Genomic DNA, 55,406 nt, shown 5'->3' on the forward strand with positions numbered 1-55,406 from the left:
TCGGCGAGTGCTCGTGCTGTCGGTTGCCCTGGCGATCTTGATCGCGCTGGTGGCGGCGATCTTCTGGGTGCATGCGCAGCAGGAAGAGGGGCTTGGCGGCCCGTTCGGCCAACTCGCCGGCAAGTATCGGTTTCAGGTAGGCAATCCTGGCCCGGGGCAAATTGCACCGCCGATTCGGTTGATGAGCGCTACCGGCAACGCCTTCGACCTGACCAGCCTGCGCGGCAAATCCGTGCTGCTGTATTTCCAGGAAGGCGTGACGTGCCAACCTTGCTGGGATCAGGCGAAAGACATCGCGGCCCACTTTGACCAGTTCCGCTCTCTTGGCGTCGATGCAGTCGCCACGATTGCATCGGATCCCGCAGATGTGCTGAAGCAAAAAGCAACCGACATGTCGTTGTCGTACCCGGTGCCTTCCGACACCGATCTTGCTGTGTCGTCGGCCTATCACGCGAACGGCTACGGGATGATGGGACGCAGTCGAGATGGCCACACGTTCGTGCTCGTCGGTCCCGATGGGCGGATCCGGTGGCGCGCGGATTGCGGTGTCGCCCCGGACTATACGATGTACCTGCCGATCGCCAACCTGATCGCCGACATGCGGCAAGGCATGCGGAACGCAGGGTGAGGCGGATATGAGATCGCTACGAGTTACTGTGCTGACGCAGGAAGATTGCGCGTCCTGCACCGACGCCATCGCGATACTCGGCCGCCTCTCAGCCGAGTATCCATTGGCGATTGAAACTGTATCTTTTCAGTCCGCGGAAGGCGAAACGCTTGCCGTCAAGGGGGGCATCCACTTTCCGCCAGGCGTTCTTACCGTTTCGCCGCGCCGAAGCGCTGGCGCGAGTGGGCGGGCGCGGGCCTCGTCCAAGCATTCATCGTCGCGCTGTATGCCGAGATGTACGGCTTTCCGCTCACGATCTATCTGCTGTCGGGATTCCTCGGTATCGATATCCAGCGCACTCCGTTCGCAGGGCATCTGTGGGCGATCCTGTTCTCTCACCCGAAGGATTTCACGCCGGTATGGACGACCGAGCTGGGCTACATGGCCGGGCTCAAGCCGGAATTCGACAAGCGCAACACGAAGATCATCGGACTCTCCGTCGACCCCGTCAGCGATCACCAGCGATGGGTGAAGGACATCGAGGAAACGCAGGGTCACGCGATCAACTATCCGCTGATTGGCGATGTCGACCTGGCAGTCGCGAAGCTGTACGACATGATCCATCCGAACGCGAGCGGCGGGCCGCGCACCGCGGTCGACAACGCGACCGTGCGCTCGGTGTTCATCGTCGGGCCGGACAAGAAGGTCAAGGCGATGTTCGTGTATCCGATGAGCGCGGGCCGCAATTTCGACGAGGTGCTGCGCCTGCTCGATTCGCTGCAGCTGAACGCGAAGCACACGGTCGCGACGCCGGTGAACTGGAAGCCGGGTGACGAGGTCATCATTCCGACCTCGGTGTCGGACGACGACGCGAAGAAGAAGTATCCGCAGGGCTTCAAGACCCTGAAGCCGTACCTGCGCTACGTGAAGCAGCCTGGCTAGAGCGGTATGGGTGGGCCGCAGAGACTGCTTCGCGGCCCCGCTCGAAACCGGTTCTATCGACGATGCGCCGAGGCGTAATTTAACGGCATGCGCCTCGCGTGCGCTGTGCCAGGACTTCGAGGGATAAAGCGGTCGTTCGCCCAGGAGCCGCCGTCGCAAGTCGGCAAGCCGATCAATAGATGGTGAAACGCTTTCGCTTCACGGTGATTTTAACCGGCAGGCTTGACGTTCCCATTGCTGGAGTGTCTATCCTGTATTGAGCGGAAGTCCCGCGCGTCGCGGGAGGACTCCGCGGCACCCCGATTCCGGTCGGTGGCGGTGCCGGTCGCGCGGTCCGACTGAATCAGGTCGCCCGATGCACATTGATGGAGGTAGCCTCAATGAACAGACCGCACGATAGCGCGATGGGCCATCACGGTGACCGCGGCACGCATACGTCGAAAAATCACGATGAGCACGGTCAGTGCGCATATTGCAGCACCAACGACGTACGCGACTCTGAGCAGGCCGGGGCCTCGGATCTCGATGAAAACCTGAAAAACACGACCTCTTCGCTGAAGGACCCGGTTTGCGGGATGACGGTGGCGGAGGACACACCGTTCCAGACCGGAGACGGCGGCGACCGGTACTATTTCTGTAGTGAGTCGTGCCTGCAAAAATTCGAAGCGAATCCGGAGCGCTATGCCGGCCCTCATCGAGAGGAACTGCCAAACGACACCCCCGACGGCGCGATCTATACCTGTCCGATGCATCCGGAAATCCGGCAGGATCATCCGGGGCATCGTCCAAAGTGCGGGATGGCGCTCGAGCCGCTGGTACCCGAAACAGGGCGATGAAGACAATCCCGAACTCGCTGATTTTCTCCTGCGGTTCTGGTGGACATTGCCATTGTCGGTCGCCACGTTCCTGCTCGCGATGTTCGGCCACAGGTTCGGCTGGTTCCATCAATCGATGCAGAACTGGGTGGAATTGGCACTGTCCGCGCCCGTGGTTCTGTGGGCCGGTGTGCCGATCTTCACGCGATTCGCGCAGTCGCTGATCCACCGCAGTCCGAACATGTGGACGCTGATCGGGCTCGGCACCGGTGCGGCGTTTGTCTACAGCGTCGTGGCGACTGCGGCGCCGGCCGCCTTTCCGCACAGCTTTGTCGTAGGCGGCAGGGTTGGCGTGTATTTCGAGGCCGCAGCGGTCATTCTGTCGCTGACGCTGCTCGGGCAGATCCTCGAACTGCGGGCGCGCGCACAAACGTCGGCCGCGATTCGGTCGCTGCTCGAACTGGCACCCAAGACCGCCCGGCGCATCCTGGTAGACGGAACGGAAGAGGACGTGCCGCTGGCCGACGTACGTCCGGATGACGTCTTGCGGGTGCGGCCGGGCGACAAAGTCCCCGTCGACGGCATCGTCGTGGTCGGCGCCAGCGCGCTTGACGAATCGATGATCACAGGCGAGGCAATACCGGTGACGAAGCATGTGGGCGACCACGTGATCGGCGCGACGCTGAATACGTCAGGCACCCTCATAATCCGCGCGGAAAAGGTTGGCTCGCAAACAGTCCTCGCGCAAATCGTCCAGTTGGTCGCACAGGCGCAGCGTTCCAAGGCGCCCATGCAGCGCATGGCCGACAAGGTGGCCGGCGTGTTCGTGCTGGCGGTGGTCGCGATCGCGCTGGTGACGTTCATCGCGTGGGGCGTCCTGGGGCCGCAGCCGAGCTGGGTATTCGGATTGATCAACGCCGTGGCGGTGCTGATCATCGCGTGTCCGTGCGCGATGGGGCTTGCCACGCCGATGTCGATCATGGTCGCGAACGGCAAGGGTGCGTTGAATGGCGTGCTGTTCCGCGACGCCTCCGCGATCGAGCAGTTGCGCAAGGTGAACACCCTTGTGGTTGACAAAACCGGGACGCTGACCCTGGGGCGCCCGACGTTCGCGGACACGATCGGCTCGAACGGCTACACCGCTGATGACGTATTGCGGCTTGCGGCGAGCCTGGATCAGGACAGCGAACATCCGCTTGCCGCCGCGCTCGTCTCGGCAGCATCGGAACGCAAGCTCGCACTGGGGCAGGCAGCGGACTTCGTGGCGCTGGCCGGGTCCGGCGTGCGCTGGTCAGTTGACGGGAAGAAGCTCGCACTCGGCAACGGCGCACTGATGCGTGAAACGGGAGCCGACGTCTCGCCGCTTTCAACGCGTGCTGATGCGCTGCGCGCGCAGGGTTCGAGCGTCATATACCTGGCGGTGGACGGCACGCTCGCCGGTTTGCTGGCGGTCTCAGATCCGATCAAGGAAACCACGGCAGAGGCACTTGCTGCTCTCCAGGAAGCCGGCATTCGGGTCGTTGTCGCGAGCGGCGACGCGATCGCGACCGTCAAGGCCGCGGCAGATCGGCTCAAGATCGGCGAGTATCACGGTGAGTGCAAGCCGGCCGACAAACTGGCGCTGGTGTCGAGGCTCCAGAACGAAGGGGCCGTCGTCGCGATGGCCGGGGACGGTATTAACGACGCACCGGCGCTCGCGAAAGCCGATGTCGGTGTCGCGATGGGAACGGGCACGGACGTCGCAATGCACAGTGCACAGGTGACCCTCGTAAAGGGCGATTTGCGCGGCATCGCACGGGCGCGCGCCCTGTCCGAAGCCACCGTACGCAATATGAAGCAGAATCTGGCATGGGCATTCGTCTATAACGCGTTGGGCGTGCCGCTTGCGGCCGGCGTGCTTTATCCGCTAACCGGCTGGCTGCTGTCGCCGATGATTGCGGCGCTGGCGATGAGCCTGAGTTCGGCGTCTGTGATCACGAACGCACTGCGACTGAGAAGCGTCAGCATCTGATGCGCGCGACCAGACGTTTTCGGACGACGATGCGATCGATGATGTAAACAAGAGGCGGGGAGATCGAAGATGGAACGAACAACCGGGATGCATGGTTTCACGCGCCGCCGCTTCCTTTGCGCGCTGGCGGCGTCGCTCGGGTATTATGGCGGCCCGGCTGCTGCGGGCGCGCCCGCGGCTCGACAGCAAAGGCGATACCAGATCGACATCGACGACGTCGTGCCGAGGCAGGGCGTCAACACGAGAATCGTTTTCGGCGACGCGATTCGTCGGCTGATGGCCGCAGGCGCGCTCGATCCCGACAAGTATCGCGCCGTCATCGGCACCCAAGGGCACCTTCCGGCCTGGGTCGAGCGCCTGTTCGCCGCGCCGTCGTCGTCGCCGATCGTGTTCTCCGCCGAGAACGCGCCGTATTTGCTTAATCTGCTCTGGCCGCTCGGCTTGTCGACGCGCGCAGACTTCAACCAGCACAGCCCGATCCGCACCATCCGGCTGCCGTCGTTTGCCAGCACGAGCGGCTGGACGCTCGGACACGCGAGCAACGGCTACGTCTATTTCGACCAGATCGACGCGGTGCGTCTGACGCCCGCGCAGGAAGTGAAAGCGCTCGAAGTGGCGACGAGCACCTATCGACCCTGTTGCGACAACCCGACTTTCTTTCAGGACTGCAATCATGGTTCGGCCCTGCTCGGCCTGATCGAGTTGGGTGCGTCGCAGGGCGCGTCGGTGGACCTGCTCTTTCGCATCGCGCGCGTGGCCAATTCGTACTGGTTCACGTCGCAGTATGCGATGACGGCGATGTATTTCACGTACGTTCGCCAGCAGCCGTGGCGTACGGTGCCGGCTCGGCTTGCACTCGGCCCGGACTATTCATCGGCGAGCGGGTGGCAGCGGAATGTAGCCGACGTGCTGGAGGATAAGAAGGTATCCGGACCGCCGCCGCGGCAAGCGCCGGCGTCGTGCGGTATGCCAGGCGGCAACGATGCCCGATCGGCCGCCCCGCATATCGTGCGGCGGGAGTAGAGCGAGCAGGTCGAAGCCTGCCGCCGAATCTGGCGGCATCGAAGGGGGAGCAATAGATGGGCATCTATGGACGCTACATTCTTCCGCGGCTCTGCGATTTAGCGATGCGCAACGCAATGCTGGCCCCGTACCGTGTGCGCGTCGTCGGGGGCGCGGCGGGCCGCGTGCTCGAGATTGGTTCAGGCTCGGGCCTGAATCTGCCGTTGTATGGCGATAGGGTGCGTGGCGTGTTGGCACTGGAGCCATCAGCGGAACTGGCGGAGATGGCACGCCGTCGCGCGGCGCACGCTGGCACGCCGGTTGATTTCCTGATGGCGTCCGCGGAACGCATTCCCCTTCCGGACGAGAGTGTCGACACGGTTGTGAGCACCTGGACGCTGTGTTCGATCCCGGATGCCGATCGTGCGCTGCAGGAAATTCGGCGCGTGCTGACGCCGTCGGGACGGTTGCTGTTCGTCGAGCACGGTCTTGCACCGGAGCCGGGCGTGCGCCGCTGGCAGGACTGGCTGACGCCCTCATGGTGCTGCATCAGCGGCGGCTGTCATTTGAACCGTCCGATCCGAGCGCTGATCGAGCGTGCTGGGTTGGGGATCGACCAAATCGGTACCGGGTATGCACCGGGGCCCAGATGCTTCACTTACTTCTACGAGGGCATTGCGCGGAAAGAATGAGCGACGGTCAACCTTGAACGCGTGCGGTATGTCGTCAAGCGGGATGCCATAGCCGACGATATCGCCCCGGTCGTCGTACTCGATATCGGGCATCGCCCCGAGCATCGGCGTGTCGCTCGCTTCAGGCCACCCGAGCGCGATGCGTAGCGTTTGCCTCGAGACAGCTTTTCCCTTCGCGAACTCGCGAAGCAGCACGACAAAGAACTGCGCAGAACCCTTCCGGCGATGGATCGCCGAGAGACCGTCGGCGATTTCTGTTGCGTAGCTTTCGGTGTTCATCATCTCGCGCCTCCCACTCCTGAGTGGATGCCACTGCTTCGATGCCGGGGCATTCGTCGTCGCAGGCCGTTCAGCCCGCGCAGCACGACAGTTGCTTCACATCCTTCGAGAAGGTCTGCGCGGCAAGCTTCAGGCCCTCGACCATCGTCAGGTAGGGGAATAGCTGGTCGGCCAGTTCCTGGGCCGTCATCCCCGCCCGAATCGCGATGGCGGCCGTCTGGATCAGTTCGCCCGCTCCCGGCGCCACGGCCTGCACGCCGATCAGACGATGGCCGCGTTCTACGACCACCAGCTTGATGAAGCCGCGCGTGTCGAAGTTGGCGAGCGCACGCGGCACGTTGTCGAGCGTGAGCACGCGAGTGTCGGTTTCGATCCCGTCGTGGTGCGCCTGCGCTTCACTTAAGCCGACGGTTGCGACCTGCGGGTCGGTGAACACCACGGAGGGCATCGCGCTCAGGTCGAGCGCGGCGTTGCCCCCGGTCATGTTGATGGCCGCCCGCGTACCGGCCGCCGCCGCGACATACACGAACTGCGGCTGTTCGGTGCAGTCCCCTGCCGCGTAGATGTGCGGCACGCTGGTGTGCATGCCCTGGTCGATCACGATCGCGCCGTGCGCGTTGACGGCGACGCCCGCGGTGTCGAGGCCCAGGTTACGCGTATTGGGCGTCCTGCCGGTCGCGACCAGCAACTGGTCGGCGCGCAGCTCGCCATGCTCGGTGGTCAGCACGAATTCGCCGTCCCCATGCGCGACGCGGCTCGCCTGGGTGTGCTCGCGCACGTCGATGCCTTCGGCGCGGAAGGCGGCCGTCAGCGCCTCGCCGATCGCCGGGTCCTCGCGAAAGAAAAGCGTGTTGCGCGCGAGGACCGTCACCTGGCTGCCGAGGCGGGCAAAAGCCTGCGCCAGTTCTGCCGCCACCACCGACGAGCCGATCACGGCCAGGCGCTTGGGCAGCGTGTCGCTTGCCAGTGCCTCGGTCGATGTCCAGTAGGGCGTGTCTTTCAGGCCAGGGATCGACGGGACGGCCGGGCTCGCGCCGGTGGCGATCAGGCAGCGGTCGAACGCCACTTCTTGCTCGCTGCCTTCGGTGAGCCGCACGATCAGATGCCGATCGTCCTTGAAGCGGGCTTCGCCACGCAGCACCGTGATCGACGGGTTGCCGGCCAGAACGTTCTCGTATTTCGCGTGCCGCAGCTCGTCGACGCGTGCCTGCTGCTGCGCCAGCAGCCGGTCGCGCAGGATCGCCGGCGGCGTCGCGGTGATGCCCTCATCGAACGGACTGGCCTGCCGCAGGTGGGCGATGTGCGCCGCACGAATCATGATCTTCGATGGTACGCACCCGACATTGACGCACGTGCCGCCGATCGTGCCGCGCTCGATGAGCGTTACACGCGCGCCTTGCTCGACCGCCTTCAGCGTGGCCGCCATCGCGGCGCCACCGCTGCCGATCACGGCCACGTGCAGAGGCTGTTCGTCACTTTCACGCTTGGCGCCTGCACCGAACCAGGTCAGTGCCTTGTCGAGTAGTCCCGTTGGCGTGGCCTCGGCGCCCGCGGCACGCGCGCGATAGCCAACCCGCGCCACAGCCGCCGTCAGCGCCTCGAGCGTCACGGACGGGTCGGTTTCGACTGCGGCCTGCGCCTTCGGGTAGGAAACGCTTGCCGCGCGGACCCCTGGCTCCTGCTCGAGGGCTTCCTTGACATGCGCTGCGCACGAGTCGCAGATCATGCCGGCAATCTTCAACTGAATCATGTCACTGTTCCTCTGTCGTTGTGCTAACGAAGGGGGCCGTCAGCCGCGCGTCGGTGGCAGTTCGCAGCCATTCGGGCCGCAGCGGCGATGCGCCGGGGATCGGAGATCCCAAATCGATACCGCCACCATCATCGCCAAGCCGGCGTACACCATGTAGGCGCTCCAACTGAAATCCCTTAACGGATACCGTGCCACCAGGACAATGCCAGGCCCGACCATGCCCAATGCAGTGCGGCGGCGCCATTGTCGATGAGCGAGCCAGCCAAGCGCGTTGGCCAACAGCACATCGAAACAACCGCAACAGCACATCGATAAACAGCCCTGCGTATCGGCCCAAGAAGCCCAGACCGAGGGCCGCGCCCAGATTGGCGAGTGCACGGAAGCAGCCCGCGCAGCTCATGGCGGAGACGATGCTGCCGAGGGATCCCGTTTTATCGGCCGCCCGCGCGAGCAAGGACATCGCACTGCCTCATTGCGTTCAAGGCTTGACCGACGACGGATAACCCGCGTCCGTCGTGGCCTTGGTCAGGGCCTGTACGTTGGTTTTGCTGTCGTCGAAGGTCACCACGGCCTCCTTCTGGTCGAAATGGACGACCGTCTTTTCGACACCGGGAACCTTGGACAGCGCCGCCTTGACCGTGATCGGGCAGGCTGCGCACGTCATGCCGGGCACCGAGAGCGTCACGGTCTTCGTGGCGGCCCAGGCGGGCGCGCTAAGGGTAGCGGCCAGTGCAGCCAGGGCAACGAGCTTTTTCATGAAAATCTCACTTCTTTCAGTAGAACAGCGGCAGAACGTAGGGGAAGGCGAGCGCGATCAGCACCAGTGCCACCACGATCCAGAAAATGAGCTTGTAGGTGGTGCGCACCTTCGGGACCGCACACACTTCGCCTGGCTGGCAGGCGTTTTCGGGGCGAAAGATGCGGCGCCCGGCGAAGAACAGGGCGACGAGCGCCACACCGAGAAAGATTGGGCGATACGGCTCCAGCGCGGTCAGGTTGCCGATCCAGGCACCGCTGACCCCCAGTGCGACGAGCACCAAAGGGCCTAGGCAGCAGGTTGAGGCAAGAATGGCCGCGACGCCACTGGCCGCGAGCGCTTTACGGTCGTCCTTCGGTCCCGCCATCGACGTCTCCTTTCCGATGATAGGGCGATGAAGTAACCTTACTTCCGTAGTCCAGTACGGAGTCAAGCGGCATGTCGAACGATTCGCGAAGATTGACGATTGGAGCCTTGGCCAATGAAGCCCGCGTCAACGTGGAAACGATCCGGTTCTACCAGCGCAAGGGGCTGCTGCCCGAGCCCCACAAACCGCACGGGGGCATTCGCCGCTACGGCGAGCTCGAGGTGGCGCGCGTGCGCTTCGTGAAGTCGGCCCAGCGCATCGGCTTCAGCTTGGACGAGATCGCAGATCTGTTGAGGCTAGAAGATGGCACGCACTGCGATGAAGCCAGTCGTCTCGCCGAACACAAGCTCGACGATATCCGCGCGAAGCTTGCCGACCTCGCGCGGATGGAGTCCGTGCTCTCCCAGCTGGTTTGCGCTTGCCACACGCGCAAGGGGAGCGTCTCATGCCCGCTGATTGCCTCGCTGCAGGGCAGCGGGCAGGAGCGGATTCCGGGCGACGCTGAGCCGGCTTAAGCATGCCGCGGCTGCAAGCCAGCGCGCGAATCGGCAGTCGAACGGCATTGGCAGCGAAGCGCCAGGACGCTGCCACGACTTGGTTTTCGTATTGCCGGCGCACGCAAATCGCCGGCGGCGGATTCGATAATGGGCAGTTTCAGCCGGGCAAGTGCCGACGTGCAGCTCGACGAGCGCGGCGCCATCGTGATCGACATGGGAATGCACACGAGCGCACCGCATCTCTATGCGGCCGGCGACTGCACCGAACAGCCACAGTTCGTCCACGTTGCGGCGGCGGCCGGCATGCGCGGGGCGATCAACATGACCGGGGCGACGCGCGGCTCGATCTCGATACGATGCCGGCGGTCATCTTCATCGAGCCACAGGTTGCAATTGTCGGCTACAGCGAGGCGCTGGCGCGCCAAGCGGGCCTCGAGACCGACAGTCGCACACTGACGCTCGATCACGTCCCCCGCGCACGATCCGCGCAACGATGACCATCCAGGAACTGGCCGACCAGCTGTTTCCGTACCTGACGATGGCCGAGGCGCTCAAGCTCGCCGCGCAGACCTTCTCTAAGGATGGAAGCAACTCTCGCGCTGCGCCGGATAACCCGCGGGGGACAACGATGAACCTTGCCCGCTACACCGCCGAACTTATCGAGCGCCTGACGATGGTCAGCCGGTCGGAAGGCTTTGAGGATCTCTTTATCGTACTGTTGCCTGAACTCAGCAAGGGGACGCCGGTTTCTCCCGCCGCGCTCGCGCTGGCCCGTCGAGCGTGTGGCCGTTGCACTCAAACAGTCCGTGAGCACCGAGTGGGACGACGACGGCAACGTCACCGGCTACGGCCTGACGCTGCGCGAGATCGCGCGCGCATTCGCAGTCGGCGGCCAACGCGTCTATACGTGGTGTGCCTTCGACGCATTGTTCTTCCCGGCCCTGATCGACCGGACGGCCAATGTGGTCTCGCGTTGTGCGGCCACCGGCGTGCCCGTGTCTCTCACCGTTACGCCGACCGCGATACAGGACGTTGCGCCGATGCGCGCGGCCATGTCGGGGTAATCGTACCGTTCGCGCCACTCGACGGGATGGCCGGCCTCGCGCCGGAGCCAATCAGGCTGCGGTCGAACGCGACTAAGCGGCAAGCAGCTCCCTGTGCGAGCCGCGGCGGTCAGTCAGCGTCGGCTCGTCAACGTCCATTAAGGCCGATGCCGTCATGGCATCGAATGCGCACCTATGTCTTCAAATCATGACGCTTCTGTTCATACTCTTCCCGATCAATTTCTCCACGGGCATAGCGTTCCTGCAGAATATCAAGGGGTGTTTTCCGCTGTGTTCTGTCACGATCGCCCCAAGGCACACCCAACCAGCGAAGCATCGCCACGACGGCGACGATGACTAGCACCCAGATCGAGACCATAAATAGCCAGCCGAGTCCCATCATCCACCCGCTACCGTTTGCCCAGTACATCATTGCAGTCTCTCCTGATGCGTCGAGGAACCAGCGCCTTGCCTGGAGCGGGGCCTACACGGTTTCGACGCCCCATTCGGCCACGCCGTCGCGCAGTTGCAGCGCCGGATAGCCCTGAGATTGCAATAGAGCAACCGCGTCGACCGACATCAGGCAGAACGGGCCCCGGCAATACGCCACGATGGGCCTGTCCTTGGGAAGTTCGGACAGTCTGGCACGCAATTCAGAGAGCGGCATCGAACGTGCAAACGGCAGATGTGCCTGTTCAAATTCGCAGGCCGGCCGAACGTCAATCACCACAACCTCGCCATCGCGCGCTTTGCGCAAGAGCTCATCGCGACTCGCACCGTGCCACTCGGTGCTCGAGGCAACCAGTTGCCGCAAGGCGTCTTGCAGCTCAAAGAGTCGATCCTCAGCCAGGCTGCGCAGCAGCACCCAAAAACGCGGGACTTCCAGGCTGGCAATGCTGTAGACGATGTGCTTGCCCCGGCGCTTGGGATCCACGAGTCGCGCCGTGCGCAGCTCCTTGAGATGGGCGCTGGCAAGCTTGACGCTGATCCCCGCCTCCCGGGCGAGCGTCTCGACCGTCTTGGGAGACTGGCACAACAGCTCGATCAGCTCGAGTCGCTTCGGGCTGGCAGCAGCTTTGGCAATTCGGGCGACCTGCTCGAACAGGGCGTCCTTGATTTCCCGGTTTGTACTCATGGTCGCAGTAAGCGTGCATCAATTGTCTTGGCAGGTATAGATGCTATTATACTCTAACAATCGTTGGATTGTTTTATCGACTGGAGCATCAGCCATGAAAGCGCTCTTCATCCTGAACGGCCCGCCCTACGGTAGCGAGCTGACCTACAACGCGTTGCGCCTGGCCAACGCGCTCGCGAAGCGGGAGCACAACGAAGTTCGCGCCTACCTGATGGGCGACGCCGTTTTTGCGGCGAAACGAGGGCAGAAAGTGCCCGATGGCTTCTACAACGTAGAGCTCATGCTGGACAAGCTGGCTCGCGGCGGGGATAGCCGCGTTGGCCTGTGCGGCACCTGCATGGATGCACGAGCGATTCAACCGGACGAGCTGGTCGAAGGCAGTCATCGCGGCACCCTCGAAGAGTTGGCAGATTGGTCAGAGTGGGCCGACAAGGTGCTGGTGTTTTAGGAGGTCGGTCATGTTCTTCAAGCAGCGCAGCAATGAAGACGCCTCGATCTCCTACTTCTTCGGTTGTGGGAGCCTGGGCAAAGCCGTCGCGGTGGATGTGGTCGCTGGTGATGAAGGCTGGTTTATCGAGGAGGCCAGGCGAGCTCAGGTCACGATCAGTCACGTTATCGATACCCATATTCATGCCGATCATTACTCAGGCGGACGGTCATTGGCGCAGGCTGTGGATGCGCCGTACTGCCTGCATGAATCGGATCAGACAGCCGTGAAATACGCGATCGAACCGCTGCACGATGGCCAGATGCTCGACGTGGGCAACGTCAAGATCAAGATACTTCACACCCCTGGGCACACGCTGGACAGTATCTGCCTGCTGGTCACGGATCAGCGGCGCGGCGATGCACCCTGGTTTGTCATCACTGGCGACACCTTGTTCGTCGGTTCAGTCGGCCGCCCCGACCTGGCCGGACGGGAAAAAGAGATGGCCGGCATGTTGTACGACAGCGTGCATGGCAAGCTGTTGTCGCTGCCGGACGACATCGAGATTTTCCCCGGCCATCAGGCGGGGAGCCTCTGCGGTGCCGGGTTGTCGGGCGAGCCGTCCTCGACACTCGGCTTCGAGAAGCGCTGGAATCCCGGCCTGTCGATGGACCGCGAAGCGTTCATCGAGTCCCTGATCAAGGAGGTTCCGCCGCGCCCGGCCGATATGGACGCGATGGTGCGAGCCAACCTGGGTGAGGCGGCCTGAGGCATGGACACCGCGTCGATCCGTCTGGGGCTGCGTGAAAATCTCGGCCAGTTCTCGTTGCTGGTCATCGTCAACGCGTTTGTCGGCGCGATGGTCGGGCTGGAGCGCAGCATTCTGCCAGCCATCGCGGAACACGATTTCCACATCGCGGCGAAGGCGGCGATCCTGTCCTTTATCGTCGTCTTCGGCATCACCAAGGCACTGACCAACTATCTCGCGGGGCGTCTGTCCGACCGCTTCGGTCGCAAGCAGGTACTGGTGTCGGGTTGGCTGGTCGCCATCCCGGTTCCGTTCGTGCTGATGTGGGCGCCTGCATGGGATTGGGTCGTGGCCGCCAACGTGTTGCTGGGTGTCAGTCAGGGCCTGACCTGGTCCACCACGGTGATCATGAAAATCGACCTGGTGGGACCGAAGCAGCGCGGGCTGGCAATGGGGCTCAACGAATTCTCCGGGTATGTCGCTGTAGCCGGCAGCGCCCTGGCAACCGGCTGGATGGCGGCACACTTCGGGCTGCGGCCGCAACCCTTTTATCTCGGCGTCGGCTATGTCGTGGCCGGTCTTCTGCTGTCTGTGCTGGCGATCCGCGAAACTCAGCATTATGTCGCGCAGGAGCTGCGCACTCATAAGGCTTCGACGCCCAGAGACCGGCTCAGCCAGGGCGAGATTTTCCGGCGCACCTCGCTGGGTGATCGTAATCTGTCTAGCGTCAGCCAGGCTGGGCTGGTCAACAACCTGAACGATGGCATGGCGTGGGGCTTATTCCCCGTGGTTTTCGCAGCAGCTGGCATGACGCTCGCCCAGATCGGCATCCTCGCCGCGATCTATCCGGCCGTGTGGGGCTGCGCCCAGATATTCACCGGGGCGCTCTCCGATCGCATCGGCCGCAAATGGCTTATCGCCGGCGGCATGTGGGTGCAGGCGGTGGGGATCGCCATCACCGCATCGACGTCGCGTTTAGTGGGTTTCGGATTGGGAGGCGTGCTGCTCGGCGTCGGCACGGCGATGGTCTATCCGACCCTACTGGCCGCCATTGGCGATGTTGCCCACCCGAGCTGGCGGGCTTCCGCCGTAGGTGTGTACCGGTTGTGGCGTGATCTCGGCTACGCGATCGGCGCGCTGCTGGCCGGTATTACCGCTGACCTGTTTGGCCTGGCGTCGGCGATCTGGCTGGTGGCTGGCCTCACTTGCTTGTCCGGCGTAATAGCCGCAATACGCATGAGCGAGACGCTCGCCCGACGGCAACCCAGCGCAACGACCTGAACGCCAGCTCGACGGCGTTGAACTGGATCGCATCTTGAACCGATTTGGCTGGCGATGCTGTCGAAGGAGGACTTCTGCGTCAGACCGCGGCGACCATAACCGTCTCGGCGTGGCCGTCCTGATGGTCGACCTGCGCTAGCCCGGACGTGTGCTGGGTCCGGAAGCCGCATGCCCCGGCCCTTGGCATCGTGGTGACCCAACTGCGGGTCGCGCGCGACGATGGCGAGCCGGCAAACTGCAGGCATAGCCGCCGCGCGCGCCGATTCCACCTATCCAATTGCCATGAATTCAAGACTCAGCGCAGTGTTCATCGCTCTCGCTGCAGCCGCACTGTTCGGCGCGGCCACACCACTCGCCAAAGCGCTTCTCGGCTCCATGTCCGCTTTCATAGTGGCGGGTCTCTTTTACCTTGGCAGCGGCGTTGGCCTCGGCATTGGCATCGTCGCTCGGCGGCTCTGGCGGTCCGATGCAAGGCCGACGGCCAGCCATCGAATCCAAAAAGCCGAACTGCCCTGGCTCATGGGCGCCATCCTGACTAGCGGTGTCGCCGGACCCGCGCTGCTCATGCTGGGGCTGGCGAGCACGTCCGCAGCGACCAGTTCCTTGCTACTCAATCTCGAAAGCGTGCTGACCGCCGTGATCGCATGGGTCGTCTTCCGCGAGAACGTCGACCTCCAGGTGTTCCTCGGGATGGTGGCTATCGTCGCGGGAGGCGTGCTGCTATCGTGGCACCCGGGTCAGGTAGCCGTTCCCGTTGGGGCGCTGCTGATTGTGGGCGCCTGTTTGTGCAGGGCGATCGACAACAACCTGACACGCAAGGTGTCCGCGAATGACGCGATGGTGATCGCTTGGTATCCGCCCGAGAATCGCCGTAGTAGCGAGCGCCTCCGATTTCGCGGAAGATTGATTACCGTTGGGGAGAGCGGTTGTCGGTGGCGCCGATAGGCGGCGACATCGTCGCCGTTGAGGGGACAACGTGTGCGGCGGCGGACTACCGCCGCGGTGCTTCCCGGGCGTCGCAGAAGAAGCTCAGCGTATTGTCGTGCTTGATCTTGACGTGCCACTCTCCCACGCAGTATTTGGCGTCGGAGAACTTTTCCTGCCATCGACGCGAGAGCACTTCGATGCAGGCTCGGCCATCTGGCGGCATGTGTGCTGAGATGGCTATCTGTTGCAGCCTGTTCAGATGGGCGGGGTCGCCCCAGCGAGGCGTGGCTGCGACATGCGCGTTCCAAACCAGCACCACCAGCTTGTATATTTCGCGCACTCCAGCAATCGTCGTGTCTTCCGTAATAGCCTCGGATAGGAACGGCTCCCCGAAGTCCAGGATCGTCTCGGAGATCTTGCGTTCGGGCTTGCCCGCGCTTGCCCTATTCATCGTTTCGTTCCGCTTGATGCACGAGTCCGGTCCAGTGTCGGGTCACCGAGCTCGCAACCGACAAGGACGACGTCGACGCCACGGTCGATGCCGAGCCGGTCACGCCAGAGGGCTTCCAGTTATAGGGTGCTAGTTCCTCGATCCGATTGATCGGGTGGTCGTTGATTCGCCCAAGCACATCGCTCAGGTAATCGTATGGGTTGATGTCGTTGGCCCGACAGGTCGCAGCATCGCGAACCCTTCCTCCAGTCGGTAAAACGGCAGGCCCGAGTCGAAGTGCGCCACGATGATGCGTGCGAGCAGTTCCGGGCTCGCATTGCTCTTCATCAATGGGGACGCTTGGAACGTCGTGCCGCGCACCGTCGAGACGCCATCCTTCACCAGCGCATATCGCGGGCACACATGCTCGACTACCGACATCTTGGCCGGGGTGTACTTGAGCGTGCGCGTGACTGTCTCGCCGATCACCGTCACGCGATCGTCTTGCGACAACTCCTGTTGCGGCATCGCATGCACGACGCGCTCGATCGGCAGATCGCTGGGCAGAGCCGGTCGTCCCTTGCTGCGACGCTTGCGCCGGTCCCCTCCACGGGAATCGATAGATCCGGCTGTTGCGGCGGCAGCGGTGCCTCGTGCGCTTGTTCGAAGATGGCCAGTTGCCACGCGCTCATGCGCTCGCGGCTCGCCCCGAACATCTCCTGCCGCGCATTGGTCAGTTTGGCTCGCATCTCGAGCAGCGCCTGCTGCGTCTTGGCCAGCAACTCGCTTTGCCCTTCGACCCGTTCGCGTAGCCGTTCGATCTCGCGCTGCTGCTGCTCGATCGTCGCATCGCGCGTCGGAATCGCGCCGAGCAATTCGGGAAAGCTCCATGCCCCCAATGCCATCGGAAAGGGTTGTTTCGCGGCAGGGACGTTGAGCGGTTGCATAGGTCAGCATTATCGCTGCGATCGACCCGCTCATGGGCATATCCTCGCGATTCATGCGACCACCGTTGCGTTCACTGCACGCACGCGCCTACACACACCGACGTCGATTCCTTCAAGCCACGTCGTGAGTTCCGCAAGCGAGATGCCGCGCCGCGCGATAGTCGCCGGATCGGCCAGCGAGCCGCTCTCGAATCGCTTGTACATCAGCCCAAATCCCGTGCGGTCATAGACCAAAACCTTGATCTTGTCGCGGCGCCGACCGTAGAACACGTGTCCGCTCAACGCGTCCTGATCGAACATCGGGCCAACAAGCATCGAAAGCGAATCGATCGACTTGCGCATATCGATCGGCTCGGCGGCGACGTACACCTTCACGGCCGTCGAGAGCATCATCATCGCGCCCCCGCACCGATACGATTGATCATCGCCTGCAGCAAAGGCCCGAGCGCAGACACCGGCAGTCGCAGCCGAACCCCATCGCCCAAGATCAACTCCGGCACCTCGCACGCGTTCCCGTTGACGGTGGCGCCCATAGCGCGATCGACGATGCCAACGCGCATAAAGCCCGCCATGCTCTGCGCGACTGCCAATGTGGCGCCCGCGTTCTGTTGCATATCACCGCTTCGCTCGGCATGGCGCGCAAGCGCCAGGTATCCACAACGGCCGGCTCGACGGCATCGCAGCACGATCCGGCGCAGAACAATCCTTCCGGCCAGTCGGCACCACCGATTCGGAGCTGGCTTTCTGTTTGCTGCTCGACTATCTTGCGCCGCTCTGGCACGCCGGCTCGATACCGGAGATCGGCGACAGGCTCGACCGCGTGACGCGCTTTGCAGCGGACATGCGCGAGATGGGCCCGGCAAATTTTCTGTACGCGGACAGCGAAGTCGTTTTCGCTCATGGGGATCGCCGCACGCAGACGGACGGATCCGTGACCCCACCCGGGTTGTGGTCCCTTTGTCGGAAGTGTGCCGTCGACGCCGATGCGCTCACGCGGGCCGGCGTGACGATAGGGGGCGGGGGAGGCGAGCAGGAAATCGTCCTGTTCGCCAGCGTTCCGCTGACCAGTGAACGCCCGTGGCATCAAGGCAGACGAACTCATCGATGCTATCCGACGCCGCACGCTCGACGAGCTGGCCGACTGGTCTGAATGGGCCGACAAGGTGCTTGTGTTATGAGCCGTTGCCCGCGCCGTCACTGCCAACAGCCGCGTGGTGTGGGGCCGGGCAGCTTCAATCTCCGATGCTCAGGTTGTTGAATGCGACGAGGTAGAGAAGAGCTTTCTCGTGACTCGTTGACGCGGATCAATGGATCAGCGTGTTCTGGCGTCGGTCCTGTCTGCCTCTTCGCCTGTTGAATCTCGCGCAAGGCAATTCGGGGGCTATCGCGTGTGATAAGGCCATCGCGCTTGAACTGAGCCAGCGTACGCGATGCTTTTTCCCGCCGCCGTTGGTGCCAAAATATCCGAAATGGAATTTCGAGTTCATGTCAACCCGACGTGTGCGTCGGTACTTCGCAAGACGAAATACCAAGAAGGCTGTAAGCCGGACACCAACCGACGAGCCCAGTGACTAACGGGATGAGGCCGATAAGCCCAAGCCAGCGCAGGCTGCCCTGAAGCAAAACCGGCTGGCTAAGAACTGCTACCCCCACAACGATCCGGATGATCCGGTCGATAGTCCCGACATTTCTTGTCATGCCCCTCTCCTTAAACACCGGTAGTTACAACTGGTTCAGAGGAGCGTTGAGCACGTCGTTGACGCAGCGCGAGCTGACCCGGCCGCCAATGGCTACTCGTTGATCCAATACAGATAAACGCTTACCTTCTTGCCGCCCTCGATATCTACTGGGCGAGCTTGTGTACTGCCAAGGTAGGTCGCCGACACGGAGTATTTTCCGGATGGCAGTTTCGCGAAGAAGAATGGCCCCTCCGATATCGCCGTCACGACTTCCTTGCCCGTCGAGTCCCGAATGTCCATCTTGACGTCCGAGAGATACGCACCTGTGCCCTTTTGCGCAAAGGTCGCAAACAGGTTGTAGTTCTTGCGCATCGCCTGCATGGCTTGTTGAGGCCCTTTGCCGATGCCGCCGCTCACGTAACTGACACCGTTTTCAGTCTGCGGTACAGGCTCCGCCGAAGCAACAAACGACACGCCGAGCATCGCGAGTGCCGTGGCTGCAATCAGCCATGAGCGGACCAATGTGTGCGATCGCTTCATGGTCGTTCCCCCCCCCAGTGGGGCGGCGATAAATCCTGCGCGCAACGCCATAAAAAAAGATACCCGTAAAACCGCAGGGGACATTGATCTGGCTCAAGAACAACCATCGCCGAGGTGCAGACGAACGCGAAGCCATGACAGTCACCGCCTGGAAAACAATTCAGGGGCGCGAGCCGTCGTGCCTCGCTACACTGAAAGACACGGCGACAAGACCGACTGTGACGTAGGAGGCAAGGCTGTGATTTCGAAGTGCGTGCGACCCAGGGAGCAGCCAAATCAATGGATCGCCTGTTACCGTACAACATTCGGCCCGCGACCATTCAACCCGGCATGGTCAATGAGCCGCAGCATAAATTCGTGTGAGGGGAATAGATCATGACACGGACCGTAAGCGGCCGTCGCTCTGTGACCAAGGCCATTATTTATCGCATTCTGATTATGTGTCTGGACTTCGGGACGCTCTATCTGCTTACCGGCACCATTCACGTCGCGGTCGGCTTTATGATCATCAGCAATGTCTATACTTCGATCGGTTACTTCGTTCACGAACGCCTATGGGCGCATATCAAGTGGGGCATTGTTGAAACGTAGCGACGCGCGCGTTCTGCGACGCAATGTGATTCCAACGAGCTCGTCGCTCTCGAGCATCCGCCGATGGCGTGCCATTGCTGACCGGTCAGTCGAAGTAAATCCAGCTAGAACTGCGTGAAGAAACGCCTCGTCGTCGTGTCGGGGCCAAACAACGGCGGCAAGACCACGTTCGCACGCATGTTCGGTCAATTGCACTACCTGGCTCGGCTTGGTTGCCCTGTGCCAGGACGCAATGCGAGGCTCTTTCTGTGTGATGCGCTCTTCACGCATTTCGAGCGCGAAGAGAACACGACGGATATGCGTGGCAAGCTGCGCGACGACCTTGTCCGCATTCACGGCATTCTGACGCAAGCCACGTCCGACAGCCTCATCGTCATGAACGAGATCTTCAGCTCGACAACGCTCACGGATGCGCTGTTTCTGAGCAAGCGCATCATTGGCGCAATCCTCGAAGTTGGTGTGTTGTGCGTCTGCGTCACGTTCATCGGGGAGTTGGCGCGCCTTTCCGATGAAGCCGTGAGTATGGTCAGCGAGATCGATCCTGCCGCGCCGGCGTTGCGAACCTACCGGATCAGGCGCCGCGACGCGGGTTCCAAGGCGTACGCGATATCGGTGGCGCAGCAGTACGGCCTGACCTACGATCGGCTGAAGGAGCGACTCGGACTATGAAGGCCTATCTGCTCCATTGCAACCGCGACTTCAACATGCGGCGCGCGTCTGTCTGGAACGAGGCCGCGCTCATGCAGGATCTCGCGCTAGAGACACTCTATCGCGCCATGGCGCAAGACGACGCGTTCCTATACGAAGTTGCAAAACAGGTCGTGCCCGTGAGCTTGACTGAGCTCGATGAGATCCGCTACCGGCAGGCGGTGCTCGCCGACTGTATCGAACACGAGGATGCGGTGCGACAGCTCTATGCGATCGCGATGGAGGCGCTCGAGACCGAGCGCCACACGTTCCACAGCATTTTCGCCTCATCGCCGGCGATGGTGTTGCATGGCGCCCGCGAGCTCGTGCAGGCATTCCTCGGCGTGCTGCACCGGCTGCGCGCGGCGGCCGACGCTGATGCGGGCAGTTTCCGCTCTGAAGGCTTCAGGCGCTTCTTCGCGACGATCGAGCACGAACTGACCGACGAGTATTTCAGGCAGATCGAGCGCTGCCTGAAAGAGCTCAGGTTCCGCAACGGGGTGCTCATTAGCGCGCGCCTCGGTGATGGGAACAAGGGCATCCTTCACGTTCTGCGCAGGCCGCACGAGCCGGCGCCCAACCCCTTAAGGCGGCTTTTCGCTAAACGCGCTCCCGCACTTACGTTTCGGATCGCCGATCGCGACGAGGCCGGTGCGCGGGCATTGTCTGAGCTGGAGGCACGCGGCGTCCGCCTTGTCGCCAATGCGCTCTCGCAGTCAGCGGACCACATCCTGAGTTTCTTCTCGATGCTGCGTGCGGAGCTCGCCTTCTATATTGGCTGCCTGAATCTGCGCCATGAGCTCGAGCGGCGCGGCGTGCCAATGTGCTTTCCCGTGCCGCACCCGGCCAGCGAACGGATTCACGCGATGGAGGGACTCTGCGACGCGAGCCTGGCGTTGCGCCTTGCCGCCGCGCCCGTTGGCAATGACGTGAAGGCGGGCGGCAAGACACTCGTCGTCATCACGGGCGCGAACGAAGGCGGCAAGTCGACGTTTCTGCGTGGTGTGGGGCTTGCCCAACTGATGATGCAGGCAGGCATGTTCGTCACGGCTGCGTCGTTTGCCGCGAACGTCTGCGATGGCATCTTCACGCATTACAAGCGCGAGGAGGACGCGACGATGAAGGGTGGCAAGCTCGACGAGGAATTGAGACGCATGAGCGAGATCGTCGATCACGTGCGAGAGAACGCGCTCTTTCTGTCGAACGAGTCGTTCGCGGCGACGAACGAACGCGAAGGGGCCGAGATTGCGCGCCAGATCGTGTCGGCGCTGTTGCAAAAGCGCGTGAAGATCGTGCTTGTCTCGCACCTCTATGCGCTCGCCGGCGAACTGCACGCACAACGGAGTCCGGCCATGTTGTTTCTGCGCGCCGACCGCCAGGCAGACGGCACACGCACGTTCAAGCTGATCGAGGCGGAGCCGCTACAGACGAGCTACGGCGAGGACCTCTACAAGCGGATATTTGTGAAACCGGCGAGCGCAGCCGAGGCCGGCGCGGAGGCCGCCATCGCGCAGCGCGCATCGTCGGGTTTTGAGTAAAGCGAACTTTCGCATGGAGAGCATCGTGATCACGATCGACATCCCCGGCTTCGGCGAACTGACGCTCGCTCATCTCATCGCCGACTACAACGGTACCCTCGCCGTTGACGGCAAGCCGCTCGACGGCGTGAAGGAACGGCTGTCCGTGCTCGCGCACGAACTTATGCTGCATATCGTGACCGGCAACACCTACGGCGACGCGCGCGACCATGTCGCCGGCTGGCCGGCCGAAATTGTTTGCCTGTCTGGCGAGCCGCATCAGGCCGAGGCAAAGCGCGGGTACATCGAGAGCCTTGGCGCGAACCGAACCGCCGTGATCGGCAACGGCCGCAATGACGCGGTCGCGCTTCGGCTCGCGGCACTCGGCATCGTCGTCCTGGGCATGGAAGGCGCGGCGGTCGAAGCGATCGAGAGCGCCGACATCGTGGTTCACCACGCCGTCGACGCGCTGGGGCTGCTCTTGAAGCCGAAGCGCCTCGTGGCCTCACTGCGAAGCTGAAGGAGCGTAGCCATGCACGACGACGGCAACACGGACTTCGCACGCGGGTGCGTGCTGTCGGATGGGGAGGTGGATTTCCTCTGGTGGTTTATTCAAGGCAGCATCATGGACCCTGACGTCCGCCAGCGGCTCGACGCTCACTGGGGCCTTTGTGCGCGCCATGGTTTGGCGTTTTTCATCGTCGAGGCTGCCTTCCGTCCGCACCTCATTCACGGCTGCTCAATCCTTTACGGCGCACTGATGCAGCGCGCTGTGAACGTGCTTGATGACCGGGGAATGCACGGTCTCGTGCCGGTGAACGTCTGCCGCTACCTGCTGCGTGCGACAGGGCCGTGCCATATGTGCGACCTTCGGTATGACGAGCGCTCCGAAGCTAGCGCTCCGCCCGAGCGGCTTGCACAGGGGCGCGACACGAGCAACGCGCGGCGCTTTGCCGATGAGAACCGCCGCGGCTGGCAGCCGTTCGTCTGCAGTCGCTGCACTGGGAAAGACGGTCCCGTGCTGTGCCGCCCTCATCTGATCGAGGCACTGGGGCAGCAGCGCTCGAACGACATCAGATCTCAGCATACCTACGTCGAGGCGATCCGGGCCCATCTGGCGAACTTCGAGAACTCATTCCGGTGGATCCACCGCGACACGGATACTGACGAGGACCGGGGTGCCTTGATCGCCGCGATTGGTTGGTGCGGCGGATGGAGCAAGTTGCTGGCAAGCCTGCTCGAAGGATTGATTTGAAAGGTTCGTCATGGAAAGCCGTCGGCGCACCGGTACGTTTCCGCGCGAATACGCAGCGCGCGTCGGCGACGCCTTGGTCAAGGTTGACGCATGCCTGTGCGAGGCACTCCATTGTCTCGATCCTGCCGTCCTCGGCTCGCCGTTTCCTACCCGGATCGCTGACGCCGTACCGGTGCACCGTCAATTGCTGCTCGACAACATCCGGCAAATCCGGAAGGCGATGCAGACGATCGTCGAGCGGTATCGTCTGCCGCTGCCCAGGCCTACCGTGAGCGCGCTCGAGGCGTGCCGCCTGCGCGCGAACGAGGCCATGCTCGCAGATTCGCTCGCGGATGGCTTCGTGCTGATCGATACGCTCGGCGTGGACTGGGAGCGCTCCGCCCTGGCGGCGATGGCGTTATCACGCCGGACCACTGCTGCGATCTTGCGCTCGTGCTGATCTCGGCGACATCGGAGCTGACCTTGCCCGAGGCGGCGCTCGTCGCATCGCTCGTCGCGCGAGCTGCACATGTCATCGTCTTCGTGACGAAGACCGATCTTACGGCCATCAGGCCGGGGACGACGCGCTAACCGCTGTCGCCAAGTGCATCGGCGAGAACATCCGCCGACCGGCAGATAGCGCCGCCCGGTACGGCAGCGAAGAATTCGTGGTAGTTCTGCCGGACACCAGCCCAGAAGGCGCTGCGTCGATTGGGGAGAAAATCCGTGCGGCGATCAGCGACCTTGCCATTGAACATGCGGGCGGTAAGTTCGGTCGTGTCACGGCCAGTACCGGTGCGGCTGCATGGACGCCGGAACAGGACGAAGATGTGACAGCAGTCGTTCGCGCGGCTGACGAAGCGCTGTACAACGCGAAGGCCACTGGTCGTAACAAGGTTGCACTGTCTACTCCGATGGCGATGTGACTTTGCCGAGGCTCGATCCGAACGATTATGCCGTCGAGACGGTGAACAATCCGCGATACCACTGGGACGTCCGCCGAGGCGTCGTGTCGATTGCCTAACGTGGAGTATAAGCGCCGGAGCATCAGTGATTTGGTGGATCAAAGTCGAGAGGTACATGGCGCCCAAAACCGGCGATAGCCTATCCTGCCATCACTTTTGCAATATCGTTTTTCCGTCGCTTAGTTCGACGCTTTCCGTGAGGCCTGTCCGTCGAGTCTGCGAGGTCGTTCATGCCATTCCGTTGGCTTTCTGCAGAAAGTCTGCTCGCATCTCCGGTCTGTGCCGATGGCTGCTCTAGCTAAGATCGTGAGATGGGCACCGTGAGTTCGTTCCGTTTGGCGCTGCAGTTCGTAAGTTCTTGGCAACGAATCTGGGAAGGGCACTTCCGTGCGTCGTTTCAATCGGTAGTCGCAGTCTGACCGGTTGCAGCCAGATGTCGGCTCATTTCGACGGCTCGGTTTGCGATGTGCGGTTAAGTAGTCAGTATCGGTGCCCCATAAAATCTGCCGGTGCGAACGCTCGAGTTTGTCGGCTTCGTCTGTCGCGGCTGCATGCTCGGCGACCCTAGTTCGCGGCTTGCAGGGCCTGTGGTTTGTTGGCCACCGTGCGGTAGTTTGCAGTGTCAGTTGTTCCATTCTGCGAGGCTCGACCTTCAAAAGTTGTTCGCTTGCAAAAGTCGAAAAAATATTTTTCTGTTCCGTCGATTTCCCGCGCATTCCAAGCGCTTCCGCACGTGCTGTTTGTGCGTCGGACAAGGTATTGACGAGCCTTTTATTGGTTCGCATGATGACCTCGAAGGTGACGTATGGGAGCGAATCGTGCGGGGTGCAAAGAGCTATACGCGGGCGGAGTGGGACGACTTTTTCCGTGCGCTGGAAGCATTGCCCGAGAAACCCCGGCACGAGCAACGCGTCACGGTCAGCGACGCGATGAAGGAGAAGCGAGCACAGATCGCTGCTACGCAGGCGAAAGGCTATACGCTCGAAGAGATTGTCCAGGAGGCCGGGCGTAACGGGATCGACGTTAGCATTGGCGCGGTCAAATATGCGCTATATCGCCCAGCGCCTGCCGATGCAAACTCCGAGGTAGCCGATACACGGGGCAAAAGTCCAGGACAACCGCCGTCGGGTCGAAAGAAAGCCGGAAAGCGCGCAGGCAATGCCCGTGACGATGTACGACAACAAAGGGAAAGGGGCGTAAGTCAGCCGGGATCGATGCAAATTCAGGACGCGTTCTCGTTTGAGATCAGACCTGATATCGAAAACCTATAGGAGGTTTGGCATGGATACGACCCAACCCATATATCTGGTCGGTGGTAGCAAGGGCGGTGTAGGCAAAAGCATGGTGACGCTCGCTCTCGCAGATCACCTGCAGCGGCGGGACACCCACGCCGTTTTGGTCGAAACCGACACGTCGAATCCTGATGTCATGAAAGCGCTTCGGGATGAGATGAAATGCGCAGCGTATGACCTCGACGATGCGGACGGCTGGATCGGCTTCGTCAATTTTTGCGATACGCACAGGGGCGCTGCCGTGATCGTGAACACGGCGGCGCGCAATCAGACAGGCGTGGCCCGATACGGCGGGACACTGGCCCGGACGCTCGACGAACTGGAGCGACAACTCGTCGTGCTGTGGGTGATCAACCGGCAGCGCGATAGTCTGGAGTTGCTGCACATCTTCGGGCAGACGTTCCCGGATACCGTGACGCACGTCGTTCGCAATGGTTACTTCGGCACGCCCGACAAGTTCGCGCTGTATCAGGAATCGCAGCTTCGCAAGTCGATCGAGACGAAGGGCCGATCGCTTGATTTCCCTGATCTTGCCGATCGCGTTGCCGACGAGTTGCGCAGTCAACGTATCTCGATCCGCAAGGCGGCGGAGACGATGCAAATCGGGCAGCGCGCGGAGCTGTTTCGCTGGCGTGAGTTGTGCGACGCCATGTTCTCCAAGGTGATCGGCACGGACGGGCCAGACCGTGAGCAATAGGCGGTCAAGGTCCGTCGATCCGCTCATCCGCCTATTTCGAGAGGTGTCGGGCGATGTTCCGGACGAAGCCAGCTTAGCTCGCATGCGCCGCGTGTCCGGTGCTCTGAATCTACGTGACAACGACGCGCTATGGGCGATGATTGCTGTGCTCGAATACTACGCACGGCTGTACGAGGCCATGCCCGAACGTATCCGATGGGCAAGCGAGGGAAGTCTCGAAGCGGCACGCCGGGAAGTCGGTGGTGCGACCGATGCATTGATGCAGCAACATCACGATGCGCTTGAGCGATGCAAAGCGACGATTCAATTGGCGGAGAAACTGATACAGGAACACGAGGCGCGGTATCGGGCAGCGCTCGCAAGCGTGAATGAGACGGCGATGACGGCCTTGATCGAGCGCATGTCGAATCGGGTTTCGCGCGCGGCAGGTAACCGGCTGATCGGTGCGGCGGCGATTTCGGCACGCGAGCAACGTGAGCGATTGGATGGCACCATCAACACGTTCGAGCGGACGATTGAGGCGTCGGCGGCGCGGGTGGAGGCGATGGCGACGCGAATGGAAAAGCGTTTCGCGCGCTCGATGCATCGGCTATTGGGGTTTGGCGGTGCCGCGTTCTGTCTGCTACTGGTTGTCGGCGGAGGCGCAGATTGGTGGACCGGGGGCCATGTGGCTGGCGCGGACTGTCGTGCAGTGCAGTTCCGGCAGGCAGACGGCAGGCCATAAAGGGCGCTGCCGTCTGATGCGTCGCACTCTCGGGCGAAAGGGTCTATGCTACGCGGCGCGCGAGTCAGCTTGCTCCGAGTTCAGCGTAGTGGCGGTTGGGAATGGCCACGGCGGCTGTTCAGTGTGGGTAGCGGAAGGCGCTTCCGGGTCGCGAGGCGTGTTGTTAGCGTGCTTCTCGCCGTTGCCAGTATCCGACTCAGCGTCCGCATCCTCGTCGCTCTCTGAACCGCCGCCATCTTCCCCGGTACCGGCGTCGTCCTCATCCTCATTGTCCTCGCGGACAGCCCACGAGGGCATAGCCGGGGCATCGCGGTCGGTGAGGATTTCCGGGAGCCATGCGACGTTGGCGAGGCGCAGTTCGGCGGCGGCTGCGGCGTCCGCCTTTTTCATCTTTGCGAGATCGGTGGCCACCTTCGGTGACACGGCGGCGGACACGACCTCGGCGATGCGAGCCTTGCTGACATGCTCGAAATACGTGGTGCGAGTCGGCTTCCAGTACTTGGTCATATCGAGGTTCAGCGCATCCGCGAGCGCATTGATGGCAAGCGGCTTTTCCTCGCCTGCGATGCCGTCGAGTAGCGTACCGGTACAGAACGCGAGTAGATCGAGCAACGTCGTGCCGGGGTCTTGCTGCATCAGCCAAGGGAGCAGTACGGATCGTTTCGCCGGTAGTTCCTCGACCCACCGTGCGCGCTGCGCTTCGATAGCGCCCCATGCCTGACTCTCGGGCAGGTCGTCTGCCGCACGCAGCAGCCGGTCGCGATTGTTCTCTCCGGACAGGGTCAGATAGTCCGGCGCGGACGTATAGCCATAGTGCTCGGGCAGCGCCTGCGGGATCAGGTGGCGCAGCAGCGCTGCGAGTGCAACGGTGGGCTGCGCGACCAATTCGGCGTGGATGGCGGCGGCGCGGTGCGCGGTCAGCCGCTGACACAGCTTCGCGCTGTGGACGGGTTGGATCTTCGGGGCCTGTGTGCCCGCTCCGTTGGGGGCGTCGGCTGTGGGCATACCCGTGACGGTCGCACCTGCTGCGTCCAGCGCCAGGCAGTTGTCGCGCCGCACGAGGCCCCGCTCGACGGTGAGTTCGCCCTGCGGGCCGACGATCACGTATGCGCCAGCCTCGGCCATCTGCGACTTGTCCCACAGGACGGCGCGGTTTTCAATCGCCGTGATTGCAGCATTCGCCCGCTCGATTTCTAGGTCGAGGCGTTCGGCTTCCTCGTAGGCGTTTTCATCGTCCTCCGACAGTGCGTCGAGCTTTTCCGCGAGTTCATCGCGCTGCGCCGTGAGCGCGTCGATTTCGCGCTGCTCGTCCTCGGTGTGCGGCCGCTGGGCCGGTTGCAGTTTGCCGTAGCGGTTCAGTTCCAGCGGGTCTCGCTCGACACGAGTCTCGACCCAGCCCCAACCTTCGGCGCGGACTTCCTCGGTGGCTGCATCAAGCTTCTGTGCGACCAGGCGTTGCAGCAGGTCGGCGTCGGCAATGTAGCCCGCGTTTTCGTCGTCACTGAACAAATCTCGACGCACATAGCCACCCGCAGCCTCGTAGGCGGCGAGGCCAACGAAACGCACGAGACGGCTTCGGCTCGCGTCGATCTCGGCGCGGGTGATCGCCTGTCGCAAATAGTGCGGCTGACGCTGCCACTCGTTCGCGTCAAACCAGAGACGTTCCTGGGTTTCGTGGTCATCTGCAAGGGCGAGTGCGGCCAGTTGGTCGAGCGTGATCGCATCCTCGCGCAGCAGCGCGAGCAGTTTGGGCGATACGTTGGCGAGTTTCACGCGCCGTTTGACAGTGATGGGCGAGGCGGAAAAGAGTGCGGCGATGTAATCGACGCTGCGGCCTTCCTCGGCCAGCATCCGGTAGGCACGCAGCACGTCGAAGGGATCCAGTCCCTCGCGCTCGCTATTCTCGATCAGCGAAATTGCGAGCGCTTCGCCTTCGCTTACGATCCGCACGGGCACTGGATAGTCGGCGGCGATATGCCTTTGCTCGAACAGCAGGTCGAGTGCGGCTTCCCGGCGCTGGCCCGCGCAAACGCCATATTTGCGGTGTTTCCCGCGCGATCCCTTGATTTCGTGGACCACGAGATTTTGCAGCAACCCTTTCGCTCGGATGTTGGCGGCGAGTCCGGGGATTCCTGCCAGAGGCTTCGTGCGGACGTTCAGCGGCGAGCGCCGTAGGCTCGAATAGGGCACGGTCACGACTGGCTGCTCATCGCCGAAGTTCGTTTCGAGGATAACTGCAGATTCGGTGGCGTCAACGGCGGCGCTGACGGTTTCCATATTTTGGGCTTGCATGATTGACTCCGGAAAGTTGGAAAGAATGTGCCGGGCCACTGCGGTGCGAATGCGTCAGAACGCGACCCGACGGGCGTTCTGGCGCAAAGGCTGAGAGCCAGGGCGGCGTGGGTGCGCCGCCCCGAAGTCGCTACGCCTTCATCCGGCGCATGGCATCGGCGAGCATCCAAAGAGCGCGGTTAAGCTTCACGTTCTGGTCGATGCCGGTGATCGGACGCGTGGACATGGAGCGGCCGGAGCGCGAGCGGCCGTGCAGCCCACCCTTCGTGAGGTTTTCCTGCACGCGGTTAAAGACGGTCCAAAGGTCGTCGCGGCGATCTTCGAAGCGGCGCGGGGCGAGCAGTTGGCTGTCGGTGATAGGGGCGGGTGCTTCCGCGTCGGTCGGGTCGTAGCGCAGCGCAAGGGCGGAGCGGGCGAACGCGTGTTGTTCGTTGCGGTCGAGCGTCACAGCGCACATACCGTCCTTCTGCTCGCGGATCAAGTCGAACCCGTCGAGCACGTCGAACGCGCCGTTGATCACGTTCTGGACGACGTTGCCTTTATGCGGCACGCGGATATCAGCGATGTTGTCGCCCGCGACCATGCCGTTTTGGCACACGAACCGGAATGTGCCTGCGAGCATCTGATAGCTGCTCGTGCCGTCGTGCGAGTTCAGCATTACGATTTCATCGGCTTCCTCGCCGGTGATCTGATCGGCATGGCGCAGCCGGAGTATATGCTTGGTGAATTCACGCTTGCCCTCATCGCGCACGCGGGTTTGGCACACCATGAACGGCTGAAAGCCTTCGTTGCGCAGGCCACGCAGGACCTCGATGGTGGGAATGTAGGTGTATCGCTCGGAGCGACTTTCGTGCTTGCCGTCCGCGAAGATGGAGGGAGCAACGCGGCGAATCTGATCGTCTGAGAGGGGCGAGTCAGCGCGCAACATCGGGGAGTCGTAACGGAAAGAGGAAGCGAGTTGCATGGCAATCTCCACAGTCAAGGTTGAGGACCTGAACCGGGCGGGGAGGGTTGCCTTGCCGTTGCGGCTGGACACCTCCCGGTGGAACTCGGGGTTGGCTTTGCTGCCGCCAAGCTCCCGGGTTCCCGCCCGTGCGACTGGAGGAGCCGATAGCGGGCAGGCGTCAAGGAAGAAGGCGAGGGAGGGGTGCGGGCAACACGGTCCCTCGCCCCTTGATGCCTGCCCGCTATCGGCTACGGTCGCGGGTCAAGGGCGGGAACCTGGGAGTCGGGTGCATGCCATGCCGCGGGTTGACCGGGCAGTGTGCCGGTCATGCGTTGGTGGCAGATAACGCGGGCGTCTGCATCAGCACCTGGTAGCAGGTTAAGAATCTACCTAAGAGGTGCCGGGTGGGCGGTTTGCCATTCTCGAGATAGAGCGATAAAGCTGACGTTCGAGTTTCGCGTCATCTTTCAACACGCCTACTGCTGCGCGTAATGGCAGCCACTGCGGTATGCATTTTCGTTAGTGGATTCGATAAAATGTGTCTCAGTTTTTGTGCCGTGTCGCAGTCGAGTCTCACTGAGCGATGACACCATAAGACACGCCTTTATGCCTGGGGAATGCAAGTTGATGAACGAAGCGCAACGATCATTGAACTATGGCTGAAAGAGCGGATTACCAACGGCTGGTAAATGCCGGAGCGATCGTAGACATGGACCGCTTGCTGCACTTCGCGACAGAGAAGGACTTGGTAATTACGCGAGTCGGCTCCGCACATGTTACCGTGACGAATGCGGCGGGTCTTCGGTTCCGATTGTTTCTCGCAACCCATGAGAAGGCCCGTCGAGCCGGGCAGACTGTGGGGCGAGGTATCGTCTACGACTTCTGGATCTATGCCCTTGTCGCTCACACTTCGACCGAGCGAGCGTGCTACATCGGTCAGACGCGCAATGTTGGCAGGCGAATGCGTGAACACTGGAAGCGCCGCGACGGTACGCGTGCCTCCCGGCCGCTGTTCGATTGGGCAACTGAGCGGAGCCTGAGCATCAACGCTACGCTTTTGCAAGCGCTAACCGGAAATCAAAACGACGCGGATGACGCCGAGGATGAATGGGTTGCGCGAGCCACTGATGCGGGATTCGTACTGCCGGGCTCGGAAGTGTGGGCCCCGCGGCAGCAAGTTGTTCGAAAGTCCGGCAATGCTTGGCCTTCAATCGCCGTTCAGCGCAATGGCCGGTCGTTGGCAATGATTGCCTCACGCGTAACTTCCGTTGTTGAAATAGCGAGGAATTCAGAACTAAGTGATTCGCAGACTGTTCTATGACGCGACGATTAGCGTGTAAAGTACGTCAACGGCCGAGGCTGAAGAACCGTGGTGAATTGGTGGTAGATGCCGTGCGATTCGATGTTGTTTCACTTTTTGATGCCTGCTCAAATGCTTCCAGGTTAGGAAATGCGAAACTTCCGGTTGAGGGCGCCTTTGGCCCGGCGAGCTGGCCATCGCGCTCTTCACCAAGGCGGGCGATATTCCCTGGAAGCTCACTCCGATGTCGTACTTGAAATCGAACCGAACCCGCCCATCGACATGCTCGTGGCTTGCTTGTGGTCCCGGTGGCAAAGCAAAGACGAGCCCGATCTACTGTCGATTGCGGCGATCACGGATGAGCCTCCAACCGAGATTGCTGCTGGTCACGATCGCTGCATCATTTCAATCCAACCCTCGCAAGTCGATGCCTGGTTGGATCCGGATGCCGGCGAGCTCGCCGCGCAGTAAGCCATTCTCGATTCCCGCGAGAGCCGCCGAACTACGAGCATTGCATATCGGCATCGGAAACCTCGGCGTTGTAGCGCGCTGAAAACACACGAAGGGCCGACAGCGGTGTATCGGTTATGATCGGCGCAGCGGCGGCAGGCCGGTCGCCGCTATCGGGTAACTCAAAGCATGGAATACAAATGCCGATCATCTGCCATTACACGCTGAATAAGAAGCAAACCTCGTTTCTACAATGCCCTGGGCTGGGCAGCATTCCGGCGTTTTCCGGAAAGGATCAGTACGTCAACGACCCTGCCGCGACGGCAGTTGCCAAGAAAGGCCCGATTCCAGCCGGCACCTACTACATCATCGATCGCCAGACCGGCGGACGTTACCCTGAGGTCGAGGACGCGATTCACGACATCATTACAAACACGCATCGGCGCGAGTGGTTTTCGCTCTACAGCACGAGCCCGCCGATCGGCGATTACATGAACGTAAAAGGGGTACTTCGCGGGAACTTCCGTATTCACCCGGTCGGTCGCTTTGGCGAAAGCGACGGTTGCATCACGCTCACGCATCCGACGCAGTTCGAACAACTGCGGGCCTTCCTGCACTCGCAGAAGACCGAGAAAATTCCGGGTACGGAGCTTTTCTATTACGGAAAGGTGGTAGTCCAATGAAACGATTGCTTGTCTCCCTGATCGCGGCGCTCGTTCTTGCGTTTCCAATAGCCATCGCGATCGGCCGCAACCCTTGGTTCGGGCGCTGGATGGCGTACGGTCATGGATGGGATGCATTCGATCCGCTGCTCAACTTCTTTGGTGTGGTCGGCGTCGAGGGCGAAGGCGATGTAGTGGTCAACACGTTGTTGATCGTGTCGTTCGTTCTGTCGTTTGCGCTTGCTTGGTTCATATTTGGTGCAGTCAAGCGAATAAGGCAACGTAAAGCGCAGTGAAATGGCGTCCACCGTGTGGCGCCGGATCGATCCAGACGACAAAGACGGCAAATTCAGGATGCTCAGTATGATTTCACCGAGACTTTGTATCAGTACTTCCCCCGCCGGTTTCGAGACGCTTGCTGATGCATTGGTCAGCGCCCTACCTGCGGCGCGCCGAGCCCCGCCGACTCGCTATGTTCGAGCCGCCATGCCTCCGAAGCCGAATTGTCACGATGCTGGTCGACGCGTGGCTAAGCACGCACCCGGGAACGCTAGTCGTGCGCGGTTGGCTTGCTTCCAGCATTGTCGACGGTATCGCAGTTCTGTGCGTATTCGCTCGTTCGCGACGCGGACGGCAGGCTTCTGGACCCGAGTCTGTGTACGAGTGAGCCGCCGTTGTCGTTCGTGCCTCACCCTCGTTACGTCGGCGGATTTTTCTCGCGTCTAAACGCGCCAGAACCTCCGCATGTGCTCGTCGTGTACGGCGTTCAAGAGCCGGAAGATACGTAAGCTCAATCGCGTGCGCCGTCGTGCGCCGGGCTTGCAACCAGGCACGTAATCGGCTTACGTGGCTCGATCAGCGGACGTGGCTACGTAAAACCGGCGCTACATTTGCCGGCTGGTCCGGCAACCATATTCAGGAGAGGCTATATGTTGGTTATTAAACTGCTTGCAGTCGTCGCTGTCATCGCGGCACTCGTTCTTGGTATCACAATGTTCAATCAGCACTGTGCGGAAAAGTTTGGTCACGCGTTCTTCACGAAGAAGGCTTTCTATCTCACAGCCGCTGCGCTGGGCCTAATCGCCGTAGGCAACATATGGCGACATTCGTCGATCCAGAGCCATGGGGACACGCTAAATGGCCTCGTGCTGATGATTCTGGGCACCTTGATGGCCTGTTGGATGATCTATGTGAACATCCGGCGTACCGATGCGGTCTATGGCATCGGCGGATCGGTTGCTCAACTTGGGCTGTTTTCGGTCTTGGCCTGGGTTTGGTTGCCGCTAATGGTCTTGGCCCTGATCGGCCAATTTCTTCTGCTGATGACCGCGAAACCAGTGTATGTCGTGAACCGTTGACGTGCTCCCGCCGGGCGCATATGGCAACGCGTCCATTGCCCCGTGCCAATCTGCGCATCGAAGCAGCGCAGCCTTCATTCCGCCGAAACGGACCGGACCCCATCGGCGCCTAGCGCAACTGGTATCTTATCCTTATCTGCTACCGGGAGGACGTCAAATGCTTAAGGTTCTGTTAGTCGACGACGACCCGGGCGTACTGGATGTCCTGCAGCATATGTTGGAAACGCAGCATTACAGAGTCTTAACGGCACAAGATGACCGAGTCGCACTTGAATGGGTCCAGCGCGAACGACCCGACCTGATCATCACCGAAGCGTCGGGGCCAGGCATCGACTGCGCCGAATTTTGCGGGCTTCTTAAGGAAGACCCCTCGACGCGGGACGTTCCGGTAATGATCCTCGCCGCTTTGCCTCTGCTCTCGCCTGTGCAACGCGGTTCGGCGTGCGCGGTGCTCTACAAGCCGGTCTCGACTGACGATCTGTTAAGTGCGGTCCGAGCCGTCATCGACGAGGCAGTGCAGGGCTCCCCCCGAACCTAGTGCTGCTTCTCCCGGCGCCGGTGCGGTTGATTCATTCGGCAACCGTCATTTGACCGCCCGCTGGCGCTCCGCGACTGTACTTGCGGATCGCACGAACGTGAACAACAATTTATCGATCTGGGTCGTCCAACCTGACTGCGTTTCAACCGCGCCTTCACGCCTATGAGGCAAAGATGCAATCAGAATCGCACACCGCGCTGGATTTTCGCGCCATCTTCGAGAACACGCCGGGCCTGTACCTTGTGTTGGCGCCGGACCTGACCATTGTCGCCGTCAACGATGCCTATGCAGCGGCGACGATGACTGTGCGAGAGTACATCGTCGGCCGCGGCCTTTTTGACGTCTTTCCTGATAACCCCGACGAGCCTGGCGCGAGTGGCGTAAGCAATCTCAGAGCTTCCTTGGAGCGTGTGCTCGAACTTCGGCGTGCCGACGCCATGCCGGTGCAGAAGTACGACGTTCGCCGCCCCGTTTCGGAAGGGGGGGGCTTCGAGGAACGGTACTGGAGTCCACTCAATACGCCGGTATTGGATTCGGCCGGCCGGGTGCGCTGGATTATTCATCGAGTCGAAGATGTCACCGGGCTTGTGCAGGCCCAGCTCAAGGGACGGGAGCTAGACAGAATCGTCAGAGACAGCGAAAACGTGATCAACCGATTGCGCGCTGCGAACGCCGAGCTCGCGCGACAAAAGCAAGAACTGCAGGAGCGCGAAACGGACATTCGTCGGCTATCAACGCCGGTGCTTCAGCTACGCGAGGGCCTTTTGCTCCTTCCCATCGTCGGCGCGCTAAACGCCGAGCGAGCTCGCCAGTTGACGGACACGCTACTCAGGTCTATTGGCACAAACCGAGCGCGTGCAGTAGTTATGGATGTGACTGGGGTGGCCGATGTCGATTCGACCATCGCAGGCCGGCTGATCGGCTCAGCCAGCGCTGCGCGTTTAATGGGCGCGACAGTCATCCTGACGGGCCTGTCGTCACAGGTCGCTCGCTCACTTGCCTCACTCGACGTCGATCTGGGACAGATCGTAACGATGGGCGATCTTCAAAGCGGAATTGAGACCGCAGAACGGTTGCTTGGATATCAGCTGTTTAGCGCAGGCGCAGGCATCGGCGCCGCAGAGCAGGCACCGGCGTGACCGCAATCCCTGCATCGCAGCGTCGTCTACATCAAAGGGCTGCCCCGATGCGTTTAAGTGCGAACTGGCGTGCGCACATGGAATATTCTAGCTAAGCCGCCAACGCCTGAAGCGGGCGAGCGGGCATCTGAGGAAGACACGTGCACGGGGAACGTAAAATATCGAGCGACCGCTATCTGCTTGCGGAAAGGCAAGTTTCTGCTGGACGCGCGAGACCGGCCGCGATGGTGGTTACCGCGTGGAATCATACGCCGGGCTCAGTCGCCGCTTGATGCTGTCCGGCGTGAGCCACAGGAGGACGGGTCGTTGGTCGAACGACAACCCACTTTCCTGTTTGAGTTCGGCCGCCTGACCAAACGTCATTTTGTCTATTTCGTCGAGTTCGATGACCGGGCGATGCCGGCGCCGAGCAACGAAATCTCGAAGTGCCGTTGGTTCAAGCCGAGCAAACTGTCGGCGCTGGTCGCGAGTGTCTCGACTCGCGAGATCGCGGATTTGTGCTTTTCTGGGTCTGATCGTGATGCAATCCTCGGGGCGGTCAAGGCGGTCAAGGCGGTCAAGGCGGTCAAGGCGGTCAAGGCGGTCAAGGCGGTCAAGGCGGTCAAGGCGGTCAAGGCGGTCAAGGCGGTCACGATGCGATGCGGCGCCGCCGGCCTCTCTCCGACGTTAGTAGGGGACACCTGCCGGAAGGGGGCATGGACTTGTGGACGGACGAAGTCAGGGGCGACGCAGCGAACCGCGTACCCTCAATAACGAACGCGGGTGAGTATGCATGGATAGCTTCCTTACGCAGCGCGCCTCGCGCACGCAAACGGTTGTTGTGGGGCTCACCGCACTGCTAATTCTTCTCGTCTTTGCCATTGCAGCGCCCCGTGCCGCCGAACCGCTTCGCGCTGTCGGCCCCTTCATGCCGATGTGTGCGCTGACGGTCTTTACCACCGCGGTGATCGCTGCGTTCTTGCTGGCTGCGCAGTTTGTTGCCACGCGGCAACCGATGCTGGGCGCATTGGGCGGAGCGTACGCTTTTAGCGCGCTGGCAGTGGCGGTCCAGTTGCTAACGTTTCCGGGCATCTTCACTTCCACGGGGCTTTTTGGCGCGGGCCCGTACACATCTGCGTGGATCTGGATTTTCTGGCACGGCGGGTTTCCGCTGTTCGTCATCATCTCCGCATTGATCCGTGCAATGTTTGGACACACGCCGGTGAGTGCGTCCGATGTCGGTCCGTGGACTTGGTCGCTCATCGGTGGGCCGATCGTTCTATGCGCCGGCCTTTGCCTGTTCGCACTGTATGGCGGCTTGCCACCCGCCTTTCATCCGTTGGAAAGAAATCAAGCATTTGCGCTAGATCCAGCCGCGCTGGTCACTTGGGCGCTGAATGTCACAGCGCTGCTGGTCGTAGTAATGTCAGGGCGGCTGCGTGTGCTGCTCGATCAATGGCTGATGATCGCGATGCTGTCATGCTTCGTCGACACGACGTTGAATTTCATGAGCATGGCGCGATTCAGCGAGGGTTGGTACATCGCCCGGATTTTTAGCATGCTCGCGCCGGGAGTCGTCGTTGGCTTGCTCGTCTGGGAAGTCTGTCTGCTCTACCGGCGGCTGTTTGACGCGCATGCCTCGTTGTTACATGCGGCGGTCCGCGACGCATTGACGGGCGTCTACAACCGCCTCTTTTTCGAAGCGCAGTTTCCGAAGGAATTCGATCGTGCGAAGCGTGCGGCTCAGCCACTCTCGCTCGTCATCGTGGATGTCGACCATTTCAAGCAATACAACGATACCTTCGGGCATCTAAAGGGCGACAGGTGCTTGACCGCTGTGGCACGCGCGCTCGCAGAGGTGCTCTTGCGCCCGGGAGACTTTGTGGCCCGCTACGGAGGAGAAGAATTTGCGATCGTCCTACCGGAGACCGATTTGCTTGGCGCATCAGAAATCGCAGAGCGGGCGCGCCAAGCGGTGCGAGGTCTTAACCTCGAAACACCGGCGCCCGCGGGGCACGTCACAATCAGCGCCGGGTGCGCCTCGACCGTTGCACACGAGACCCGTCTTCCCGACGACCTCGCGAGAGCGGCCGACGCCGCGTTATACCGGGCGAAGTCAGCGGGACGAAATCGGACTGAAGTCGCCGAAGTGCGGTGGTGGGGCTGTTCCTAGCCGACCCCGCCCCGTCTCACGAATCTGTGGAGGGGGGGCCATTGGCACTGCGCAAGTCCCCATTACCGCAGCAATCGCCCATGCGCCGCAGTGACGCATCCGGTGTGGCGAAGGGCTCGTAATCGCGCAGCAGGAGCTGCTTAATGAGCGCGAGCATTAGACGATTGATGCTTGAGTTCCATTACCGTTGCTGACGCAGGAAGCATTTCACGCTCCCGCCGAAGTGATCGGCGCGACGTTCGTTATCCCTCGCTCGCAACGCACTAGAAAGTCGGACCACAACTGCAGCGCCACGCGCAGTTCCGGTACCTCTTCGCGCACGTCATAGATCCCTTCGATGCCCCTGCGTTTGTGGTTCAAAGCCAGTTCGCTGATCTCGTTCGACACCCCGAGATTGCGCATGTGGCCTTTCGCGGTGCTGCGGGTGTCGTGTGGTGTGAAGTAGCGGGCGTCGAACACGTGATCGTCTTGAAGCCCCGACACGACGTCCCACAGGGTGGTCACGCCCATATGACTCCCCTCGCGCGTGTACATCCCTGGCAGGAGGTATTCCGAGTCCCCCGACATATCCATCAACTCTTGAATCCATTCGATCAGGTCCGGACCGAGAGGGATAAGCATTCCGTGGCGCGTCTTGACGTTTTCCGGTGCGACCCACCACGTCCCTTTGTCGAGGTCAAAGTCGTCCTTTTTCGACTTAACCAGCTCGGCGGTCCGGACGCACGTCCCGAGCAGGCAGCGAAACATCAAACCGTACTTTCGACCTGCGGCATGATCTATCTTGGACAAGATATCGTGCAGTTCCTCGGCTGTTAGCATCACGCGTTTTCTCGGAGGAGGCTTGGCTCCCTTGATGGCGTCAAGCGAAATGCCAGCACAGGGGTTCGCGTTGATGAGGCGTCGGCCGACCGCGTGATGAAAGAGGCGCGACGCCGAGCACAGAATCTGTTCCGCCATCGACCAGCTGCGGACGCGTTCGATCATGAGCACGATATCCGCGGCAGTCACGGCGGACACGGACAGGGCGCCAAGGGTGGGGCGGATGCACTTCTTGAAGTGTCGCTTGCGAGCGGCCGCGCTCCCCGCGGCCAGCGAGGGCATGATCTTTTCTTGGTAGTCGTCGATCAGCAGGTTGACAGTCCAGTCGGCGGCAGCTCGCGCCTTCTTGATGCGTTTCTCGCGCGCTGGGTCGCCACCGCCGTCGATCTTGACCCTGTGCTGCCGAGCGAGTCTGCGTGCCGCGGCGAGGGACATGTCCGGGTAGTTGCCAAGCGTCAACTCGCGCCGGATGTTGCCGCCGAGCCGGTAGCGAAGAATCCAGCTCGCGGTTCCGGTCTTTGACAGCGTAAAGGTGAGGCCGTCACCGTCCGATTTGGCAACCGGCTCGCCTCTGCTTATCCAGGCGCGGAGTTGGATATCGTCCAGAACGTGAAGCTGTTTGGGCATGCCATAGCTCCTGTGGAGTGTTAGCTTATTATAGCTACCCACACACGCTCGAGGCTACCCAACTAGCTACCCGTATTCAAGCGGATGTTATCGGTATAAAAAAGACTGTGTAGGAACATAAGTAATTGAAATGTTGGACAAAACAGGAGAGACCGGAAGCCGTTGGAAGCTGTCGGAAGCCAATCAAAATCAGTGCCGTTGATTTCGATCGAGGTCAGCTTGCGGCTCGCGTATTCGAGTTCGCGCTTTTGCGTCAGGTCGCCGGGGTAGAAATGCCCGCGCCACGGTTCATAAGTCCAGCCGCCGATGCCGATGCGAATACGCGCGGCGGGTTGCGCGCTTTTGCGCGTTCGCGGCTTAGCGCGATGTGGTTCGGTCATGGTCGCTCCTCTTTGTGCGCCGGGTGCCTACAGCATAGCGCGGAGCAGGCCCCGTTGATTCCCTGACGATCAACTCGGTCGGCAGCACGATGCGCGGCGCGATTGCATCGTCGTTTTCCATTTGCGAGAGCAGCGTATTCACGGCCGCCCGCCCCATCTGAGCGAAGGGCTGACGTATCGTCGTCAACGGCGGATGCACCTGCGATGCCATCGGGATATCGTCGAAGCCGACGACGGAAAGGTCGCGCGGCACTCTAAGACCCTGCTCGCGCGCCGCGGCGATCACGCCGAATGCACTCAAGTCGTTGACGGCGAAAATCGCGGTAGGCGGCTCCGAGAGAGCAAGTAGCGAACTGCCCGCCTCGAATGCTCTCATCTGCGAGAGATCGCCCGGTGCGATCAGATTCGGATCGCTCGGTAGCCCGAGGCGAGCGAGCGCGTCGAGATAGCCCCGCCGCCGATCACGTACGCCCTCGATCGATTCGTCCCCGCCGACGAAACCGATTCGCGTATGTCCGAGCTGTGCCAAGTGCTCGACCGCGCGCACGGCACCGCCGTAACTGTCGACTGAAACGGAGGGAAATCCGTCGAGGCTGCAGCGCTGATCGATCGCCACGACGGGAACGTTGGCTGCCGCGAGTGCGTTGAAGTACGCGGATTCGCGCGGCAAGATCGCGACGACCCCATCGGTAAACTGCTTGATCAATCCCAAGACGGAGCGGTGCGAGTGGCGGTCTTCGTCGAACAGCGTATAGACGAGCGTTTCGTATCCCTGGGCACGCGCTGCCCGCCCCACGCCGACGACGAGTTCACCGACGTAGTGATTGTCGAGCACGGGCGTCATGATGCCGATGATCCCGTTGCGGCTGCCCGATAGCTTTTGCGCGCTTCGGTTGACCACGTATCCGATATCCGATGCGATCTTCAACACCGCCTCGCGCGTTTCGTGAGAGACGCCGGGCTTGTCATTGAGCGCGCGCGACGCGGTCATCTGCGAGACGCCGGCTATTTTCGCGACCTGCGCAAGGGTGGGTGCTTGTTTGCTCATGTCATTCATTGCGAACGGCGGTTCGGCGATAGCGGTAACGTCATGGTAGCAGGACTCGGGGCGTGAGCGAGAGCGATCGATTTGTTCGAAATATAGCGCTGGAATGGCAGTCGAATCGGGAATGGAGGCGCCGATACGCGGCGACGGGTAAACACCGATGGCAGCCCTGCTCCTCGAAAAATAACATCATATAACGTTAGCGATAACGTTATGCGCGAAAACAACGATGGAGGCATGGATGCGGGTCGGCAAACTAACCAAACTCGTGTGTGCGGCAACGTGGCTCGCGGCTATTTCGACGCTGTCGATCGGAACAGCCTGCGCGCAGTCCGGCAAGGCGATCGTCGAATGGGATCACCAAACCGGCGGAGACGAGCCGGCCAATCTGCAGGCCGCGGTCGCTCGCTTCGAACAAGCGAACCCCGGCAACAAGGTGGAGTCGTCCCATGTCCTCAACGATCCCTACAAGGCCAAGCTGAAAATTGCCTTCGGCGCCGCGCAGCCGCCATGCGTGTTCGATTCATGGGGGGGCGGCGGGCTTCGGGAGTATGTGACATCGGGCCAAGTGGCCGACTTGACTCCGTTCCTGAAGCAGAACCCAGCGTTCGAGAGCCGGTTTCTCCCGACATCGTGGACGGCGGTCACCACCGGCGGAAAAATCTATGGGATTCCCGAAGAGAACATCGCGGTCGCGGTCGTTTTCTATAACAAGGACTTGTTCCGGAAATATCACCTGAGTCCGCCCACCACTTGGCCCGAGTTGATGAATGTGGTCAAAGTGTTCAACGCGCATGGCGTTGCTCCGTTCGCGCTGGCCAACAAAAACAAGTGGACCGGATCGATGTACTACATGTACCTCGTCGATCGCCTGGGCGGGCCCGGTGTATTTCAGCGCGCGGTCAACGGAGGCGGCAGTTTTACCGACCCGGCATTCGTCGAGGCGGGCAAGATGATCCAGGACTTGGTGAAAGCAGGCGGCTTTGCTCCGGGCTACAACGGGCTCGATTACGACATCGGTGGGTCGAGGCGATTGCTGTATTCGGGACGTGCGGCGATGGAGTTGATGGGTACATGGGAAGCTTCGACGATCCGCAAAGAGAATCCGTCGTTCTATCAAAAGCTCGATTTCTTTCCGTTTCCGAGCGTACCCGGCGGAAAAGGCGATCCGCGCGATGTCGTCGGGACCGTCGGTGACAGCTTCCTGAGTATTTCGGCGCAATGCGAAGACAAAGCCGCCGCGTTCAAGTTGATCGAAACCATGACCGACGACGCGGCCATGAAAGGCCGAGTGGCCGACGACCGCATTCCGCCGATCAAGGATGTCCGCCTTTCCGATCCTTTGATGAAACGCGTGCAGGCGCTGATCGAACAAGCGCCGAGCGTGCAGCTATGGTACGACCAGGAGCTGCCGCCGCGGTTGGGCGAACGGCACAAAGACCTCGCACAAGCGCTGTTCGGTCTCTCGATCACGCCTGAAGCCGCGGCCGAGCAGATGCAAGAGGCGGCCAAAAGCGCGGCGAATTGATTGGCATCGATCCATTGAATGGACTGAGAACCGGAGGTGGTTTTGAGTACCGTTACGGTTGAATCCGAGGTATCGAACGTATCGAATCGGCATCGCTTAATCGCTTCCCATTGGATCAGCATCGTCGTTCTGCTCGCGCCGTCGATACTGTTGCTCGGCGTGTTCCTGCTGTATCCGCTCGTAGGCAGTTTTCGTCTCTCGCTGCTCGATTGGAACGGATTGGGAAACGGTGCGCGCTACGCGGGCCTCGCCAATTGGGTGCACCTGTCGCATGACGCGGTGTTCTGGCAGGCACTGCGCAACAACCTTCTGCTGGCGCTCTTTTCGGTCGTCATTCAATTGCCCATCGCACTCGTGCTGGCCGTGATGCTAGATAAGGCGGGGAAGGGCTCGCGCGTATTGAAGCTGCTCTATTTTCTGCCGCTGCTGATGTCGAGCGTCGCGATCGGGGTGCTGTTCAAGAATGTCTACGATCCGAACTTCGGCCCTTTGAACGTGGGCTTGCGTGCGATCGGGCTCGATCGCTTCGCTCAGGATTGGCTCGGCGATCCGAGCTTTTCGCTGGCGTCCACGATTGCCGTGATCTGTTGGCAGAACATTCCCTTCTACATGATTCTGTTCCTCGCGGGCCTTGCTTCGTTTCCGGTCGAATTGAGCGAAGCGGCGCGACTGGACGGCGCCTCCGAATCCACGATCTTTTGGCGCATCAAACTCCCGCACCTGCAAGGCACGATCCGCACGGCGATGCTATTGGCCGTGCTGGGCTCCCTGAGGTACTTCGATCTCGTCTTCGTGATGACGGGCGGCGGTCCCGAGCACGCGTCGGAACTCATGGCGACCTATATGTACAACAAGGTGTTCAGCTCGTTTCAACTGGGCTATGGAAGCACGATCGCTTCTGCGATGTTCTTGATCGTTGCGCTCGTGGCCGCCGCCGCCATGCGTGCGACGCAACGCTATTCGCAAAAGGTTTGACCATGGCCGCGTCGACAATTCGGGAAACGGCATTGGCCAAGCGCGGTGTGTCTTACGTCCTTGCGCTCGTATGGCTGGCCGTCACCACGCTTCCGTTCCTGTTCGTGATCGTCACCAGTTTCAAGTCGCAAGAGGAGTCGTTTTCGGGCTCGGTATGGGCCCTGCCGCAGCGAATCGATCTTTCCCAGTATGCATCGATCCTGCAGGGCCCGTTCTTTACCTATCTGCGAAACAGCCTTTGGGTGGTCGGCGTATCGGTGCTGTTGATCGTCGTGTTGAGTTCGATGGCGGCCTACGCCTTCGCGCGGCTCGATTTTCCTTTTGGCAAAACGTTGTTCGGGCTCGTGGTGGCGGCGATGGTCGTGCCCATCCACGCAACCTTGGTTCCGATTTACCTTCTGATTCGGAATATCGGTTTGTACGACACCGCGTTCGCGCTGATCGGACCGTATGTCGCGTTCAGCTTACCGATTTCGATCTTCATCTTGACCGAGTTCATGCGGCAGATTCCGCGAGAGCTGGAGGAGGCCGCGTGCCTCGATGGCTGCGGGCCGCTCAAGATCTTTTGGCGAATCTACTTCCCGCTTTCCACGCCGGGGCTCGCCACCGTCGCCATCTATAACGCCGTCGCGCTGTGGAACGAGTTCATCTTCGCGTACGTCCTGACGTCGACGCCGGGGCACCGCACCCTGCCTCTCGCGATATGGGACTTCCAGGGGCAGTACTCATCGAACGTGCCCGCGATGCTTGCGGTCGTCACGCTCACATCGCTCCCTTTGATCGCCGTCTATGCGTTCGGGCAGGAACGCGTCATCAAGGGAATGATGGCCGGATCGTTAAAGGGCTAACCCATCATGGCAAGCATCAGTCTCAAGAACGTCCACAAAGCGTATCAGGGCAATTCGGCGGTCGTCCGCAAGGTCGACCTGGATATCGACGCGCATGAGTTCTGCGTATTTCTGGGCCCCTCCGGCTGCGGAAAATCGACGCTGCTTCGCATGATTGCCGGGCTCGAAGCCATTACGTCGGGCGAGCTCAGGATCGACGGGAAGTTGGTCAACGACATTCATCCATCGAAGCGAAACGTCGCGATGGTCTTCCAGAACTATGCGTTGTATCCGCATATGAGCGTCTACGAGAATATGGCGTTCGCGTTGCGGCAAGCAAAACTGGACGGCGCGGTGATCGATCGGAAGGTTAGGCAGGCGGCCGCCACGCTGCAACTCGATCGACTTCTCGACCGGAAACCGGCCGCGCTTTCCGGCGGACAACGCCAGCGCGTCGCGATCGGCCGGGCGATCGTGCGCGAGCCGGGCGTCTTCCTGTTCGACGAGCCGCTGTCGAACCTCGATGCCGCGCTGCGCGTTCAAACCCGCACGGAGATCGCCCGGCTTCACCGTGAATTCAATCAGGCAAGCGCCGTCTACGTTACGCACGATCAAACCGAGGCGATGGCCCTCGCGGACAAGATCGTGTTGCTGCATACAGGCGCCGATATGGAACGCGATGGCAGCATCGCGCAAGTCGGCTCGCCGCTCGATCTCTATCACCGGCCCAAGAACCGGTTCGTGGCGGGATTCATCGGCTCGCCGAGAATGAACTTCGTGCGCGTCAAAGTCGTCGAGGCCGATTCGGATGGCGTGCGTCTGCGTCTACCGGGTGGAGAGTTGCTCGCCGCATCGGTCGACGGACGCCGTCTTCGAGCCGGCTGCGAAGCGACCCTCGGCGTTCGTCCCGAACATCTCGCCATTGCCGGCGGCGACGCGAAGAACCAGATCGTCCGCGCGCAAGCCCGGCTGATCGAACGGTTCGGCGAATGCACTTATTTGCATGCCGCGCTGGCCGAGCAAGCGGATACGCACATCGTCGCCAAGCTTTCCGGCGACGTCGATGTCGAGCGCGGCCGGCCGGTCGCGCTTGCGGCTGCGCCTCACGCCTGCCATGTCTTCGACGACGACGGTCTCGCTCTGCCGCGGCTCGGCGATGCGGAGCGTGCGGCATTCACCCGGCTCAGCGCCTGATCGACCATCCATTCATCTACCAGAGAGTTGCCATGCCAATCGATATTGCTGAACAATCGGCGCTGTACCGCGATGCGGCGGCTCCCATCGCCGAGCGCGTTGCCGACTTGCTTGGACGGATGACGCTGCCAGAAAAAATCGCGCAGTTGCACGCGGGATGGCTGAAGCTGTCGGCGGACGGCAACCACGCGTGGCGTCTCGCGGATTTCGCGCAGCGCGAGACGGACATCACCGTCGACGCGTTGCTCGAGCACGGCCTCGGGCAAATCACGCGGCCGCTCGGCACGCACACCGTGGAGGCGCACGAGGGCGTTCGCGCGTTCAATGCGTTGCAGCGCAGGATGGTCGAGGACACGCGCCTCGGTATCCCCGTGATGTCCCATGAGGAGTGCCTCGTCGGGCTCATGATCGAGGGGGCCACGCTGTTTCCCGCCCCGCTCAATTACGCGGCGACGTGGGACGCCGATTTGATCGAGGAAGTGGGCCGCACGATCGGCGAACAAGCGCGTTCGATCGGTTGTCACCAAGGTCTCGCGCCCGTGCTCGATGTGTCCCGCGATCCTCGCTGGGGGCGTACCGAGGAAACGTTCGGCGAAGATCCGTACCTGGTCGGCGTGATGGGCACTCGGTACGTATCGGGCCTTCAGGGCGAACGCCGAGATCTGTTCGCGACGCTGAAACATTTCGCCGGACACTCCGCGAGCGAGGGCGGCCGAAATCATGCACCGGTGCATATCGGCCCGCGAGAGTTCAACGACGTATTTCTGTTGCCCTTCGAGATGGCCGTGAAGCTGGCCAATGCGGGTTCCGTCATGCCCGCCTATCACGATATCGATGGGATTCCCTGCCACGCCGACCAGGTCTTGATCGAGGGCACGTTGCGCCAAAAGTGGGGATTCGACGGTCTCGTGGTGGCCGACTATGCGGGCGTCAATTTGCTCTATTCGCACCATGGCGTTGCCCATGATGCGGCGAAAGCCGCGGCGTTGGCGTTCAACGCCGGTCTCGATATCGAACTGCCGGGACATGAATGCGCGTTGCATCTGAAGACGGCGATCGACCGCGGCGACATCGACCTGTCCGTCATCGATGCGGCCGTGTGCCGCGTCCTGACGGCGAAGTTCCGGCTCGGGCTGTTCGAGCACCCCTACGCGAACCCCGACGGCGTTAACGTGAACAGCCCGCGGGCGGCGGCCGTGGCGCGTCGCGCCGCTCTCGAGTCGATCATCCTTTTAAAGAACGACGCGGCGCTTCCTCTCGGCGCCGGCACGCCCTCGAACGTCGCGGTCATCGGCCCGACGGCGGACGATCCGCTCGCGCTTCTCGCGGGATATAGCTTTCCCGTGCATTTGATTACGGCGGGCGAGCATGCGGCCTCGCCGGTCAAGACGCCTTTGCAGGCCTTCAAGGCGCGTTTTGGGGACGACCGCGTTGTTTTCGCCAAAGGGTGCGACATCATCCGCGAGCGCCGCGCGGGTACGCCGGTGTATCCGGGCGACGTGGACATGGCGCGTGCGATCGGCGAGGACCGGCGCACGCCCGTGAGCCGCGACCTCGGGCAGATCGATGAAGCGGTTCACGCGGCGCGATCCGCGGACGTGGCATTCGTTTTCGTCGGCGATCTATCCGGCCTGTTCCAATCCGGCACCGTCGGCGAAGGTTCGGACACCGACAGTCTCGAGTTGCCCGGCGTGCAGCAGTTGCTCTTGGACGCCGTCGTGGCGTGCGGCACGCCGACCGTCGTGGTTCAGACGGGCGGGCGGCCTTACAACCTCGGCGGCCTGGAGGACTCGGTGGCCGCCCATATCCTCGCGTTTTCTCCGGGAGAAGGGGGCGCCGATGCGCTCGTCGAGCTGATTTCCGGCGACGCCAATTTCAGCGGCCGGTTGCCGTTATCGATTCCCAAGAGCGTGGGTGCGGTGCCCTACGTGTACAACCACAAGCTCAAGAGCGCGGGCACGCCGGTGGCTTATCACTTCGGTTCGCGCTACCCGTTCGGCTTCGGCCTCAGCTATACGCAATTCAAATACGGTGCGCTCGCGTGGACGAATCGGCATGCGGACATCGAAGGCGGGCAATTCGAATTCAGCTTCGAGGTGGAAAACGCCGGTGCCGTCGATGGCACCGAGGTGGTTCAAATCTACGTGGCGGATCGCGTTGCGTCGGTCGTTCGACCGGTGAGAGAACTCAAGGGATTTCAACGTGTGTTCGTTCCTGTGGGCGATCGCCGTACCGTTCGCGTCGTGCTGCCGGTCGATATGCTCAATTTCACCGATGGGCGAGGCGAGCGGGTGGTCGAGCCCGGCGAATTCCAGGTCTTGATCGGCAGCTCCAGCCGAGACATTCATCTGAGTGGGACCGTGGTGGTATCGGGTCACGCCACGCGTACGCTCGAGCGCCATTGGCGCATGCTCTGCGAGGTGTCGGCGGAGCGGGGCTAGGGCGCGGCCGCGAGGGCCGCGTTTCGTCAGCCGCTCACTCGGCGGCCATGCTCGCTGCGTTCGAAGCGGCGAGCGCCTCGTTCGATGCGCGGCGATGTTGATCGGAGAGCTTGCGCATCAACGGCAACAGCGCCAGCGACATGACGACGCCGGCCACCGCGAGCCAGCCCAGCTTGCCGAACAAATCGGTGTAGAGCGAAAGCGATTGAGTAGCCGGCAAGTTGTTCGACGGCATTTGCGCGTAGTTCGCCACGACGCTGCCCAAATATTGGGAAATGCCCGTCGCGAGGAAGTAGGCGCCCATCATGAAGCCGCTCATCCGCGCCGGGATGTAGCGCGCGATCATCGCGAGCCCGAGGCCGCTCACGAGCAATTCGCCGAGCGAGTTCAAGCCGTAGCCCCAGACCATGAACCACGAAGAGACTCGGCCATCCACGGCGTAGTGGCCGCTGAAGGCATAGATGAGAAAGCCGATCGCCACGGCGACGTAGCCGAGCGCGAATTTCGCGGCGATGCTGAGGTCGCCGCGGCCTTTCGCGAGTCGCGTATAGGTGGAGGCGAGAATCGGGCTCAGCAGCATGATCCAAATCGGATTCAGTGCTTGGAATTGCGCGGCGCTCCACGAGAACAGATGGATACCGAACAAGGAGAAGGAGGGGTCGACGTTGCGCAACGCGAAGAGCGTGAGCGAGGTCATCTGCTGCTGGTAGAAGATGAAAAACAAGATCGACTGCGCGGACAGCACGAGTGCGGCGACGAGGCCGGCACGCTCGGAACGGTCGCATTTCGCGATCATGTACCCGAAAAGCGCGAGGATGATGACCCCCGCGATATCGACGCACGTCACCGCGAGCGTCTTGTTGCCGAGCACGAACGTAGCGGCTGCGCCCAGCGCCACCGCGCCCGCGGCCACCGCGGCCAGCCGCGGCCATACGATCGGTTTGCTGTCGGGACCGGAGCCCACGTGCGAGAGCGAGCGATAGCGCAGCAAGAAATTGAGCACGCCGAGAATCATGCCGGCGCAGCAAACGGCGAAGGCCGCGCGCCATCCCCACCGGTCCTTGATCCACGGCGTGGCGAGGATCGAGATCGTCGAGCCGATGTTCACGGCCATGTAGTAGATCGTGAACGCACTATCGATGCGTGCGTCGTCGCCTTCGTAAATGCGGCGCACGAGGTTGGCCGAATTCGCTTTGAACAGCCCGTTGCCGACGACGATGACGCCGAGGGACGTGTAGAGGAACGAGAGACGCTCGTCGGGAAGCGCCAGCATCCCATAGCCGATCGAGAGCACGATGGCGCCGAACAGCATCGTGCGGCGCGTGCCGAGAATTTTGTCGCCGATCCATCCGCCGATCGACGGCGCCGCATAAACGAGTGCCGTGAACGCGCCCCACGTGAGGTTTGCGCGTGCATCGCCGAATCCCAGCCGCTCGACCATGTAAAGCACGAGCAGCGCGCCCATGCCGTAATAGCCGAAGCGCTCCCACATTTCGACTAAAAAGACCGTGGTAAACGATCTCGTTTGCGAAGCCGACGAATTCATTAAAAGTTCTCCCTGATAGGTCGAATGACTTTCGCACGTTGTGCGTGCGGAGTTCGAACGCTGGCGATCGATGATGCGATAGCGCATCGATTGCCTTGCCCGCTTCATGCGGGCGCTTGCCGGCACGCCGCTGCCCGCAGCGCCGCGCGCGATTCTCCTAGCGTTGGCCGCGTGCGTCACTTCGGGTATGCACCAGTGCGACGGCCCCCAACACCGTTGCTAGCTGCCCGAGAAAGAGGGCCCGTGCTTTGATGCGCGTTGCAATTGGCCGATTGCTCCTTCCCGTCGCGTTTCAACCCGTCATTCGCCATGATGAAAGCCACGCATATTTTTGCGAGGGCCTCGTCGCATATTCACGCGACGGGCGCTATCGTACCCTTAGTTGCGCGTTCGTGGTCGCGGCCCCATTCTATTGACAGGATAGTCGGCCCGCGTTCGCGCGCGATCGCATTCACCTGCGGCTTGCATGCCATCGCCGGCGTAAGTGCGGGCGCCGCGTGGGCCGACGAGCCGGCCCGTGCGCCGGCCGCTGCCGTGCCGGCGCCACAGATCGCGCAGGAGGCCAAAACGCCTAACGCGCTCGTCGGCACCGAATCCGCCTTGACGCAAACAAGCGTCGCGCCGCGCTCGAGCCAAGCGGCCAGCGCGGGATTCGTCGCCGATAGTCGCTTGAGCTTCGAATGGCGCAATTACAGCGATTACTTGCATGCAAGCGGCATTAGCCGCCACGCATGGGTCGAGGGACTTCAGGCCCGATTCGAATCGGGCTTCACGCGCGGACCGGTCGGTTTCGGTATCGATGCGGCGCTGTTCGGGGCGCTCAAGCTCGACGGCGGACGCGGTGCCCGCAACATGGTGTATAGCGGCCGCCACGGCGACGGTGAGCACCGGCTCGCGTGGGCCTATCCCGGCTTATACGGTTTGAAGGCGCGTATTTCGGAGTCCGTACTGCAATACGGTCTGCAACAAGTATCGAACCCATTCCTCGACCCGCACGACAATCGAGCGCTGCCGCCGACGTTCCTCGGCGCTTCCCTGCTCAGCCGCGAAATCGACGGCCTTGCGCTGCAGGCAGGCAGCTTTTCGAAAGCGGATCCTCGCGGCCAAACCAATCTCGTCGATCTGCGCACGACCTATGGGCGCGTGTCGTTCAAACGGGTCAGCTACGTGGGCGCGACCTGGGACTATTCGCCGGACGGCTCGGTTTCGCTATACGCCGACCAGGCCGACGACGTGTGGCGTCAGTACTATGCGTCGTTACAGCATGGCATAGGCAGCGTGCATTCGTTGAGGCTGACCGGTTTTGCCAATCTCTATGCGACGCGCGATACGGGGGCGTCGCGGCAAGGACCGATTCATAACGATGCTTACAGCGCGTCGCTATCGGTTCAGCACGGCCCCCACGGAATACTGGTGGCCTACCAAAAGATTCTCGGCGATGAATTTTTCGATTACATCGATGAGACCGCGGGCGTTTATCTCGTCAACTCAATGGATGTCGACTACAACGCGCCGCATGAACAGTCGCTTCAATTGCGCTATACGTTCGACGGCAAACAAGCGGGCGTGCCGGGCCTGACCGCGATGGTCTGGGCGCAGCAGGGCTGGGGAGCGGATACGTCCGTGGCGGCGCAGCGGTATGCGCAAAACGGAGCGCCGTACGGCTCGCTGTACGAGCGAAACGGAGAACCGATCCATGGGCGGCACCACGAGTTCGGATTTATTCCCACCTATGTCGTGCAAAGCGGACGGCTGCGTCATACCAAGTTCACGTTGATCGCGCAGTGGCACATCGGCTCGGCGTTTTATGCGGATAGCACGAATCAGGTCTATCGGCTCGTGGTGACGTTGCCGACGCCGATATTTTGACAGGAGAGTCGGACGATAAGCCCGCGGCAGCGATGATGCCGCCGCGGGTCGATTCAATTGCCGAGTGGTAGAGAGATGAATGGCTCTGCGCGATCGCGCCAGAATGACGATATGTTGTCGGTAAATTTAGCGTCCGTGCTGCTCGCCCGGTAATTCTGCCCCATGCGCCCGTATTGCCGCGATCAGTTCAGCCGGCGTGATTTCGTAGCGAACTTCCCGGTGAATGCCGGGCTTGCGCTCGTCGACTTCGATCAGATGAATGCTTTTACCATCGTCTGTCGCTTCGAGCCGCAATGTGCGGACGACATGTCCGCCCGTGTCGTGGATTTCGGTGAGCAGGGTCATTGCCCCGGAAGAGCCGGTGGTGCGCATCGAACGTTTCCTCGAGTCGTGGGTGAACCGATTGTACGGGCTTCTGCGGGGCTCATGTCTGTCGCCGCGCGCGCATAGCGCCACCTGCGACAGGCATGACGCACGGCTCCGCGCCCATTTCATGGCGATGAGTGTATCGCGAAGTTCGATCGCGTCAGCGGCTTTTAAAAGTGCACGAACACAACGCGCCACAGGGCGCGCACTTTGGCTTGACGCTTTCGGATTTTCTTAGGGCCGGCGCGCTTGCCGGCCCTGGCCGCTAGGCGACATGCATGCGTTCGGTTTCGACGAGCGCTTGGGCGATTTCCCATGCGTCGCGTGCCGCATCGACGCGGCCGCTCAATTGCCGCGCGAGCGTGGCGCCGTCGAGCAGCAGCGCGCAACGGCGCGCAAGCCGCACCGCCGTTTCATGGTCGAAACGTTCGTCGAGAATGCGTTCGAGCGAATGAACGAACGCGCGCCGCTGCGCTTCCGATGCGGACAAGATTTCATTTTCTTCCGCATGAAATTCCGCCGCGGCGTGGATCAGCATGTTGCCGGTAAACGTTTCAGAACGGAACCAGGTGTCATGCCACTGGAAGATCGCATGCAGCTTATCGAGGGCGTCCGTGTGTGCGGCGACCGCGGCCGCGATTCCGGCCGCGAAACCGGCACCTTGCTCGTTGAGTACTTCGACGACGAGACGGCTTTTGGAGGGGAAGTGCTTATACATCGTCATCTTCGCGACGCGCGATTCTGCGATGATCCGATCGATGCCCACGGCGTGAAAACCGAACTGCGAAAATAACCGAGTCGCGGTTTCGATCAGCGCTTTCTTTTTTTCGCTCATTTAGAGGCCCGCTTCTATAGTGAAAGTTATGTGTTTTAGCGTCGGAACCCGTCGGCCGCGGTGCTTCTTCCCTCGAAAAAAACGCTTTTCGGAGGAAACTTATCGCGGCGTATGACTAGGCTCGGCTTAGCCGCGCAGTCTCTCAATGCGCGACATGATCTCGAAGCTCCGTCATTCAAATCGAAGCGCGCGATGAAATCAAGTCCCTTACGCGACTAAAAGATTTGGACGGGCGTTTCATTTGGGCGCTCGCATGACATGCCCGCAAGTTCGGCCGCGTTTCAAAACCGAAGCTGACATTTTGCTTTCGTCGTTAAAGGCCGTTTCGGCGGCGAAACACGCCGCTTCGGCTCGGGCTGCCCGGCCCCGGTGATACGATCGTCGTGCCGGCAACTCCTCCCTTCACGAGACATGGTGACGCTGTATGAAGCGCTCGGCGTGCGCGAAGACGCCTCCGACGACGAGATCAAGCGCGCGTATCGAAAAGCGGCGATGCGGGCCCATCCGGATCGCAATAAGGGGCGTGAAGCCGCGGCGCACGATGCATTCCAAGAAATCAAGCAGGCGTACGCTATTTTGTCTGACGGGGAGCAGCGGCGCGTCTACGATGCGGTGTTCGCGCAGGAAATGAGCCGGTTGCGCGACGACGAAGAGCGGCAGGCGCGCGAACGGGCCGAGTGCGAAGCGCAGGCGCAGCGGGAGCGATACGAGAAATTCGTGGCGATCGCGATGCGATACGCCGAGCGCGGCTATAAGCGCGATGTGGTGTTCGGCGTCCTGCTGGGCCGAGGCTGCGACGAGGCGCTGGCGGCGCGTATTGCGCACGGCGTTGCGGCGCTGTCGGCGTCGCGCGCATCGGCGCCCCCTGCGGGCAATATGAGCAAGGGTCGGCGCGAGCCAGATGCGTCGGCCGAATCGGCGGCCCCTACCGCGCCGCCCCAGACGGCCGAAGCCGAACCGGCCTCGCATGCGGGGTTATTCAGCACGCTATGGCACGGCATGTTCGGCATTCGCCCTTGAACGCGGCCGGTTTCGTCATCGCGAACGAACGTTCACGAACACCGCTTCATGAGGAAAAATCGGTCGATTTCGACAACGCTTCCCAAGCGTCGAGCTCGGCGCGCAGCGCATCGAGCTTGTCGTGCACGCGTTTGACCGCATCCGAGCCGAGCAGGACATGCACGGGCGGGTTCTCAGAGGCGACGATCTCCAGAATCGCTCGGGCGGCTTTGGCGGGATCGCCGGGCTGCTTCCCGCTGATGGACTTGCGGTGAGCGCGCAGGGGCTCGAACACGGCGTCGTAATCGGAAATCGAGCGCTCCGTGCGTACCATCGAACGGCCTGCCCAGTCGGTGCGAAACGCCCCGGGCGCCACGGCCGTGACCTTGATGCCGAGGCCTTTGACCTCCTGGGACAGGCTGTCGGTAATCCCCTCGAGGGCGAACTTCGTGCCGTTGTAGGCACCGATGCCCGGCGCGGCGAAATAGCCGCCCATCGACGTGATGTTGATGATGTGGCCGCGTTTGCGCCGGCGCATATAGGGCAGCACGGCTTGGATCATGGCGACGGCGCCGAACACGTTGACGTCGAATTGCTTGCGCCATTCGGCCAGCGTCGATTCTTCTAGCAGGCCTTCGAAGCCGTAGCCGGCATTGTTGACGAGCACGTCGATCCCACCGACCTTGCCTTCGACGTCGGCGATCGTATCGGCGATGGCGTCGGTATGCGTCACGTCGAGCAGCTTACCGATGGCGCGGCCCGGTGCGAGCAATTCGAATTCGCCCAGCGCGGTCTGGTCGCGCAAGGTGCCGACGACGCGATGGCCGTCGGCGACGGCCGCCTGCGCTAGCGCGCGGCCGAAGCCCGTGCTGACTCCCGTGATGAAAAACAGCTTGCTTTGCGTGATGGACATCGATCTTCTCCGGTAATAGGTGGAGTGCGCTCGGCTGTCTATGCTACGGCAAGCTGCGATTTCAGGTAGGCGGCGCGCGCCGCCCCGAGGAGGCCAACCGCTTTAAACGATCCCCGTCGCGTAGTACACGCCGATGACGAAGAAGACGGCGAGCGTCTTGATCAGGGTGACCGCGAAGATGTCGCGATACGACTCCTTGTGCGTGAGCCCCGTCACCGCCAGCAGCGTGATGACGGCGCCGTTGTGCGGCAGCGTATCCATGCCGCCGCTGGCCATCGCCACCACGCGGTGCAGCACTTCGAGCGGAATGTGCGCGGCCGTCGCGTTCTTCACGAACCAATCGGACATCGCCGCGAGCGCGATACTCATACCGCCCGACGCGGAGCCCGTGATGCCTGCGAGCGAGCTCACCGAGACTGCGGCATTCACGAGCGGATTTGGAATGGACTTGAGCGCGCCGCCCACGACGAGAAAGCCCGGCAAAGCCGCGATCACGCCGCCGAAGCCATACTCCGAAGCCGTATTCATCGACGCGAGCAACGCGCCTGCAACCGCGCTTTTCGTGCCGGTCGCGAAGCGGGCGCGAACGCGATTGAACGCCGTCAGCACGACGAGCAAGATGCCGGCGATCAACGCTCCTTCGACCGACCAGACGGCGACGACGGTCTTGATCGTCGCCGCAAGCGGCGTATGCACGCCCGGCAGCACGTCGGGCGGCACCGTGTACGTATCCGCGCCGTACCACTGCGGAATGAGTTTCGTGAACGCGAAATTCGCCACGCCGACGAGCACGAGCGGCGCGATCGCCACGAGCGGATGCGGCAACGCGCTCGTGCCGACGTGCTCGGGCTCGTTCACGAGCGCCGTGCCGTAGCCTTCGCCCTTCGCGAGCGCCGCACGCCGGCGCCACTCGAGATACGTCAGGCCGACGATGATGATGAATACCGAGCCGATCGTGCCGAGCGCGGGAGCGGCCCAGCCGGTGGTTTTAAAGAACGCGCTCGGAATGATGTTTTGGATTTGCGGCGTGCCGGGCAGCGAATCCATCGTGAACGAGAATGCGCCGAGCGCGATGGCGCCGGGCATGAGCCGCTTCGGAATATTGCTCTGGCGATAGAGTTCGGCGGCGAACGGATAAACGGCGAACACCACGACGAAGAGCGATACGCCACCGTAGGTCAACAACGCGCACACCGCCACGATGACGGCGTTCGCTCGGCCTCGGCCGATATAGCGGATGGCGGCCGCGACGATCGCCTCGGAAAAGCCGGCGAGCTCGATCACCTTGCCGAAGACGGCGCCGAGCAAAAAGACAGGGAAATACAGTTTGACGAAGCCGACCATCTTCTCCATGAAAATGCCGGTGAAGACGGGCGCGACGGCGGCCGGATCGGTTAGCAAGACGGCGGCGAGGGCGGCGATGGGGGCAAAAAGAATCACGCTGTAGCCGCGATAGGCGGCGAACATCAAGAACGCCAATGCGGCAAGGACGATGACGAACGACATCGAGTCTCCAATTTTTGATCGTGAGTGCGCGTTTGCGCACGGAAAAATGCTGGCAGCGCACATCGCAGGTTCCGTGCCATGGCGCGCCACCGCTCGCTGAGAGTGAGTTCCGCGCA

57 protein-coding genes and 6 pseudogenes (1 of these 63 only partly in view) are annotated in these 55,406 nt (G+C 61.8%); 39 read left to right on the top strand and 24 right to left on the bottom strand.

The window, feature by feature from the left end:
• From C0Z18_RS12825 to C0Z18_RS12845, 5 genes and pseudogenes are all read left to right on the top strand, one after another.
• Window positions 1-628, top strand: partial view of a peroxiredoxin family protein gene (locus C0Z18_RS12825; protein WP_158244231.1) — the 3' portion only. Its footprint begins 47 nt before the window's first position; only the last 628 of its 675 coding nucleotides appear in the window; its start codon lies beyond the left edge, outside the window; its stop codon occupies window positions 626-628.
• Window positions 629-901: 273 nt separating this feature from the next.
• Window positions 902-1,549 carry a peroxiredoxin gene (locus tag C0Z18_RS12830; RefSeq protein WP_233217294.1) on the top strand — a complete coding sequence of 216 codons (648 nt, stop codon included), beginning with the start codon at window positions 902-904 and terminating at the stop codon, window positions 1,547-1,549.
• Between the two features lie 575 nt (window positions 1,550-2,124).
• Window positions 2,125-4,375 (top strand): annotated as a pseudogene (locus C0Z18_RS12835) (heavy metal translocating P-type ATPase).
• 69 nt (window positions 4,376-4,444) lie between these two features.
• Entirely contained in the window at window positions 4,445-5,398 is a 954-nt protein-coding gene (locus C0Z18_RS12840; RefSeq protein ID WP_146014005.1) for a hypothetical protein, read from the top strand.
• A 56-nt stretch (window positions 5,399-5,454) separates the two neighbouring features.
• The gene (locus C0Z18_RS12845) at window positions 5,455-6,069 is read left to right on the top strand and encodes a class I SAM-dependent methyltransferase (RefSeq protein ID WP_102645794.1); all 615 of its coding nucleotides are present in this window, start codon (window positions 5,455-5,457) and stop codon (window positions 6,067-6,069) included.
• A 349-nt stretch (window positions 6,070-6,418) separates the two neighbouring features.
• On the opposite strand, the gene merA is transcribed toward C0Z18_RS12845, so the two are convergent.
• The 4 genes from merA to merT are packed head-to-tail and all read right to left on the bottom strand — an operon-like array spanning window position 6,419 to window position 9,222.
• Window positions 6,419-8,098 (bottom strand): mercury(II) reductase, encoded by a 1,680-nt coding sequence (gene merA / locus C0Z18_RS12855; RefSeq protein WP_102645796.1) that lies wholly within the window; start codon window positions 8,096-8,098, stop codon window positions 6,419-6,421.
• Between the two features lies 1 nt (window position 8,099).
• Window positions 8,100-8,558 (bottom strand): hypothetical protein, encoded by a 459-nt coding sequence (locus C0Z18_RS12860; RefSeq protein WP_456300764.1) that lies wholly within the window; start codon window positions 8,556-8,558, stop codon window positions 8,100-8,102.
• 18 nt (window positions 8,559-8,576) lie between these two features.
• Window positions 8,577-8,855: a mercury resistance system periplasmic binding protein MerP gene (gene merP / locus C0Z18_RS12865; protein WP_102645797.1), complete on the bottom strand. Its 279-nt coding sequence runs from the start codon at window positions 8,853-8,855 to the stop codon at window positions 8,577-8,579.
• 16 nt (window positions 8,856-8,871) lie between these two features.
• Window positions 8,872-9,222: a mercuric ion transporter MerT gene (merT, locus tag C0Z18_RS12870; RefSeq protein ID WP_102645798.1), complete on the bottom strand. Its 351-nt coding sequence runs from the start codon at window positions 9,220-9,222 to the stop codon at window positions 8,872-8,874.
• A gap of 71 nt (window positions 9,223-9,293) precedes the next feature.
• On the opposite strand from merT, the gene merR reads away from it, so the two are divergent.
• From merR to merB, 3 genes and pseudogenes are all read left to right on the top strand, one after another.
• Window positions 9,294-9,737, top strand: coding sequence for an Hg(II)-responsive transcriptional regulator (gene merR / locus C0Z18_RS12875; protein ID WP_102645799.1), 444 nt, complete (start codon window positions 9,294-9,296; stop codon window positions 9,735-9,737).
• Between the two features lie 135 nt (window positions 9,738-9,872).
• Window positions 9,873-10,331: pseudogene (locus C0Z18_RS33495) on the top strand (FAD-dependent oxidoreductase); the annotation flags it as partial.
• Window positions 10,332-10,501: 170 nt separating this feature from the next.
• On the top strand, window positions 10,502-10,783 hold the full coding sequence (merB, locus tag C0Z18_RS12885; protein ID WP_158244232.1) for an organomercurial lyase: 282 nt from the start codon (window positions 10,502-10,504) through the stop codon (window positions 10,781-10,783).
• 172 nt (window positions 10,784-10,955) lie between these two features.
• Here merB and C0Z18_RS12890 read toward each other — a convergent pair whose 3' ends face one another.
• Together C0Z18_RS12890 and C0Z18_RS12895 are read right to left on the bottom strand one after the other, a co-directional pair.
• Complete coding sequence (locus C0Z18_RS12890; RefSeq protein WP_102645801.1) at window positions 10,956-11,195, bottom strand: SHOCT domain-containing protein; 240 nt, start codon at window positions 11,193-11,195, stop codon at window positions 10,956-10,958.
• 51 nt (window positions 11,196-11,246) lie between these two features.
• Window positions 11,247-11,897, bottom strand: coding sequence for an ArsR/SmtB family transcription factor (locus tag C0Z18_RS12895; RefSeq protein WP_102645802.1), 651 nt, complete (start codon window positions 11,895-11,897; stop codon window positions 11,247-11,249).
• A 94-nt stretch (window positions 11,898-11,991) separates the two neighbouring features.
• On the opposite strand from C0Z18_RS12895, the gene C0Z18_RS12900 reads away from it, so the two are divergent.
• The 4 genes and pseudogenes from C0Z18_RS12900 to C0Z18_RS12915 form a co-directional block, all read left to right on the top strand.
• Window positions 11,992-12,345: a DsrE/DsrF/TusD sulfur relay family protein gene (locus tag C0Z18_RS12900; protein WP_102645803.1), complete on the top strand. Its 354-nt coding sequence runs from the start codon at window positions 11,992-11,994 to the stop codon at window positions 12,343-12,345.
• Between the two features lie 10 nt (window positions 12,346-12,355).
• Window positions 12,356-13,093, top strand: a complete 738-nt coding sequence (locus C0Z18_RS12905; protein WP_102645804.1) for an MBL fold metallo-hydrolase — start codon at window positions 12,356-12,358, stop codon at window positions 13,091-13,093.
• Window positions 13,094-13,096: 3 nt separating this feature from the next.
• Window positions 13,097-14,353 carry an MFS transporter gene (locus C0Z18_RS12910; RefSeq protein ID WP_102645805.1) on the top strand — a complete coding sequence of 419 codons (1,257 nt, stop codon included), beginning with the start codon at window positions 13,097-13,099 and terminating at the stop codon, window positions 14,351-14,353.
• A gap of 282 nt (window positions 14,354-14,635) precedes the next feature.
• A pseudogene (locus C0Z18_RS12915) lies at window positions 14,636-15,202 on the top strand (DMT family transporter); the annotation flags it as partial.
• A 142-nt stretch (window positions 15,203-15,344) separates the two neighbouring features.
• On the opposite strand, the gene C0Z18_RS12920 reads toward C0Z18_RS12915, so the two are convergent.
• From C0Z18_RS12920 to C0Z18_RS12935, 6 genes are read right to left on the bottom strand one after another with little or no spacing between them, the layout of a single operon-like run.
• Window positions 15,345-15,731, bottom strand: a complete 387-nt coding sequence (locus tag C0Z18_RS12920) for a hypothetical protein (protein WP_102645806.1) — start codon at window positions 15,729-15,731, stop codon at window positions 15,345-15,347.
• The gene (locus C0Z18_RS33905) at window positions 15,724-15,909 is read right to left on the bottom strand and encodes a hypothetical protein (protein ID WP_408646994.1); all 186 of its coding nucleotides are present in this window, start codon (window positions 15,907-15,909) and stop codon (window positions 15,724-15,726) included. Before C0Z18_RS33905 ends, C0Z18_RS12920 begins: the two co-directional genes overlap by 8 nt.
• A 5-nt stretch (window positions 15,910-15,914) precedes the next feature.
• On the bottom strand, window positions 15,915-16,247 hold the full coding sequence (locus C0Z18_RS33505; protein ID WP_233217306.1) for a hypothetical protein: 333 nt from the start codon (window positions 16,245-16,247) through the stop codon (window positions 15,915-15,917).
• Window positions 16,202-16,657, bottom strand: a complete 456-nt coding sequence (locus tag C0Z18_RS32710) for a DUF3294 domain-containing protein (RefSeq protein WP_146014007.1) — start codon at window positions 16,655-16,657, stop codon at window positions 16,202-16,204. Before C0Z18_RS32710 ends, C0Z18_RS33505 begins: the two co-directional genes overlap by 46 nt.
• Before the next feature lie 51 nt (window positions 16,658-16,708).
• A complete protein-coding gene (gene tnpB / locus C0Z18_RS12930) occupies window positions 16,709-17,053 on the bottom strand; it encodes an IS66 family insertion sequence element accessory protein TnpB (RefSeq protein ID WP_102645808.1) in 345 nt (114 codons plus the stop codon).
• Entirely contained in the window at window positions 17,050-17,271 is a 222-nt protein-coding gene (locus C0Z18_RS12935) for a hypothetical protein (protein ID WP_199189449.1), read from the bottom strand. Before C0Z18_RS12935 ends, tnpB begins: the two co-directional genes overlap by 4 nt.
• Between C0Z18_RS12935 and C0Z18_RS12940 the strand changes: the two genes are divergently transcribed.
• A complete protein-coding gene (locus C0Z18_RS12940; protein ID WP_102645901.1) occupies window positions 17,247-17,807 on the top strand; it encodes a class II glutamine amidotransferase in 561 nt (186 codons plus the stop codon). The two genes, C0Z18_RS12935 and C0Z18_RS12940, sit on opposite strands and share 25 nt — an antisense overlap.
• A gap of 338 nt (window positions 17,808-18,145) precedes the next feature.
• Here C0Z18_RS12940 and C0Z18_RS12945 read toward each other — a convergent pair whose 3' ends face one another.
• The gene (locus tag C0Z18_RS12945) at window positions 18,146-18,355 is read right to left on the bottom strand and encodes a YgaP family membrane protein (protein WP_102645902.1); all 210 of its coding nucleotides are present in this window, start codon (window positions 18,353-18,355) and stop codon (window positions 18,146-18,148) included.
• A 92-nt stretch (window positions 18,356-18,447) separates the two neighbouring features.
• Complete coding sequence (locus C0Z18_RS12950) at window positions 18,448-18,876, bottom strand: hypothetical protein (RefSeq protein ID WP_102645809.1); 429 nt, start codon at window positions 18,874-18,876, stop codon at window positions 18,448-18,450.
• A gap of 375 nt (window positions 18,877-19,251) precedes the next feature.
• Here C0Z18_RS12950 and C0Z18_RS12955 point away from each other — a divergent pair, with 375 nt between their 5' ends.
• From C0Z18_RS12955 to C0Z18_RS33835, 10 genes and pseudogenes are all read left to right on the top strand, one after another.
• Window positions 19,252-19,467, top strand: a complete 216-nt coding sequence (locus tag C0Z18_RS12955; protein ID WP_102645810.1) for a DUF2061 domain-containing protein — start codon at window positions 19,252-19,254, stop codon at window positions 19,465-19,467.
• A gap of 114 nt (window positions 19,468-19,581) precedes the next feature.
• Window positions 19,582-20,136, top strand: a complete 555-nt coding sequence (locus tag C0Z18_RS12960) for a MutS-related protein (RefSeq protein WP_199189445.1) — start codon at window positions 19,582-19,584, stop codon at window positions 20,134-20,136.
• The gene (locus tag C0Z18_RS12965) at window positions 20,133-21,692 is read left to right on the top strand and encodes a MutS-related protein (RefSeq protein ID WP_102645811.1); all 1,560 of its coding nucleotides are present in this window, start codon (window positions 20,133-20,135) and stop codon (window positions 21,690-21,692) included. Before C0Z18_RS12960 ends, C0Z18_RS12965 begins: the two co-directional genes overlap by 4 nt.
• A gap of 25 nt (window positions 21,693-21,717) precedes the next feature.
• Complete coding sequence (locus C0Z18_RS12970) at window positions 21,718-22,191, top strand: HAD family hydrolase (RefSeq protein ID WP_102645904.1); 474 nt, start codon at window positions 21,718-21,720, stop codon at window positions 22,189-22,191.
• Between the two features lie 12 nt (window positions 22,192-22,203).
• Window positions 22,204-22,926: a hypothetical protein gene (locus tag C0Z18_RS12975; protein ID WP_102645812.1), complete on the top strand. Its 723-nt coding sequence runs from the start codon at window positions 22,204-22,206 to the stop codon at window positions 22,924-22,926.
• Window positions 22,927-22,936: 10 nt separating this feature from the next.
• A complete protein-coding gene (locus C0Z18_RS12980) occupies window positions 22,937-23,365 on the top strand; it encodes a hypothetical protein (RefSeq protein WP_102645813.1) in 429 nt (142 codons plus the stop codon).
• Window positions 23,366-23,462: 97 nt separating this feature from the next.
• A pseudogene (locus tag C0Z18_RS12985) lies at window positions 23,463-23,831 on the top strand (GGDEF domain-containing protein); the annotation flags it as partial.
• Between the two features lie 665 nt (window positions 23,832-24,496).
• Window positions 24,497-25,141 (top strand): hypothetical protein, encoded by a 645-nt coding sequence (locus C0Z18_RS12990; RefSeq protein WP_233217295.1) that lies wholly within the window; start codon window positions 24,497-24,499, stop codon window positions 25,139-25,141.
• Window positions 25,142-25,151: 10 nt separating this feature from the next.
• Window positions 25,152-25,859, top strand: coding sequence for a nucleotide-binding protein (locus C0Z18_RS12995; RefSeq protein ID WP_102645815.1), 708 nt, complete (start codon window positions 25,152-25,154; stop codon window positions 25,857-25,859).
• A gap of 379 nt (window positions 25,860-26,238) precedes the next feature.
• Window positions 26,239-26,583 carry a hypothetical protein gene (locus tag C0Z18_RS33835; RefSeq protein WP_332888210.1) on the top strand — a complete coding sequence of 115 codons (345 nt, stop codon included), beginning with the start codon at window positions 26,239-26,241 and terminating at the stop codon, window positions 26,581-26,583.
• Window positions 26,584-26,631: 48 nt separating this feature from the next.
• Here the strand turns inward: C0Z18_RS33835 and C0Z18_RS13005 are convergent, their stop codons facing one another.
• Window positions 26,632-28,875, bottom strand: a complete 2,244-nt coding sequence (locus tag C0Z18_RS13005) for a ParB/RepB/Spo0J family partition protein (RefSeq protein WP_102645817.1) — start codon at window positions 28,873-28,875, stop codon at window positions 26,632-26,634.
• A gap of 130 nt (window positions 28,876-29,005) precedes the next feature.
• Entirely contained in the window at window positions 29,006-29,839 is an 834-nt protein-coding gene (locus C0Z18_RS13010) for a DUF932 domain-containing protein (RefSeq protein ID WP_102645818.1), read from the bottom strand.
• A gap of 637 nt (window positions 29,840-30,476) precedes the next feature.
• Between C0Z18_RS13010 and C0Z18_RS13015 the strand changes: the two genes are divergently transcribed.
• The 9 genes and pseudogenes from C0Z18_RS13015 (at window position 30,477) to C0Z18_RS13060 (ending at window position 37,420) form a co-directional block, all read left to right on the top strand.
• A complete protein-coding gene (locus tag C0Z18_RS13015) occupies window positions 30,477-31,142 on the top strand; it encodes a GIY-YIG nuclease family protein (protein WP_102645819.1) in 666 nt (221 codons plus the stop codon).
• A gap of 210 nt (window positions 31,143-31,352) precedes the next feature.
• Window positions 31,353-31,592 (top strand): annotated as a pseudogene (locus C0Z18_RS13020) (SOS response-associated peptidase family protein); the annotation flags it as partial.
• Between the two features lie 179 nt (window positions 31,593-31,771).
• A complete protein-coding gene (locus tag C0Z18_RS13025; RefSeq protein ID WP_102645820.1) occupies window positions 31,772-32,254 on the top strand; it encodes a DUF2778 domain-containing protein in 483 nt (160 codons plus the stop codon).
• Window positions 32,251-32,529 (top strand): hypothetical protein, encoded by a 279-nt coding sequence (locus C0Z18_RS13030; protein ID WP_102645821.1) that lies wholly within the window; start codon window positions 32,251-32,253, stop codon window positions 32,527-32,529. Before C0Z18_RS13025 ends, C0Z18_RS13030 begins: the two co-directional genes overlap by 4 nt.
• 633 nt (window positions 32,530-33,162) lie before the next feature.
• Window positions 33,163-33,591, top strand: a complete 429-nt coding sequence (locus C0Z18_RS13040; RefSeq protein WP_102645823.1) for a hypothetical protein — start codon at window positions 33,163-33,165, stop codon at window positions 33,589-33,591.
• Window positions 33,592-33,748: 157 nt separating this feature from the next.
• Window positions 33,749-34,129 (top strand): response regulator, encoded by a 381-nt coding sequence (locus tag C0Z18_RS13045; protein ID WP_102645824.1) that lies wholly within the window; start codon window positions 33,749-33,751, stop codon window positions 34,127-34,129.
• 173 nt (window positions 34,130-34,302) lie between these two features.
• Window positions 34,303-35,268 (top strand): STAS domain-containing protein, encoded by a 966-nt coding sequence (locus C0Z18_RS32955; RefSeq protein ID WP_158244234.1) that lies wholly within the window; start codon window positions 34,303-34,305, stop codon window positions 35,266-35,268.
• Window positions 35,269-35,337: 69 nt separating this feature from the next.
• Window positions 35,338-36,021 (top strand): NUDIX domain-containing protein, encoded by a 684-nt coding sequence (locus tag C0Z18_RS13055; RefSeq protein WP_233217296.1) that lies wholly within the window; start codon window positions 35,338-35,340, stop codon window positions 36,019-36,021.
• Window positions 36,022-36,040: 19 nt separating this feature from the next.
• On the top strand, window positions 36,041-37,420 hold the full coding sequence (locus C0Z18_RS13060) for a sensor domain-containing diguanylate cyclase (RefSeq protein ID WP_102645826.1): 1,380 nt from the start codon (window positions 36,041-36,043) through the stop codon (window positions 37,418-37,420).
• 207 nt (window positions 37,421-37,627) lie between these two features.
• Here C0Z18_RS13060 and C0Z18_RS13065 read toward each other — a convergent pair whose 3' ends face one another.
• From C0Z18_RS13065 to C0Z18_RS13075, 3 genes and pseudogenes are all read right to left on the bottom strand, one after another.
• Entirely contained in the window at window positions 37,628-38,866 is a 1,239-nt protein-coding gene (locus C0Z18_RS13065) for a tyrosine-type recombinase/integrase (RefSeq protein ID WP_102645827.1), read from the bottom strand.
• A 191-nt stretch (window positions 38,867-39,057) separates the two neighbouring features.
• Window positions 39,058-39,246 (bottom strand): annotated as a pseudogene (locus tag C0Z18_RS13070) (DUF72 domain-containing protein); the annotation flags it as partial.
• The gene (locus tag C0Z18_RS13075; protein ID WP_102645906.1) at window positions 39,224-40,294 is read right to left on the bottom strand and encodes a LacI family DNA-binding transcriptional regulator; all 1,071 of its coding nucleotides are present in this window, start codon (window positions 40,292-40,294) and stop codon (window positions 39,224-39,226) included. The gene C0Z18_RS13075 and the pseudogene C0Z18_RS13070, both read right to left, overlap by 23 nt.
• 238 nt (window positions 40,295-40,532) lie before the next feature.
• Between C0Z18_RS13075 and C0Z18_RS13080 the strand changes: the two genes are divergently transcribed.
• From C0Z18_RS13080 to C0Z18_RS13100, 5 genes are read left to right on the top strand one after another with little or no spacing between them, the layout of a single operon-like run.
• Entirely contained in the window at window positions 40,533-41,819 is a 1,287-nt protein-coding gene (locus C0Z18_RS13080; protein WP_102645907.1) for an extracellular solute-binding protein, read from the top strand.
• Window positions 41,820-41,861: 42 nt separating this feature from the next.
• Window positions 41,862-42,794, top strand: coding sequence for a carbohydrate ABC transporter permease (locus C0Z18_RS13085; RefSeq protein ID WP_233217297.1), 933 nt, complete (start codon window positions 41,862-41,864; stop codon window positions 42,792-42,794).
• A 2-nt stretch (window positions 42,795-42,796) separates the two neighbouring features.
• Window positions 42,797-43,642 carry a carbohydrate ABC transporter permease gene (locus C0Z18_RS13090; protein ID WP_102645828.1) on the top strand — a complete coding sequence of 282 codons (846 nt, stop codon included), beginning with the start codon at window positions 42,797-42,799 and terminating at the stop codon, window positions 43,640-43,642.
• 6 nt (window positions 43,643-43,648) lie between these two features.
• Entirely contained in the window at window positions 43,649-44,815 is a 1,167-nt protein-coding gene (locus C0Z18_RS13095) for an ABC transporter ATP-binding protein (RefSeq protein WP_102645829.1), read from the top strand.
• 32 nt (window positions 44,816-44,847) lie between these two features.
• The gene (locus C0Z18_RS13100) at window positions 44,848-47,256 is read left to right on the top strand and encodes a glycoside hydrolase family 3 N-terminal domain-containing protein (protein WP_102645830.1); all 2,409 of its coding nucleotides are present in this window, start codon (window positions 44,848-44,850) and stop codon (window positions 47,254-47,256) included.
• 34 nt (window positions 47,257-47,290) lie between these two features.
• On the opposite strand, the gene C0Z18_RS13105 is transcribed toward C0Z18_RS13100, so the two are convergent.
• A complete protein-coding gene (locus tag C0Z18_RS13105; protein WP_102645831.1) occupies window positions 47,291-48,802 on the bottom strand; it encodes a peptide MFS transporter in 1,512 nt (503 codons plus the stop codon).
• Between the two features lie 462 nt (window positions 48,803-49,264).
• Here C0Z18_RS13105 and C0Z18_RS13110 point away from each other — a divergent pair, with 462 nt between their 5' ends.
• Window positions 49,265-50,671, top strand: coding sequence for an OprD family outer membrane porin (locus C0Z18_RS13110; protein ID WP_233217298.1), 1,407 nt, complete (start codon window positions 49,265-49,267; stop codon window positions 50,669-50,671).
• 126 nt (window positions 50,672-50,797) lie between these two features.
• On the opposite strand, the gene C0Z18_RS13115 is transcribed toward C0Z18_RS13110, so the two are convergent.
• Window positions 50,798-51,043, bottom strand: coding sequence for a hypothetical protein (locus C0Z18_RS13115; RefSeq protein ID WP_102645832.1), 246 nt, complete (start codon window positions 51,041-51,043; stop codon window positions 50,798-50,800).
• Between the two features lie 259 nt (window positions 51,044-51,302).
• Window positions 51,303-51,872 (bottom strand): TetR/AcrR family transcriptional regulator, encoded by a 570-nt coding sequence (locus C0Z18_RS13120; protein WP_102645833.1) that lies wholly within the window; start codon window positions 51,870-51,872, stop codon window positions 51,303-51,305.
• Between the two features lie 411 nt (window positions 51,873-52,283).
• Here C0Z18_RS13120 and C0Z18_RS13125 point away from each other — a divergent pair, with 411 nt between their 5' ends.
• Window positions 52,284-52,892 (top strand): J domain-containing protein, encoded by a 609-nt coding sequence (locus C0Z18_RS13125; protein WP_102645834.1) that lies wholly within the window; start codon window positions 52,284-52,286, stop codon window positions 52,890-52,892.
• Window positions 52,893-52,938: 46 nt separating this feature from the next.
• On the opposite strand, the gene C0Z18_RS13130 is transcribed toward C0Z18_RS13125, so the two are convergent.
• Window positions 52,939-53,778 carry an oxidoreductase gene (locus tag C0Z18_RS13130; RefSeq protein ID WP_199189447.1) on the bottom strand — a complete coding sequence of 280 codons (840 nt, stop codon included), beginning with the start codon at window positions 53,776-53,778 and terminating at the stop codon, window positions 52,939-52,941.
• Window positions 53,779-53,886: 108 nt separating this feature from the next.
• Window positions 53,887-55,290: a GntP family permease gene (locus tag C0Z18_RS13135; RefSeq protein ID WP_102645836.1), complete on the bottom strand. Its 1,404-nt coding sequence runs from the start codon at window positions 55,288-55,290 to the stop codon at window positions 53,887-53,889.
• Window positions 55,291-55,406: the final 116 nt, after the last annotated feature.

The sequence above is a fragment of the Trinickia dabaoshanensis genome (genome assembly GCF_002879885.1).
GTDB classification, from domain to species: Bacteria; Pseudomonadota; Gammaproteobacteria; order Burkholderiales; family Burkholderiaceae; genus Trinickia; species Trinickia dabaoshanensis.

What these genes read in the sequence shown, in the direction of transcription:
- C0Z18_RS12830 (WP_233217294.1), top strand. Translation starts at nt 902, where the DNA reads ATGTACGGCTTTCCGCTCACGATCTATCTGCTGTCGGGATTCCTCGGT.
- C0Z18_RS12840 (WP_146014005.1), top strand. Translation starts at nt 4,445, where the DNA reads ATGGAACGAACAACCGGGATGCATGGTTTCACGCGCCGCCGCTTCCTT.
- C0Z18_RS12845 (WP_102645794.1), top strand. Translation starts at nt 5,455, where the DNA reads ATGGGCATCTATGGACGCTACATTCTTCCGCGGCTCTGCGATTTAGCG.
- merA (WP_102645796.1), bottom strand. Translation starts at nt 8,098, where the DNA reads ATGATTCAGTTGAAGATTGCCGGCATGATCTGCGACTCGTGCGCAGCG.
- C0Z18_RS12860 (WP_456300764.1), bottom strand. Translation starts at nt 8,558, where the DNA reads ATGTCCTTGCTCGCGCGGGCGGCCGATAAAACGGGATCCCTCGGCAGC.
- merP (WP_102645797.1), bottom strand. Translation starts at nt 8,855, where the DNA reads ATGAAAAAGCTCGTTGCCCTGGCTGCACTGGCCGCTACCCTTAGCGCG.
- merT (WP_102645798.1), bottom strand. Translation starts at nt 9,222, where the DNA reads ATGGCGGGACCGAAGGACGACCGTAAAGCGCTCGCGGCCAGTGGCGTC.
- merR (WP_102645799.1), top strand. Translation starts at nt 9,294, where the DNA reads ATGTCGAACGATTCGCGAAGATTGACGATTGGAGCCTTGGCCAATGAA.
- C0Z18_RS12890 (WP_102645801.1), bottom strand. Translation starts at nt 11,195, where the DNA reads ATGATGTACTGGGCAAACGGTAGCGGGTGGATGATGGGACTCGGCTGG.
- C0Z18_RS12895 (WP_102645802.1), bottom strand. Translation starts at nt 11,897, where the DNA reads ATGAGTACAAACCGGGAAATCAAGGACGCCCTGTTCGAGCAGGTCGCC.
- C0Z18_RS12900 (WP_102645803.1), top strand. Translation starts at nt 11,992, where the DNA reads ATGAAAGCGCTCTTCATCCTGAACGGCCCGCCCTACGGTAGCGAGCTG.
- C0Z18_RS12905 (WP_102645804.1), top strand. Translation starts at nt 12,356, where the DNA reads ATGTTCTTCAAGCAGCGCAGCAATGAAGACGCCTCGATCTCCTACTTC.
- C0Z18_RS12910 (WP_102645805.1), top strand. Translation starts at nt 13,097, where the DNA reads ATGGACACCGCGTCGATCCGTCTGGGGCTGCGTGAAAATCTCGGCCAG.
- C0Z18_RS12920 (WP_102645806.1), bottom strand. Translation starts at nt 15,731, where the DNA reads ATGAATAGGGCAAGCGCGGGCAAGCCCGAACGCAAGATCTCCGAGACG.
- C0Z18_RS32710 (WP_146014007.1), bottom strand. Translation starts at nt 16,657, where the DNA reads ATGCAACCGCTCAACGTCCCTGCCGCGAAACAACCCTTTCCGATGGCA.
- tnpB (WP_102645808.1), bottom strand. Translation starts at nt 17,053, where the DNA reads ATGATGATGCTCTCGACGGCCGTGAAGGTGTACGTCGCCGCCGAGCCG.
- C0Z18_RS12940 (WP_102645901.1), top strand. Translation starts at nt 17,247, where the DNA reads ATGTGGCGCCCGCGTTCTGTTGCATATCACCGCTTCGCTCGGCATGGC.
- C0Z18_RS12935 (WP_199189449.1), bottom strand. Translation starts at nt 17,271, where the DNA reads ATGCAACAGAACGCGGGCGCCACATTGGCAGTCGCGCAGAGCATGGCG.
- C0Z18_RS12945 (WP_102645902.1), bottom strand. Translation starts at nt 18,355, where the DNA reads ATGACAAGAAATGTCGGGACTATCGACCGGATCATCCGGATCGTTGTG.
- C0Z18_RS12950 (WP_102645809.1), bottom strand. Translation starts at nt 18,876, where the DNA reads ATGAAGCGATCGCACACATTGGTCCGCTCATGGCTGATTGCAGCCACG.
- C0Z18_RS12955 (WP_102645810.1), top strand. Translation starts at nt 19,252, where the DNA reads ATGACACGGACCGTAAGCGGCCGTCGCTCTGTGACCAAGGCCATTATT.
- C0Z18_RS12965 (WP_102645811.1), top strand. Translation starts at nt 20,133, where the DNA reads ATGAAGGCCTATCTGCTCCATTGCAACCGCGACTTCAACATGCGGCGC.
- C0Z18_RS12975 (WP_102645812.1), top strand. Translation starts at nt 22,204, where the DNA reads ATGCACGACGACGGCAACACGGACTTCGCACGCGGGTGCGTGCTGTCG.
- C0Z18_RS12980 (WP_102645813.1), top strand. Translation starts at nt 22,937, where the DNA reads ATGGAAAGCCGTCGGCGCACCGGTACGTTTCCGCGCGAATACGCAGCG.
- C0Z18_RS12995 (WP_102645815.1), top strand. Translation starts at nt 25,152, where the DNA reads ATGGATACGACCCAACCCATATATCTGGTCGGTGGTAGCAAGGGCGGT.
- C0Z18_RS33835 (WP_332888210.1), top strand. Translation starts at nt 26,239, where the DNA reads ATGACGGCCTTGATCGAGCGCATGTCGAATCGGGTTTCGCGCGCGGCA.
- C0Z18_RS13005 (WP_102645817.1), bottom strand. Translation starts at nt 28,875, where the DNA reads ATGCAAGCCCAAAATATGGAAACCGTCAGCGCCGCCGTTGACGCCACC.
- C0Z18_RS13010 (WP_102645818.1), bottom strand. Translation starts at nt 29,839, where the DNA reads ATGCAACTCGCTTCCTCTTTCCGTTACGACTCCCCGATGTTGCGCGCT.
- C0Z18_RS13015 (WP_102645819.1), top strand. Translation starts at nt 30,477, where the DNA reads ATGGCTGAAAGAGCGGATTACCAACGGCTGGTAAATGCCGGAGCGATC.
- C0Z18_RS13025 (WP_102645820.1), top strand. Translation starts at nt 31,772, where the DNA reads ATGCCGATCATCTGCCATTACACGCTGAATAAGAAGCAAACCTCGTTT.
- C0Z18_RS13030 (WP_102645821.1), top strand. Translation starts at nt 32,251, where the DNA reads ATGAAACGATTGCTTGTCTCCCTGATCGCGGCGCTCGTTCTTGCGTTT.
- C0Z18_RS13040 (WP_102645823.1), top strand. Translation starts at nt 33,163, where the DNA reads ATGTTGGTTATTAAACTGCTTGCAGTCGTCGCTGTCATCGCGGCACTC.
- C0Z18_RS13045 (WP_102645824.1), top strand. Translation starts at nt 33,749, where the DNA reads ATGCTTAAGGTTCTGTTAGTCGACGACGACCCGGGCGTACTGGATGTC.
- C0Z18_RS32955 (WP_158244234.1), top strand. Translation starts at nt 34,303, where the DNA reads ATGCAATCAGAATCGCACACCGCGCTGGATTTTCGCGCCATCTTCGAG.
- C0Z18_RS13060 (WP_102645826.1), top strand. Translation starts at nt 36,041, where the DNA reads ATGGATAGCTTCCTTACGCAGCGCGCCTCGCGCACGCAAACGGTTGTT.
- C0Z18_RS13065 (WP_102645827.1), bottom strand. Translation starts at nt 38,866, where the DNA reads ATGCCCAAACAGCTTCACGTTCTGGACGATATCCAACTCCGCGCCTGG.
- C0Z18_RS13075 (WP_102645906.1), bottom strand. Translation starts at nt 40,294, where the DNA reads ATGAGCAAACAAGCACCCACCCTTGCGCAGGTCGCGAAAATAGCCGGC.
- C0Z18_RS13080 (WP_102645907.1), top strand. Translation starts at nt 40,533, where the DNA reads ATGCGGGTCGGCAAACTAACCAAACTCGTGTGTGCGGCAACGTGGCTC.
- C0Z18_RS13090 (WP_102645828.1), top strand. Translation starts at nt 42,797, where the DNA reads ATGGCCGCGTCGACAATTCGGGAAACGGCATTGGCCAAGCGCGGTGTG.
- C0Z18_RS13095 (WP_102645829.1), top strand. Translation starts at nt 43,649, where the DNA reads ATGGCAAGCATCAGTCTCAAGAACGTCCACAAAGCGTATCAGGGCAAT.
- C0Z18_RS13100 (WP_102645830.1), top strand. Translation starts at nt 44,848, where the DNA reads ATGCCAATCGATATTGCTGAACAATCGGCGCTGTACCGCGATGCGGCG.
- C0Z18_RS13105 (WP_102645831.1), bottom strand. Translation starts at nt 48,802, where the DNA reads ATGAATTCGTCGGCTTCGCAAACGAGATCGTTTACCACGGTCTTTTTA.
- C0Z18_RS13115 (WP_102645832.1), bottom strand. Translation starts at nt 51,043, where the DNA reads ATGCGCACCACCGGCTCTTCCGGGGCAATGACCCTGCTCACCGAAATC.
- C0Z18_RS13120 (WP_102645833.1), bottom strand. Translation starts at nt 51,872, where the DNA reads ATGAGCGAAAAAAAGAAAGCGCTGATCGAAACCGCGACTCGGTTATTT.
- C0Z18_RS13125 (WP_102645834.1), top strand. Translation starts at nt 52,284, where the DNA reads ATGGTGACGCTGTATGAAGCGCTCGGCGTGCGCGAAGACGCCTCCGAC.
- C0Z18_RS13135 (WP_102645836.1), bottom strand. Translation starts at nt 55,290, where the DNA reads ATGTCGTTCGTCATCGTCCTTGCCGCATTGGCGTTCTTGATGTTCGCC.